A 46,216-nucleotide genomic window follows, 5' to 3' on the forward strand; every position below is an offset into this window, starting at 1 on the left:
GAGCGGTAGTTCAGTTGGTTAGAATACCGGCCTGTCACGCCGGGGGTCGCGGGTTCGAGTCCCGTCCGCTCCGCCAAATAAGAAAAAAGCCTCTACAGAAATGTAGGGGCTTTTTTCTGTTCAAAAATCAACAGAATGTGTTATTCAGCCTAGAATGCAATACCTGCTAGATTATCAAATGTCAGCTCATTAGTGTTATTCCATCGCAGATCAATAGAAACCGGCCTGTCACGCCGGAGGTCGCGGGTTCACTGTCTTAACATCAGCAAAATTGCTGTTTTAGCCTAGCCAATAATGTGGTACACATTACTGGCCATATGCTTTATGACTTATAGCTGATTAACTAGAACGCGTAACTGACATTCAATTCGAGTGAGCGACCCGCACCAGCGATTTGTTGAAAACCGTTACTGTTATCAGCCTTATATTCAGCAATACTGATACCGCCAAGTGGCAATTGATAATACTCATCAAGCAGATTTTTCACTGCTATAGTCATTGTGGCATCTTGCCATTGGATACTGCTGCTTAAGTTAAGCAGTGTGTAACTGTCAGTTGTGTTTTCTAAACGCTGTTCATCCACGCGGTCTTTACTCGCAACCCATAGCCAACTGAGACTATTTTGCCAATCGCCTAGCTGTTGTTGTAAAGCTAGCTTAGTTTGCAAAGGTTTTATTTGATACAGCGCTTGGTCATTGTCATCTCTTTCGCCGCGCGTGGCACTGATATTAGCGTTAAGGAGCCATTTACCACTGCGGTTTTCTGTTATTTGATATTCAGCATCTATGCGTGCACCAAACAAGGTCACGTCCACATTTGCAAACTGTAAAATATGACGACGATTACTATCGATGCTTGTGCGATTAAAGCTGCTGACCACATTAGCATCAATATAATTATTGATGTCGCTATACCAAGCTGTTGCACTAAATGCTAAATCATCTTGTACTCGCTTGTAAGCCATACTCAATGTATGTGCAGTTTCTGCACTAAGGTCTGGGTTACCTATGTAGCCGTTTGCATCGCCGTACCAGCCAATCATAGTCGTCGACATGGTGCTTTGGCCCCAACTGTATCGCTCATATAAATTTGGGGCGCGGTTCTTTCGGGCTAAACCAAGTTCTATCACTTCAGTATCACTGAGTTGATAGCGAGCTAGAAGGGTGGCATCGATGTTATTGTCATTGTGCTTTCGATATAGGCTATTAAATTCATCTGCGGCCATGGCATTAACATTGGTCATGCCCATCATACTCATAGTGTTATAAGGTTGAACCTCACCTGTGCTGGTTGATACGTATTCATAACGAACACCTGCAGACAGCCACCAACGAGTATTAAGTGTTTGTTGCCACTCGCCATAAAGTGCAGCACGTTGGCGTTCGCCATCATTGATATTGACGTAGTCATTGGGGCCCATCATGGTAGAACCTTCAATCGCTGGCCATGTATCATCAAGCTGATAAACATAATATTCTTGGCCAATTAATAATGTACTGTCTGAACTGATTGGCAGCAGCCAATGCAGTTGGTAACTGTAATCTTTACCCTTAGTTTCCATTGGCATCATGCCGGTTTTTTCATCGCTAAAGAAACCCATCTCATGCTCGACATTGTGCCAGTTTACTTGGGCAGTGAACTCGCCTTCATTTTCCAGCGTTCGTTGATAGCGCACTAATGCGCCATAACTGTCATTATTCGTCATGTCCATATACTGGTTAGCGAAACCTTGAAAGGGGATATGTTGATGGGTCAATTTGACAGCAATTTGTTGGTTGTCATCTTGCCAAGCAGCAACTAATGCATGATTTTGTGATTGGTATAAGGTGTCTAGTACTTTATCGCCGTGGCCGTCGGTATAGCTGTTAGCGTCTTCAAATGCTCCTTGGTAACTAAAGCTTAATGTTTTATTTGCAACAGTGGCATTTACACCTGCGAGAATGGCGTCATTGGTACTTCGGTAACCACTAGATATGTTACCACTTTGCCATGTCACATTGTCACTCTCGGTAAATACAGGGGTTAAGCTATTGACGTTAATTACGCCAGCAATGTTATCGCCACCGGCGCTCACCGGAGAGACTCCAGCAACCACTTGGGTCGAACTAATGTGATTGGCTGACACATAAGAAAGTGGCGGGTTCATCTGGTTTGCACATGATGAGGTAATATCACTGCCATCAATGAGCACCTTAATGCGATCGCCCATCATGCCATTTAAAATCGGTAATGCCGATACGCCACCTGCTTCAGAAAAGTCTACTCCTTGCTTTTCAAGTAAGCTTTGGGCTGAGCCGAGTAAGTCTTTGTTAGTCGTGTTTTGTCCATGTACTTCAACCCGCTCAATGCCTTCACTATTTTGCTTATCGTACTGCTCAGCCATTACTTGAGGTGTAATAGCAAACATTACAGCCAATGAAATTGATGAGTAAACCCATGGGTAATTTGTATTTGATTTAATGGTTTGGATTGCTTTTTTTACCAACGTCATCACCTTTGTTATTATTTTATCAACCTTTGATGAATATATTTCAAAGGTTTTTATCAGTTTTTTGAAATTATAACCTGCTAATAAATATGATGAATGCGACATAGTGTCGCACCTTGATGAATAGCTGTCTGTGGTGATGAATGAATCATGGAGATATCAATGACACTGCATCAGTTTCTGACATGTGGATTGATAACTTTTGTATGAAATGATTATTTTAGTGCTTGTTATTTAGCGAAAAACTTGCTTATACTGCGTGACATCTTGTCGGAGTGCCATTATGGCTGAGACCGTTTATTCGGGATCCGTTGAACCTGATCAGGCTAGAACCTGCGAAGGAAACAAGCGTAATAATCATGATAGTTGGGAAGATAAATAACGTATTAACAAGACCGTAAATGGACGTTTACCTCCGAGTTTTTTATCGGTTTATATATCCAGTTACGTTATTACTTTAGTATTTTTCTATGTGATTATTGACGTAAGCAATAGTATTTTTTATTGTTTACTGCTGCTATCAACACCTCTCCAGACAAGCAACTCTACTCTTAATATTGAGGTTGCTAATGTCAAATCCAAACCGTCGTCAAACTCGAGCTAACGCTCAACAATTTATTGATACCCTTAAACCGTTACAACATCCTAATTCTGAAAAAGTCTATTTAACGGGTAGTCGAGCTGATATCAACGTCGCTATGCGTCAGGTTAATCAAACTGAAACCGTGATTGGCGGCACCGATGCAAAACCCATTAAACAAGCCAATCCGCCTATTATGGTCTACGACTGCGCGGGTGCTTATTCTGATCCCCTTGCCGATATTAATGTGCGTGAAGGCTTACCTAAAATCCGACAAGCATGGATTGATGAGCGCCAAGATACTGAGCAATTAACCGGTGCAAGTTCAGGCTTTACCCAACAGCGACTAGCCGATGATGGACTCGATCATTTACGCTTTGATGCCCTTGTCGCGCCTAAACGTGCCAAGTCGGGCAAATGCGTGACCCAAATGTATTATGCACGCCAAGGTATTATTACCCCTGAAATGGAATACATTGCCATTCGTGAAAACATGGCTCGTGCTGAAGTAACCGACACCGTATTAACCCAAAAAGCGCCTGGAGAGGCTTTTGGTGCGCATATTGGTCAGCTGATCACACCTGAGTTTGTCCGTGATGAAGTCGCTCGAGGTCGAGCGATTATTCCGTTGAATATTAACCATCCTGAAACCGAACCTATGATTATTGGGCGTAATTTTTTGGTGAAGGTGAATGCCAATATTGGTAATTCAGCGGTGACATCTTCGATTGAAGAAGAAGTTGAAAAACTGGTGTGGTCAACCCGTTGGGGTGCAGATACGGTCATGGACTTGTCGACCGGGCGTTATATTCATGAAACGCGTGAGTGGCTTATCCGTAATTCGCCAGTGCCAATTGGTACCGTGCCGATTTATCAAGCATTAGAAAAGGTTAATGGCGTTGCCGAAGACCTCAGTTGGGCAGTATTTAGAGATACATTGATTGAACAAGCCGAGCAGGGCGTAGATTATTTTACGATTCATGCTGGGGTGTTATTGCGTTATGTACCCATGACCGCTAAACGCCTTACCGGCATTGTGTCACGTGGCGGTTCAATTATGGCTAAGTGGTGTTTAAGCCACCATCAAGAAAGTTTCTTATATGAACATTTTCGTGATATTTGCCAGATTTGCGCCCAATACGATGTGTCATTGTCGTTAGGCGATGGTATGCGCCCCGGTTCAATTGCCGATGCCAATGATGAAGCGCAATTTGCGGAATTAGAAACCTTAGGTGAATTGGTCAAAATTGCATGGGAATATGATGTGCAAACCATCATTGAAGGCCCTGGTCATGTGCCAATGCAATTGATTAAAGTCAATATGGAAAAGCAATTGGCCCTTTGTGACGAAGCACCATTTTATACCTTAGGCCCACAAACAACCGATATTGCGCCGGGCTATGATCACTTCACCTCTGGTATCGGCGCTGCCATGATGGCTTGGTACGGCGTGGCGATGTTGTGTTACGTCACCCCCAAAGAACACTTAGGTTTGCCAAATAAAGAAGATGTAAAACAAGGCTTAATTGCCTACAAGATTGCAGCTCATGCTGCTGATGTCGCTAAAGGTCATCCAGGTGCGCAAGTACGTGATAATGCGTTATCAAAAGCCCGCTTTGAATTCCGTTGGGAAGATCAATATAACCTAGGTCTTGATCCTGATACCGCTCGTGCTTACCACGACGAATCGTTACCACAAGAATCGGCAAAAGTGGCTCACTTTTGTTCAATGTGTGGACCTAAATTCTGTTCGATGAAAATAACCCACGAAGTGCGTGAATATGCCGCGAATCTTGAACAAGCTGAAGCACTTAAGATTGAAGTATCTTCCGCTAGTGCTTATCAAGCTCAACATACGGCTCAAGCCATAAATCCGGCGGAAGCGATGGCACAAAAGTCGGCAGAGTTCAAAGCGTCGGGATCGGCGCTTTATCATGACGTCAAATCTGTCGCACAAGTTGATACTGACTTAACGGTTGAGGTGGAATAATCGCCATGAATTCATCGACATTTGTCAGTGAATCCATAACGCAAACCCCACCCATTGTCTGGACCATAGCGGGTTCTGACAGTGGTGGTGGTGCAGGGATTCAAGCTGATTTATTAACTTTGCAAGACTTGTCGTGTCACGGGTGTAGCGTAATAACCACATTAACCGCACAAAACTCAGTTAGTGTGAGTCTTGTTGAAACCGTTTCTGAATCCATGTTGTTGGCTCAGTTCAACAGTTTACTCGTGGATTTGCCGCCAGTGGCGATTAAAATTGGCCTGTTGGCATCCCAAGCACAGGTGGACATATTAGCTGGCTGTTTAGCTCAAATGCGTGCTACTCAGATGATGGTACCTTTTGTGGTGCTTGATCCTGTCATGGTCGCCAGTAGTGGTGCGCACTTTAATCCTATCGATCTCGATTTTAGTCCTCTCATTGGCTTAATTGATTTACTAACGCCTAATCAGCACGAATTGAAACGTTTATGTTCTCAGTATGCGTTAGCGCAATATTGTGATGTCGATAACAAGGTTGCTCAGCAACAGCAAATGATCTGCGATGCCAAATTGTTATCCGATACATTTAAATGCAATGTGCTCGCTAAAGGCGGTGATGCTCAGTGGCAGCAACAATATGCAATAGATGTATATGTGAGTAAAAACGTTAAAGGTGCCAGTATTACACACAGTAATGCGGTGTTTATGCTAAGTAGCCAGCGGATAGCAACCACCAATAATCATGGCAGTGGTTGCACATTATCATCTGCAATAGCGTGTTTTATTGCCCATGAGTTCGTTATTCATGATGCTATTGTGCTGGCAAAAGCCTACGTCAATAAGGGACTCACTTTAGGCGTAAGCCTTGGTCAAGGACCTGGTGTCTTAGCCCGTACTGGTTGGCCTGATGATTTAGGAATGATGCCATCAATCAAGTTGGTATCTTCTGAGCATCTCGCTGATGATTCGTGCAAGCAAGCTGCACCGAATGGTTTTAAATCGCTGCATCAATCCTTGGGGATTTATCCTGTTGTAGCTGATATCGATATGCTTAAAAAATTGTTAAAAGCGGGCTGTAAGACGGTTCAATATCGTGCCAAGTTAGCTATTAATATCGATACTGATGACAGCCATGTATTACAAGGATTAACACTCGAAGCCAATATCATTGAGGCCATCAAACTCGGTCGCGAATATCATGCTCAGTTGTTTATTAATGATCATTGGCCACTGGCGATTAAACACGGTGCGTTTGGGGTTCATTTAGGCCAAGAAGATATGGCAACTGCAGATTTAAGCGCGATAGCGGCAACAGGAATGGCGTTAGGGTTATCGAGTCACAGTTATTTTGAAGCCTTATTAGCCCACCAATGTTCGCCTTCATATATTGCTCTTGGGCATATTTTTGCTACCACGACCAAGCAAATGCCTTCCGCGCCTCAAGGGCTCAGTAAACTTAAACGTTATGCCAGTTTATTTGCGCGCCATTATCCTACCGTTGCTATTGGCGGGATAGATCTCAGTAATTTGGCGTTTATTGCTGCTACAGGCGTTGGTGATGCTGCCGTTGTAAGAGCGGTGACTACTGCTGACGATCCGGCGAAGGCTTATCGAACGTTGCATCATAAATGGTTGCAGCTTACCCGACCTTTACCTAAAGCTAATTTATCTCAGGAGGGCGTATGAGTACTTTATCTGATCGAGATTATATTCAGTATTCGCGCACCATGTTACTGAGCGACATGGGAGAAGCAGGGCAGCTTGCCATTATGAATAGCGCTGTAGTGATCATTGGTGTTGGAGGCTTAGGGCATTTAGTGGCGCATTATCTAGCTGCCGCGGGTGTTCAGAAAATACTGTTAATTGATCATGATGTGGTTGAACTATCCAATCTACCAAGGCAACTCCTGTTCAGGGCCGCTGATATTGGCAAAGCCAAAGTCAGCATTGCAAAAAATGTGCTTAGTAGCGCTTACCCTGAAATCACCATCGATGTGCTAGCACAACGAGTTACATCAGCGCATTTTAATCAGCTTGTTAAACGATTTACCGTAAAACCTGTGGTGTTTGATTGCACTGATAATGTGAGTGCGAGGCAACTGATAAACCAAATGTGTGTACAGCATCAGTTAACCTTGGTTAGTGGTGCTATCAGTGCATATCAGGGGCAATTATTTTGTATCGATTTTTCCCACACACATTCGCATTCATACAGCGGTTGCTATTGTTGTTTATATCCACTTGATACCCCCATTATGCAAAATTGTACTCAAACTGGAGTGCTAGGGCCTGCTGTGGGTATTATCGCCAGTATGCAAGCGCTGGTGGGCCTTCAGCACATCTGCAATACCTTTACCCAATACGGTGTTCTACATCGATTTAATGGTAAGGATTTACGCTGGCAGCATGCCCAAATGAGTCAAGACCCACAATGTGAAGTATGTCATCAATATCCATTAACTGATCATCAGGAGCGGTCTAATGTCACAAACTGATCCCCTCGAGCTAATAACCCTGCACCTTAATGGTGTCGAGCAACATGTTCGGGCCAATTTGAATTTGGCTGAACTACTTATACTCAGCGATTTACCCACTCAAGGAGTGGCTATCGTGGTCAACGATACTGTTGTGCCTCGAAGTCGTTGGATGCATATAGTGTGTCAAGCCGATGACAATATCACCGTCTTTTCTGCCGTTGCTGGAGGTTAATGATGTTAACGATAGCCGATCATCAATTTTCGTCTCGGTTACTCACCGGAACAGGAAAATTTTCAGATCACAATACAATGTTACAAGCGATAGCAAGTTCTGGGTCGCAGTTAGTCACCTTAGCGATGAAGCGGATTGATTTGACTCGCGGCCATGACAATTTACTCGGTCCTTTGCAAAGTATGGGGGTTAAATTATTACCCAATACCGCTGGTGCGCGTAATGCCAAAGAAGCCATTTTTGCTGCTGAACTCGCTTATGAAATGTTGGGCACTAAATGGATTAAACTTGAAATTCATCCCGATCCCAAATACCTCATGCCCGATCCAATTGAAACATTGATTGCGGCTCAATATTTATGCGAACAAGGCTATATTGTTATGCCTTATGTGCATGCCGATCCAGTATTGTGTCGTCGCTTAGAAGAAGTTGGTTGCGCTGCGGTTATGCCACTCGGCAGCCCAATAGGCAGCAATCAAGGCTTAGCGACGGAAATATTCTTAAGCATTATTATCGAACAGGCTAATATTCCGGTAATAGTAGATGCCGGCATTGGCGCACCTTCACAAGCTTGTAGAGCTATGGAAATGGGCGCAGCAGCAGTATTGGTAAATACCGCGATTGCAAGTAGTGCCAATCCCCAACAAATGGCTAAATGTTTTGCTGATGCAGTTGCAACAGGAAGACAAGCATATCTTGCTGGATTAGGGGCAGTGAACAACCATGCTAACGCGACCAGTCCTTTGACCGGATTCTTGTCAGAACCATCAATCAATTCGCTTGCAAAGTCAGTGAATGGTAAGGGGGGATAGCATGACGTATTCAAGTGTATTTTCGCAATTAGCCCCCGATGCGTTATCGATGAAGCTGTATTCTACTACCGCCAAAGACGTTGAGCGGGCTTTGAAAAATCCAAGCGGTAATCTTGATAGCTTGTTGGCATTATTATCTCCTGCCGCAATGCCATACATTGAGCCAATGGCCCAACAAGCTGCTAAGCTGACTCGGCAGCGATTTGGTGCCAATATTGGTCTTTTCTTACCCTTATATTTATCAAACTTATGCGCCAACGAGTGCGATTATTGTGGCTTTAGTATGAGTAATAAGGTCAAGCGTAAAACCCTTAACAGAGATGAACTCGAAGCCGAAATGGCGATTATTAAACAACGAGGCTTTGATTCGATATTATTAGTGTCTGGTGAGCATGAAACTAAAGTTGGAATGGGGTATTTTGAGTCGGTGTTACCACTCGTTAACACGGCTTTTAATTATGTAGCAATGGAAGTTCAGCCATTGGAAACTGAACAGTATCAGCGTCTTGGGAAATTTGGCGTTGATGCCGTTATGGTATATCAAGAAACCTATCGTCCACATACTTACGCTCAACATCATACACGCGGTAAAAAACAAGATTTTATCTATCGTTTAGATACCCCAGACAGAGTGGCTCAAGCCGGAATCGATAAAATTGGCCTAGGAGTATTACTTGGGTTAGATGATTGGCGCTTAGATGCATTACTGATGGGCTTTCATCTAGATTACTTAGAGAAAACCTATTGGCGTAGTCGCTACAGTATTTCATTACCTCGTTTACGTCCATGCACTGGCGGCATTACACCGAAAGTTGAATTGACGGATGCAGGATTAGTGCAAATGATCTGTGCATTTAGGTTGTTCAATCCTCAACTTGAAATCAGTTTATCAACTCGTGAGTTGCCGTCGTTGAGGGATAATTTACTCCCTTTAGGCATTACCCACATGAGTGCTGGAAGCTCTACTCAACCAGGTGGTTATATGTCGCCAGACAGCCAACTTGATCAATTTGAAATCAGTGATAACCGCTCTGTTGAACAGGTTATTTCACAAATTAAATTACGAGGGATGAATCCAGTATGGAAAGATTGGGAGATGGGTTGGGTTAACGGCTAACTTTTGTTTGAAAACTGTACATATTAGTCGGTTTAGGCCATAATAAATCGACTTTTTTAAAATCAGGAGCAGTATTATGCAAGTTCAATCAGCCTATGCGTCAGGTATGCAGGGATTGCAAAGTGCTCAACAAGGTTTAGCGCAAGCAACAACATCTGTTGCGATGCCAGATCAACAAAAACCGGCTGTGTCTAATTCACCAAGCCAAGATACTGTGACCTTAAGTTCTCGTGCTGTTGGGCAAACTGACACCACATCAGCTTTAGTGTCTGCGACTGAATCATCCAACCAAGCTCAAGCATCTGCTAAAGTGATTGAAGTAGCTTCTGAGACTGTTGGCAGTTTGATTGATATTGAAGTGTAATCATGAATGCGGCGATGGTTTCTGCAAACACTGGGTCAGTTAATAATACTGCCCAACTTAACCACCGCAATTCATTGTCCACGCCGCAAGCTCAACCACATACACAAGCAATCAATAGTGCTCAAACAACAAATAGCATTCAAGTCAGTAACCCTCGATCTGCCCCCACTATTGCTGTAGACATTCAATCTGGAAATATCCAGTCAGGTTCAGTTAAAAACAGCTCGCTCAAATCCAGTTCATTTCAAACTACGGTCTCATCAACAGCGGCGTTTAAGGTACCGATAGACCTTAAACCCACTATAAGCACAGATACTCAGCATAACTCTACATCTAGCTTAACTGCGAGCAATGAAACCAAGTCTCAAAAAATTATAGTTGCTGATACATTCAATAGTTACAGCTTAAAAAGTGGTCCACTTAATCTTACTGGAGTATTAAATCGTTCACCTACTCCAATCCAGGCAACTGATACCGTTGCTGGGACATTTGTGAGTACCGATACACCAGCCGCAACGAGTCATGGTGGAGCCGTTAATGCTCAACAGCCAGTAGTTAATATGTTTACTCAGCCATCTGATACTTCAGCTGCAGCAATAAATAGTACGGACCAAAATTCAACAGTGGATGATCCGTCAGTCAATGCAGAATCTCAAACATCAAACCGTCAAGCTGAAACAGCAGCTCAACAAGTTGAGCAACAGGTAAAAGACAAACAACAACAAATTGAACAAGCTGAAATTAAACAAATTGATCAACTGGCACAACGAGATACCGAAGTTAAAACCCACGAACAAGCCCACGCAGCAGTGGGAGGCAGTTTGGCACAAAGCCCGAGTTATCAATATGAAAAAGGCCCCGATGGACGTCGCTATGCGGTGGATGGTGAGGTCAATATCGATGTGTCTACTGTTGATGGTGATGCGCAAGCAACGTTAAGTAAAATGCAGAAAGTGTATGCCGCTGCGATGGCGCCAGTACAGCCGTCAATGGCTGATATTCGTGTGGCGGCGCAAGCATTACAAAACATGAATGAAGCAAAGAAAGAGTTAATAACAAGTAATTCAGATGCTTTGTCATCAACAACAACGAATACTTCCATATCTCAAAACAGTCAAACTTTAACCAATGATCCTCTTAATGCTGATGATTCAAACATGAGTTTATTGTCTCCAAATCGTTCATTATCAGCAGAACAGCGTCATTCTACTATGGCAAACGACACTGCAGCCGTTGACGATTCAACTAGTCAGTCTCTACCTTCCCCAGAACGTTATTCACAACAGCATCAATCCATCGAAATCTACGTGTAGTTTTTTTTCGATGTCTCTGCAGTATGCATTCAACACCAACTAAATTCGATAATTTAGCGATGGTAAATTATCTGAACTCGATATTAACGACTTAATCAGAACTTGGCTGAACGCATCCTAGTATCGCAAGCCAAATCATAATGCCCTATGTATATTTTGCCAAATGAGCTAATTTATATGGATGCTAAGATGTTTAATTGAAAGTGCAGGGAACAATGATTTTCAGCGATTTGTGCAAGATAAGGATTCACGAGCATGACAAAAATCATGTGTTATGTAGAAGCTGACTTGAATAAGTCGCCATATTGATTAAATATCTACAACACCAAATCTAAGTAAATTTTTTTATACTGATAATCAGCCATTAAAAGGTAAGTTATGCTGTTTTAAAATTAAGCTTTCTAATAACTTACAAGCAGGGCCTTGCTGATCGCGATTAGGGACAACCAGATTCAATATTGCTTTTCGATTATTACCTCCACGCAAATGAAGACGGATGAGTTGTTTATTTTGCAATTCTTGCTGCACAACAAAGTTCGGGATCCAACAAAAGCCAATGTTACGAGCTAAAATCGATTTTGCCTCATGAAAGTTTGATACCGTCCAACGTTGTTCCGCTTTAAGCCAACCAATATCATTGGTTGCATTTATTCCCGTATCTTTAATCACAATTTGTAAATGCTGGGCTAACTGCTTGTCATCATCAATGCGTTCTAATTGCGCAAGCGGATGGTCTGGATGACACACAAGTTCAAAATTTAATTCACATAATGGCTCTGCAATATGGCCTTTGGGTGGTGTAGCGCAAATAGCAATGTCGACTTCATTATTAAGCACAAGTTCATGAGTACCAGTGATCACCGAGTCGATAATCGTTACCCTTGTACCACGACTTTGAGGTAAAAATTCGTCTAGAGCTGCCACTAGAGTGTCCATCGGATAAATGATTTCTCTGGCAATGGTAAGGTTAGGTTCCCAACCTTGTCCTAAATTTGAGGCTAATTGTTCTAGCTCTTCAACCGATTGAGTTAAATGACGAGAACGACGTAATAACACTTCTCCTTGCTCGGTTAAATAGGCTTTGCGGCCTTTTACTTCGAGTAAGTTAATCCCCAGTTGATGCTGCAACTTGGCCACCGCATGGTTTAGTGACGATTGGCTCTTGTTGAGCTTTTCTGCAGCCTGAGCATAGCCTCCAAAATCAACGACAGCTTGGACAATTCGCCATTGTTCTAAGGTTGATTTAGCTCGGCTCATTAAGTGTTCTCTTTATTGTTGAGTAAAAATGACGGAAAATCATAGCTTTGTTTGAAATAAAAAAGGCAAATGCACTGCATTTGCCTCAAACGTATCACTGCTAATATTTAGTGTGATTTAGCATCGTTCATAGACGCTTTAGGCTTAACAAGTTTTGGTAAGTATTTCTTGGTACTAGAAATATTATTTAAATATGGTCCTTTATGTAACGTTTCAGGCCAATCTAATAACATCATTGCTAATACGTTTCTGTGTTCACCAGAAGATAATTCAACTTTGCCATGTGGTGAGGGGATCATCATCGTTTTAGGATCGTAAGCCGCAATCACATGCTTTTTCACTTTCTCTACAACTGGGTTATCGCCGTTACCAGTAATTAAGAAACTAATACCCACTTCAGTAATAATATCTTCAGTAGTATCGGTTAAAATGCGATCAATATTGTTTTCAAAGTAATCTAAAATCCACTGATACTCTTTTGGATCGACTGGATGTTGATAATACTCGCTAGCTGAAAAAATAAAGTGAGTCATACCATAAACTTTGTTTTTATATTGGCCTTTTTTGAGCTTATCATCATTACTATCTGGATAGGTTTTAATGAAGGCTTGTTTGTAAGCTTGGTAATAGTCGCCAACACCGATTTGCTTGGCCCAATATACATAGTTGATTAACTGCGCGGCCCAAGCTTTGATCATTTTTGGATCAGTGAAAGCGTGTTCTAAATTAGCACTTTTCAGGGTTTTTATCATTAAATCATGACAAGGTCCGGTAAAGCCAAACTCATCGACTCGACTGGCATAGCGCAATAGCACATCGGTATATAACATAAAGTTAGGGTAAGGAGCGATGGCTTCCTTACGGGCGGTAGCCCGTGGGCCAGAGCCTAATTTATCCGCTTCAATTTTTGATTCACTTTTAATAAAACCGGGTTTATCCAGATTACAAGAATAGTATGCTTGGCGTTCTGCAATGGTGAGCAAATCGATTAATGAACCGTTAGCGTATTTTGCTTCCCCAGTCATACGGAATTGACGTATAGCATAATGGCCTTGTACACGAGGCGGTAATGAATAAAGATTGGTTTCTAAATTGGTTTTAATGCCTTGATAAACTTGGTCAGCCGTTAACTTATGTGGTGTTTTTTCAACGGACTCTTTTGCGAACGCCACACTACTAAACAACGTAGCTGATAATAGTAAGTACGAGAGTGTTTTACTCTTGCGTAGTTCCAGCATGTTTAAATCTCCTGATAAGTGAATGTGGGTCTATTGGTGGGCCAATAAGCTGCTCAAGTTGATCGTCTAAAGTTAAATGTGTTTCGTTTACAACCAATAAATTAAATATCGCGCGAGTCGATATATTGGCCGGTGTGTCAGCAATGATTAATTGAGTCAATGCGGTTTGCCATAAAGGAAGGTAATGATTAATTCCTTCATTAGCAATAGCTTGATAACTATATATTGCGTCCGTTGCATTTGGCCATGGTAGGCCAAAGCTTTGCTCAAAAGCCACTGATAGTGGTTGATTATGACTTAACCAAATATCCTGCTGTGTACCTTTGAAATTACCTTTATATTGATAAAAAGCCAGTGAAACCTTTGTCCTAAATACCCATAATTGCTGTTGATATTGTGCTGCTAATTGGTGTCTTTTAGGCAATTGGGATAAGTTCAGCTGTTGTGTAATGTAGTGTGCTAACCACTGTGTTGCAATCGCATGGGCATCAGTGTTTTGTGTTCTATTGGTAATAAAATAAAACTGCCCACCTTGAGCCAAGGATACTATTGCTTGGCTTAATCTGTTAATTAATTTTTGTTGTTGTTTCACATGGATTAATTGCGATGGAAAACTTAGCGAATATTGGCCAAATTGATGACCGACAACAGTTTGTTTTATCAATTGACCATCTATATTTAATGGATTGTGCTGCTTATCTTGTGGGTAGGTGAAAATTTCACCCAGTAATCGCTGTTGGTGCCAAACGCGTATGAGGTGTGCCTCACTTAAGCTGCTATGTTGACTGTCTGCAAGCGATGTCGTTTTATTTATTTTAGGATCGTCTATTTTATCATCGTCTATTGCGATCAGTTCAAACTTGAGATCTAAAGCTTTAAGGCTTTCGAATATTTGCTGTAAAAATGCATCCGTAGTAATCGATTTTATAGCCGATGAATTACTTACCCGACTAAGGGCATGGGCAATATTCCATGGCGCGATACCAAGATTACTTGTTTGGCTGGCTAAGAATTGCTCTAACAACGGCGGGGTTAGCCCATGAGATGAGAGTTGTGCCTGTGCGGTATTATCATAGTCTTGAAGAATTGCGTGCTGCAGTTGTAATTGATGGATCAATGCAAGCGCTGGAGCTTGTTTGTCTTTTGCGCGAATTTGATAGGCAAGCCAAACCTGTTTTCTACAGTGTTCATTGGGTTGTGTAATTAAATATTTAGCAATACGAATATCAATATTAGTATTGCTGCTCTCTGAACTAAATTCATTGGATATTACACAGTCTTGCTGATTAAATTGCATGCTGAAGAGTCGTTGAGACAATGCTTGATTATTGCTTGCCTGGGCGCTGTGCAGTTTTGACTTTTCGATTAGCTCCCACTGTGATTGTCTTATGGCGACTAAGCGTTGTCCTAATTGATCATAAGGCGGTCGAAGCTGTAACAACTGATCAATTAAGCGTTGGGTATTGGCTGCTGTAGCTAACGCATAAAGTTCATCGGCAAGGTGTAATTGGCACCATAATAAGCCTTGCCTATTTAGGCTGTCGTTGGCGAAAGGGCGGTAATATTGAATTCTGTCGTTGATATTATTTAACGCAATTGTGCGCTTTTCAAATTCAACAGCTTGTTGTTCAACAGACTGAAAAGAAACAAGCTTGTCTTGTCCTAAATCAGGTTGATATTGTAAGCACTGTTCGACGAACAGTGCTAAGGGATTAGCCACAGCGCTTGCTGTGGCTAAAAGATTAAAAAATAGGGTTGCTACAAAAATGCTTTTTAGCATAAGCCACGCGTTCCTCAACTGACATTGTTGAGCTTTTCATCGCTTCTACATGCTTAAGTCGAGGTAAAATCCCTCTACCATTGGCAATTTGAATGGTTAGACCAGGACGGGCATTCAATTCAAGTAACAGTGGGCCTTTGTTTTTATCTAACACCATGTCAGTACCTAAATACCCGAGCTCACACATTTCATAGGCACTTGATGCTGTGTGGAGTAAGGTTTCCCAATGAGGAACTTTGATGTTCGACAGTGGAAAGTGAGTATCAGGATGCTTATCAACGGGTAAGTCAAATTGCACAGCATGCAAACTGTGTCCGGTAGCGATATCTAAGCCAACACCTACAGCGCCTTGGTGTAAGTTAGCTTTACCATCTGATGCTGCAGTTGATAAACGTAACATTCCCATCACAGGAAAGCCTTTAAACACAATTAAGCGGATGTCTGGGACACCCTCATAACTTAAGCCTTCAAAGACTGGGTCAAATTCAATTAACCCTTCAACAATTGCGACATCAGGCTTACCGCCGAGAGAGAATAAACCACTTAAAATATTAGATACATGGCGATAAATTTCGCTATGAGTCACTTCGTGGCCATTGGGCTTGTAATAACAGCCATTACTCACTCTGGTGATCACCATAATGCCTTTACCGCCAGAACCTTTTGCTGGCTTTATCACAAAACCGCTACGGTCGAGGACCATAGCTGGAATTTCTTGGATTTTATGTTGTTCATGAACAACCCCAATTAAATCGGGAACGGCTATGCCATTAGCAAGCGCAAGTTGCTTAGTAATTAGTTTGTCATCAACGCGTTTATAAAACTTACGCTGATTATAACGACCAATATAGCTAATATTGCGCCTGTTCATGTTGAGTACACCGCTACGGCTCAATTCCCAGGGCCAGGCGTACTTCATTATTGCTCTCCAACTAATGGTTTAAAGCGTTTCAATTCAGTTAAACGGTAACCTGTGTACTGTCCCATCACTAATACCAACGCTAAAATCACTAAGTGAATGCCTAAGAAGTTGAATACCCAATGCTGAACTAATTGGTTGTCCATGGCTAAGTACGCCAATGTGGCCACAAATAAGCTACCGCCACCTGATACAAAGACTTTCTTAGGGCCTTCTTCTTCCCACAGAATAGACATGCGCTCAATGGTCCACGCAAGAATGATCATCGGGAAGAAGGTAATCGTTAAGCCTTCACTTAAGCCTAATTTGAATGAAATTAAGGTAAATAAGCCGATAATAAAAATAACCACAATAATTACCGCCGATATTCGGGATATGAGCAGTAAGTTAAGCGTCGACAGATAGGAACGGATCATTAAACCAAAGGCAACAATAAGCAAAAAGCCAATTAAGCCGGTTAGTAGGGTCGTTTGAATAAACGCCAGAGCGATCAATACCGGCATAAAAGTACCAGATGTTTTGATGCCGACAATGACGCGTAAGAACACCACGACTAATACCCCAATTGGGATTAACAGAATGCCCTTAAATGTGCTTTGTTCTTCAAGCGGTAACTGATACAAAGAGAAATCCATTGCATCGTCATTCATCATCATGTCGATAGAGGTGGCTAATGCTGAACGAGTATCTTGCAGCATTGAGAAGTTAACTAATGAGCTAGTCCCTCCCATAACATCAAGTACTGAGTGGCCAGTGTATTCCCATAATACTAAAGTATTGTCACGGCCTTTTTTGTTGTTTGGAACGTCAAAAAGTTCCCATTGACCGTTATTGTAAACTTGAACGTATGATGTGAGCTGCTGACGACGTCGTTGATCTTCAAGTTGCAAACCGTTAACAATACGTGCAGGTACCCCTTTTGAGTGCAACATGTGCACAAACAAATTGGTTGAGGTGTTAGCCGATAATAACAACGCCATATTTTGGCTCTGATCGTTATCGTTAATCAAATTCATTAACTGCTGAGCAAACGACAGGTTAGTAGCACTGCGAGCCCAGACTTCTTCAATGACTTGCTCTGCTGCTGATTTCTCTGTTGCAGGCCATGAATATAATTCTGGCGTGGCAGGTTCTTCGACGGCTTCAATATTAAGCTTGCCTGTGGGTACCAAAGTGACTCGGTAATACAATGCTTGTGAGCCAGAAGCCTCACGAATAGACCACACGGCGCGACGGTTATTAGTATCTTCTGAAATATTTAAGCCATAACCTGGTGATGATGCATTTTCAACTAAGATGTCAAATGCAGGATCGTTAGGTAATGAGAAATTGACCTCAGCAGGTTGATTCTTTCCATTAAAACTGATTTTGGCATCAACGGCCCAACTTTGTACCTGGTCCCCAGGTAAAAAAGGCACATTGTGTTCGATACCACGATATATGCTGGTGCTGATCCCGATGATAAATAGCAACGCAACGAATATGTAAAACGGTTTACGAGAATGCATTACGGATCCTACTTAATTAACGTGGTAATTTGGTTTTTGGCTTTACCATGAATGTAGATTTGGCCTACATCAACAATGGCAATATCTTTCATAAACTTGCGACCTAGTAATAAAGGATAATCTAGGTGGCTTCGATCCGTTAGGTTTAAATCTGTTTCGGCGGCATATTTACCTATTTTTAAATGGGCATGGATTACTGGACGACGATCATCAGCCGTATCTGCATCTTGTTTAATACGAACAAAGCGTTCAACTTTAGATTCAAAGGTGTTTGCAGGTTGTTCAGTGTTATTAGTTATCACATCATAGCGAACCCACTGTACGCCTTCTCGCTCAAATAATACGATATTGCGTGCGTCTAGAGATGATGACTCTGCACCAGTATCAATGCGTGTGGCAAACTTTAATTTTACTTCATCTATATAGACACTTTCGACTTCACCAAGTAGAAACTTCTCACCAATAATGGCTTCAGGACATTGTTGTGGGACCGCCACAGGCTTTGGTGTAGGTGGTTGAACAATAATTGTTTTTGGTTTTTGACTCATTGCGGTGCTTACCTGAGTCTTCAACTTTCTAATTTCGTCAGAAAGCGCACTAATGTCGCTTGTCTGCTGACTATTTTGTACATTGATGGCATCAATAATGACGGTTTGCGAAACTTGCAAACTGCTATTCAAATCAGCATTGGTCAGCGGTGGTGTTATTGTTTTTTGGGTGGCTGTACAACCCGATAATAGTGCCGCTGCAACGGATAGAGCAATTACCTGCTTTAACATGTCAATTCCTGTTGAATAGTAATATTTATACTAAATCGTGATTCGGTTGGTTCTTTGTTGCAATGATGATAGCCCTCTTAGGCGCGGGATAACCTTCTACGGTTAAACTCACATCATTTGGATCGAGATAATCGACTAGAGATTCATTTTTCATCCACTGGGTGCTGCGTTGTTCTGCTAGTGAGGTGATATCGATATCAACACAACGAATATCAATAAACTCACATTTCTTTAACCATAACATTAAGGCTGCAACTGATGGTATAAACCAAACGTTGTTCATTTTGCCATATCTATCTTGTGGAACAAGTACCGCATTTTCATCGCCATCAATCACCAGTGTTTCAAGTACCAATTCACCACCCACTCTTAATTGGTCACGTAATTGTAGTAAATGATCTATCGGAGAGCGACGATGATAGAGTACGCCCATCGAGAATACGGTATCAAAGGCATCTAATGCGGGTAATTCCTCTATCCCTAATGGCAGCAAATATACCGGATGCTGATTACCTGCAACTCGCTTGATAGCTTCAAATTGACATAAAAATAATGGCGAAGGGTCAATCCCTACAACACGAGTTGCGCCATCACCTAACATCCGCCACATGTGATAGCCACTACCGCAACCAACATCTAACACTGTGCGATTTTTTAACGGTGAAATAAAATTTTTAACTCGGTCCCATTTCCAATCACTGCGCCATTCTGTATCAATTTGAATACCATGAACGGAAAATGGACCTTTACGCCATGGTTGAAACACCGCCAGTAAATTAGTCAGCTTTTCGACTTGTCCTGGGCTGAGTTGTTCCCCGGTTCCAATTGTTACACTGCTGCTAAAATCTATTTTATCCGGTTGAGGATAATGTAATTTATTGAGCACTTTTTCCCATTTAGGTAAATTGCCGTGTTTATGATCTCGTTGCCATTTACCTAAAATTGCCGGTAATGTTTCCAACCAGTGTTGTAGGTTTGAATCAGCAATGTCTTTATAAAAAGAGCTAAAATTGATCATTTAATGGCTACCATAGATGCAAAGTTAAAACATTGAAACCAGACTGAGAAGTGACTAAAGCCGTTTTCAGTTAAGCGTTTTTGGTGGACATTTAAGCTGTCTGGACGCATAACGTTTTCTAATGCACTGCGTTTTTGACTTATTTCGAGCTCACTATACCCATTTGCACGCTTAAAATCTAAATGCTGTTCATCTAATAACTGTTGAATTTGATTATCTTCAAAGAATAATTTTTCTGAAATGACTAAAATTCCACCGGGTAACATACCATCGTAAATACGTTTTATTAGGGCGTCGCGATCATGGGTCGGTAGAAATTGTAGGGTAAAGTTGAGCACCACCATCGACGCATTCTGGATGTCGATATCTCTGATATCAGCACACAATAAATTGACTTGAATGTCGCTGACATACGCAGCAAGATTTTCAGTACAACGCTCAATCATAGACTGGCTATTGTCTACCGCATAAATTTGACATCCGCGCCCTTCAATTTGACGACGAATACTTAATGTAGCTGAGCCTAACGAACTACCGAGATCGTATATATTGCTTTGGGGCGTGACAAAGCGATTAGCAAAATCACCAATGGTATTGATAATTTGTGCGTACCCAGGAACAGAGCGGCGGATCATGTCATTAAATACACCAGCAACACGTTGATCAAATTGAAAATCAGTAATTTGGTCGGTCACATGAGCGTATATCTTATCTTGTTGAGAGTTCATCAGCTGTAATGTGGAAAAGTTAGAAATGTATTTTAGCTAATGATGGTGAACTGCAGCAAGTATCTAGCTAATAATTTGTGAGTTTTTTTTCAAATAGTTGACAATGTTGTTAATGGGACAGGTTTTGAATGCTTATGAATGCTGGTATTATGTGCATAAGCTTCAGAATATTAATTTCTATTCATAAAATTAGCATGACTCAAGACTGAATAATGATATTATTTCTTCTTGTAACAAAGTAGCAACAAAGCTGTTTTTTAAGCCATTGCAATCATTTTTTTCTAACAGCTAAAATATTTATGGCTTGGAAAACGGTAGTTAATTTACCCCAAAATGGCAATGAACAAGCTTATTTAATAAATAAGTATAAAAAGTGAAAGTATTAGGGAAAAAACTTGAAATTTATACCTTGGATATTAGCAATATTATTTGCGTGGATATCAATACCTGCGCAGGCAATACATTCAGATAAAGCCAATACGTCAGTACGCCAACTTCCCTTAGTTATCGTGATGGGAGAAGATACTTATCCATTTGAATATTTGGATGAAACGGGAACTCCTGCAGGTATTTTGGTCGATTTGTGGCGCGAATGGTCCATTATTACTGATACCAAAGTGCAATTTGTGTCTCGGCATTGGCAACAGTCACTCGATCAGCTTGAACAGAAAAAAGCAGATGTTCACATTGGCATGTCTCAAAACCAAGCTAGGTTAAAAAAGTTTGATTTTGCCAAACCCTTTACTTCACTCAATACCTATTTATACATTCATAAGTCGCTCAGCAGTAAAAAACAAATTAGTGATTTAGTGCCCTATCAAATTGGTATCGTGAGTGGCTCATCCCATGAAGCAACATTATCAGCGCTAGAACCTAAGCTTAGTTTTAAGCGTTATCAAAATCGTGAACAATTATTACAAGCAGCCGTTAAAGGTGAGTTATTTGTTTTTGCCGGTATTGAAGGATATCAACGCAATTTAGCACTTGAACAAGACATTGCCGCCAATTTTCACAGCTCATCGCGCATACTCATCAAAAAAATCAACTTAGCCCCTGCGGTGGTTAAAGGGGATTTAGAGCTTCTCAACAAAATTAACCATGGTTTTGAATTAATGCCGGCGAAGGTTATTCAGCAAATAGAGCGGCGGTGGTTAGGCTATCATCGACAAACTGCGGGAGTCATTATTGCCATGCAAAATGGTGTCGAGCCTTATGCCGATATCGGCGCTGATGGCTTGCCACATGGAATGTTAGTTGATTTGTGGACTTTATGGTCTGAAAAAACCGGTATCAATATTGATTTTGTTGCGGGTGACATGAGCAGTTCCATTGATGATGTTAAACGTGGTGTTGCAGATGTTCATATTGGTTATCCTGAAAGCCAAGATATGCGCACTGGCTTAAAGCAAGCGTGGCATATTATTTCGGTTAAAAGTCGCTTTTTTAGTTCGAACTTAGCGTTAAATAGCATTGAAAATACGGCTATGCGGATTGGGGTTTTCCCTACCGCGCCTTATATTAGTGATATTAAAAAAGCATTTCCCAAAGCGCAGTTACGTTTTTATGATTCATTAGACGGCATGGTTAAAGCGGCACGTAAAAATGAAATTAGCGGTTTTGTTTCATCTGCAGCAATGACGTCTCATTACTTATTAGCCAATAAGTTGTGGGCAGAGTTTCGTCAATATACCGATATCGAATTTTCAACAGATATGTATGTTTTAACGCGCATTGATGACAGTGGCTTAGCGGATCGGATTCAAGCTGGATTTAATTTGATTTCTGTCGAAGAACAAATTCAAGTTGAGCGTAAATGGTTAATTAACCCAGACGATCGTTTTTTTGCTAATTCTGCCAATAAAATCAAACTAACAACTCAACAAAAACAATACGTTAGTAGTCTTGGGGCCATAAAAATGGGTTACCTGAAAAATTGGGCTCCTATGGAGTTTCAAGGTAAAAACGGTGAGTTTTTAGGGGTGAATGCAGACATCAAAAACTTATTGGTTACCCAACTCAATTTAACGATTATCCCGGTGGCTTACGATGATTTTGGCAACATGATGAGCGACCTGGTTAAAGGTGAAATTCATTTAGTAGCCAGTATGGCTAAAACGATTGAGCGCGAAAATACACTGGCATTCTCATTAGCATATTGGCCGTCACCTTGGGCGATAGTCACGTCGTTAACTCAGCCTCCCATTTTTAATATCTCCCAAGTTACCGGTAAACGATTGGCTGTTGTTGATGGCTATCACATTGTCGATCAGCTTCGCCAACAATACCCAGGTATAAAATTAGTGCCTGTTGCAGACACTAAGCAAGGTATGGCAGCGGTTATCACGGGTCGTGCGGATATGTTTGTTGAACAAGTAGCTACATTGGCGACTACGTTAAAAGGTGGCCAATATCCGAGTTTAAAAATGTCTTTATTAGCTGAGTTAACTGAGCAACATAGCCATATAGGCTTATTTCCGGGCGTCAAAGGTTTAGTGCCTTTGATTGATAGAGTCATTGCGACCATTGATGAAACCGAACAACAGAACATGTATCAAAAATGGGTTTCGCTAGATCTTAATAGTGACACATTACGTTACCAACGTTGGTTGAAAATATTAGTGATTGGTTTGCTAATTATCACCTTAATTGCCATCGTGGTTTTGATGTCGAATCGACGTTTAAATGTCGAAATTCAAAAACGTCTTAAAGCTGAAGAGAACCTTCGATTTATGGCTAATCATGACAATGTTACGGCATTGCCAAATCGCAGTTTACTTGACGATAGATTAGCGCAAGCCACTTTGACTCATCATCGGGATAAATCGAAGTTTGCACTGTTATTTATTGATTTAGATGGTTTTAAAGCAATAAACGATCGGCATGGTCATCATGTGGGGGATAAGTTGCTACAACGTATCGCCTTATTATTAAGCCAACATGTGCGAGATTCTGACACGGTTGCCCGTTTTGGTGGTGATGAGTTTGTGGTGTTATTAAATCATATCGAAGCCAAAGAAAATGCTCGTCAAGTGGCTGAAAATATTTTATTGGGATTAAAGAAACCGTTACTAATCGATGATATCAATGTCACTATTTCGGCCAGCATCGGTATCGCTATTTTTCCTGATGATGCCGATACCGCTGCTTCATTATTGAAAAAATCAGATCAGTTAATGTATCAAGCTAAAAAAGTCGGTGGCCATCAACATAAAATGAGCTAGTTTTTGGTTGATGGTTTTTCCGTCAGTCGATTGAGTTTATTCGCTGTAGGTCTGGTTAATTGCTGCAATCTGATTGATACTTCAATGCATAAGTTTGAGTCACGGTATATAATGCCGTTTTTATCGTTTTCGATTTCCAAAATACCGCTTTGTGGATAAAGGATAGAGTTCAATGCGCAGTCATTATTGTGGAGACATTAATACGTCTCATCTAGGTCAAGAAGTTACTTTAGTTGGTTGGGTTAACCGTAGTCGCGATTTAGGCGGAGTTGTGTTTTTAGACTTACGCGATAGAGAAGGGCTAGTTCAAGTTGTTTTTGACCCAGATCTAAAAGACGTTTTTGATATAGCCAGCACATTGCGCAGTGAGTTTTGTGTTCAAATTAAAGGTGTTGTGCGCGCTCGTCCTGATAGCCAAGTCAATTCACAAATGAAAACCGGTGCGATTGAAATTTTAGGTACGCAACTGACAGTGATTAATGCTTCAGCGCCTTTACCTTTAAGCATGGATAATTATCAAAATAACAGTGAAGAACAACGCTTAAAATACCGTTATTTAGATTTACGTCGCCCAGAAATGGCCGAGCGTCTTATTTTTCGTGCAAAAGTGACCAGTTCTGTTCGTCGCTTCTTAGACACCAATGGCTTTTTAGATATCGAAACGCCTATTTTGACCAAAGCCACTCCAGAAGGTGCGCGTGACTATTTAGTGCCAAGTCGCACTTATAAAGGTCAATTTTTTGCTTTGCCTCAATCACCACAGCTGTTCAAACAGTTGCTCATGATGTCTGGTTTTGACCGCTACTATCAAATTGTTAAGTGTTTTCGCGATGAAGATTTACGTGCAGATCGCCAACCTGAATTTACTCAAATCGATATTGAAACCTCATTCATGTCTGCCGAACAAGTCATGGAAAAAACTGAGCAAATGATGCGCGGTTTGTTTCAAGATTTATTGAATGTTGATTTAGGTGATTTTCCTCGCATGACCTACGCCGAAGCAATGAAGCGTTATGGTTCTGATAAGCCTGATTTACGTAATCCACTTGAATTAGTTGATATTGCTGATTTGGTTAAAGATGTTGAGTTTGCGGTATTTAATGGCCCTGCAAATGATGTCGAAGGTCGCGTTGCGGCACTACGTATTCCAACAGGTGCATCATTATCTCGTAAACAAATTGACGATTACACTAAATTTGCCGGCATTTATGGTGCTAAAGGTTTAGCGTGGATGAAAATAAATGACTTAGCTGCAGGCATGGATGGTATTCAGTCGCCTGTACTTAAGTTTTTAACTGAATCTATTGTTAACGACATCATCAGCCGTACAGGTGCACAAACCGGCGATATCATCCTATTTGGTGCAGACAAAGCCAATGTGGTTGCTGAAGCATTGGGCGCCTTGCGCTTAAAAGCTGGCGAAGATTTCAAGTTACTTGAAGGACAGTGGCGCCCAATGTGGGTTGTCGACTTCCCGATGTTTGAAAAAATTAACGGTGGATTCCACGCGGTTCATCATCCATTTACTGCGCCTCGTGGTATTAGCCCTGCAGAATTAGCAGCCGATCCTGCTGCCGCTATTTCAGATGCCTACGATATGGTATTGAATGGTTGTGAATTAGGTGGCGGCTCAGTGCGTATTCATAACGCCGAAATGCAAAGTACAGTATTCAGTATTTTAGGTATTGAAGCTGAAGAAGCACAAGAAAAGTTTGGCTTCTTACTTGAAGCGTTACGTTACGGTACACCTCCACACGCGGGTTTAGCGTTTGGTTTGGATCGTATTGTCATGTTGATGACCGGCGCAAGCTCGATTCGTGACGTAATGGCATTCCCTAAAACGACTACCGCGGCATGTCCATTAACTAACGCTCCTGGTTTTGCTAACCCAGTGCAGTTAACGGAATTGGGTATTGCGGTGATTGAAAAGGTTAAAACTGAAGAGTAAACATTATTGTTCAGTGTAATACGCTCTTAAATAGGGCTCCACATACCGAGGCTGCTGCCTCGGTATGTTTTTGACAAGTATGGTTTTTTACTTGAATTATCCAATTGGATAAAGGAGCTTAAGATGGCAGGACACAGTAAATGGGCCAATATAAAACATCGTAAAGCCGCACAAGATGCTAAACGCGGTAAGTTGTTTACCAAATTTATTCGAGAGCTTACTGTAGCAGCTCGCGAAGGCGGTTCAGATGTTGATGCTAACCCCAGATTACGCGCTGCAGTTGATAAAGCCTTATCCAATAATATGACCCGTGATACCGTTGAACGCGCCATAAAACGCGGTGCCGGTGAGATAGATGGTCAGCAACTAGAAACCATTATTTATGAAGGCTATGGTCCAGGTGGTACTGCGGTCATGGTTGAAACGATGACAGACAATCGTAATCGCACCGTTTCTGGTGTGCGTAATGCATTTAATAAGTCGGGTGGTAACTTGGGTACCGATGGTTCAGTGGCCTATTTATTTACTAAATCTGGCATTATTTCCTACGACACCGATATTGATGAAGATAGCCTAATCGACAGTGCATTAGACGCAGGCGCCGAAGATGTTATCACTCATGATGATGGGTCAATCGATGTATTCACCACTCCAGAGACCTTTGGCAAAGTCAAAGATGCACTTGATAGTGCTAGTTTTGGATCTGTTCATGCTGAAGTGACTATGGTTGCATCATTAAAAGCTGAACTTGATGCAGATACCGCCGAAAAATTTTTACGTTTAATCGATACCTTAGAAGACCATGATGATGTACAAGAGGTATATCATAATGCTGAGATATCAGATGACGTTACGCAAGCGTTAGACAACGCATGAGGCATCAATGGCCATTATTTTAGGAGTCGATCCCGGCTCCCGCATTACAGGCTACGGGGTGATCCAATGCCAAGGCCGTCAACAGATTTACCTTGGTAGCGGCTGTATTCGAACCTCTGCCGATGAATTACCACAACGATTACAACAAATTTACGCAGGCTTATGCGAAATAATTACTCAATATCAGCCGGATGAATTTGCTATTGAACGGGTATTTATGGCCAAAAATGCTGATTCAGCCTTAAAGCTTGGCCAAGCCAGAGGCGCGGCAATTGTTGCCGCTACGTGTGCTGGACTGCCAGTTGCGGAATATAGCGCAACCCAAATAAAAAGTGCTGTAGTGGGGACAGGCCGAGCTCAAAAAACGCAAGTTCAACATATGATTAAGCAACTACTCAAACTACCTGCTTCACCACAAGCTGACGCGGCTGATGCATTAGGAGTAGCAATATGCCATTTTCATACTTATCAAAGCCTTATCGCTATGGGTGGTAAAGCTAGCAGCAGAACATATGGAAGATACAAATGATAGGTCGTTTAAGCGGTATTTTAGTTGAAAAACAAGCGCCTGAAGTGGTGCTTGATGTCAATGGCGTTGGTTACGAATTACAAGTGCCGATGACCAGCTTTTATGAATTACCAGGGTTAAATCAAGCTGCGATGTTATTTACTCATTTTGTGGTGCGTGAAGATGCGCAGTTACTTTATGGTTTTATCACAAAACAAGAGCGTGCATTATTCCGATTATTGATTAAAACCAATGGCGTTGGCCCTAAACTGGCATTAACGATTTTGTCGGGTATGACTGCATCTGAGTTCGTGTCATGTGTTGAACGAGATGACATTGCCACCTTAGTTAAACTGCCAGGTGTCGGTAAGAAAACCGCAGAGCGTTTAGTGATTGAAATGCGTGACAAGCTTAAAAGTTTACTTGAAGCTTCTGCAGGCTCGGAGCGCGAGTTTATGCTGCAAAGTAATTATACTCCAGCTGCCCCAGTTGATAGTGCAGAAGAAGATGCCATTTCAGCTTTATTGTCGTTAGGTTATAAGCCTGCTCAGGCCAGTAAGTCGGTTTCTGCGGCTTTTAAAGAAGGCATGAGCTCAGAAACGCTAATTAAAGCTGCATTAAAATCAATGCTATAAATATGATATGCATAAACAGGGTACGTAAAAATGATTGAAGCTGATCGCCTAATCCAACCGCAGGTACAAGGTCAAGATGAACTGATTGATCGTGCTATGCGCCCTAAAATGTTGGATGAGTATACCGGTCAAGATGATACTCGAGCGCAGCTTAAGGTTTTTATTCAAGCAGCGATAAATCGCCAGGAAGCCCTCGATCACATGCTGATTTTCGGTCCTCCAGGATTAGGTAAAACAACGTTAGCGATGATTGTGGCTAATGAAATGGGCGTGAATATCAAATCCACTTCTGGCCCTGTGCTTGAAAAAGCCGGTGATTTAGCGGCATTGTTAACCAATCTTGAAGAAGGTGATGTGCTGTTTATCGATGAAATTCATCGTTTAAGCCCTGTAGTGGAAGAGATCCTTTATCCGGCGATGGAAGATTACCAACTGGATATTATGATTGGTGACGGCCCTGCAGCACGTTCAATTAAGTTAGATTTACCGCCATTCACGCTTATAGGGGCGACCACTCGTGCTGGAGCACTAACATCACCACTGCGGGCGCGTTTTGGTATTCCACTGCGTTTAGAGTTTTACAATGTCAAAGATCTTACCACTATCGTAACACGCTCAGCGAATGTGATGGAGCTTGAGATTGATCAGCAAGGTGCGATTGAAATAGCCAAACGTTCACGAGGCACCCCGCGAATTGCTAATCGTTTATTACGCCGCGTTCGCGACTATGCGGAAGTCAAACATGATGGTAAAGTCACCCAAAAAGTTGCCGAATATGCGCTTGATTTACTTGATGTTGATGAGCAAGGTTTCGATTATTTAGACCGTAAACTCCTGCTGGCAATTATTGATAAATTTATGGGTGGTCCAGTAGGATTAGATAACCTTGCCGCCGCGATAGGTGAAGATAGAGAAACGATTGAAGATGTATTGGAGCCTTTTTTAATTCAACAAGGCTTTATTCAGCGCACACCTAGAGGACGTATCGCTTCTCAAAGAGCCTACGATCATTTTAGTTTGGTTAGACCTGAAAAAGCGTAATCTGTTTATTAGCTATTTTAGTCCCACACTAATGACTTGTAGATATATAGCCTAGCGCAGTAAAATTTTGTACGAAATCTCTGTCATCAAAATGATAAAACCAGCTTTCGCTGGTTTTATCATATCTAACGAATCTAAAGTGTACTTTCAAGCGCACCTATTTTTGCTACTTAGGCAATATTAACCAAGTGCTTCAGTTGCTGATTTTTTTTGAATTAATTCGATTTTGTATCCGTCTGGATCTTCGACAAACGCAATTTCAGTTTTGCCGCCAGCAACAGGGCCAGGTGCTCGAGTGATTTTACCGCCAGCAGCAGCAATTGCTTCGCAGCGCGCATAAATATCGTCTTCGCCTATGGCCAAATGTCCAAAACCATTGCCTAAATCGTATGTATCGGTACCCCAGTTATAGGTTAATTCGATAACGGCTTGGCCTGTGGTTTCTTCACCAAAACCAACAAAGGCTAGGGTGTATTTATATTCTGAGTTTTCAGATTGACGCAGTAGTTTCATTCCCATCACTTGGGTATAAAATTGAATGCTGCGATCTAGGTTGCCTACACGGATCATCGTATGAAGTAATTGCGACATGATATGCTCTCTTATAAAAATTTATCTAAGTTTAACAAGTTCAGATGACAATGAAAATATTAGCGGTTGATACCAACAAAATTTTGCTTTAGCTCACATTTGTGAGGATATTTTTTGGGTTAAACGCTAAAAAGCGTTATTGTTGCCATATACACATTTGGAGGCAAGACAATGAATACAGAATTGAAAATGGCATTAGGCACTACAGTTATTATTGCGATTTGTTTTAGTGCATTTTTTGTGTCGTTGTTTTAAGCGTCAGCAAAAAATAGATAGTCCCATTTGAGCCATCACTAAAGATGTATTGCATATTAATTGATGAGTTAATATACAATACATTAATATAAAACCCCTAAAGTGCCTTCGGTGCTTTGGGGGTTAATTTTCTGGGTATATCTTGTCTTTAAAATCACAAGTCTTCAATTATACAGCAGTCGCATCGTGGTTTTCTCGATAAGCACCGTTCGCTGGTCTTGGCGTATTCGACTGTTTCAGATCCAAAAGTGACATTTCATCGGTTGTGATCTCGCCAATTTCTGTATGCCTAATTCAGTTTGAACTGGAATATAACGAAGAGAATGGTGTTAACCAAACTTGTTTTCATGATGTTTTAAGGTTAATTCTACCCGTTCCAATGCTGTCATGATCATCGCCGCAATTGATGGAGATTGGTTTTTAATAAATAATGTTGACGAATGAGCCGCACACAACACTTCAGCACCGCTCCATTGCTTCGCTATATCCGTGGCCCAAAGCCGAAAATCATCAGCAGCTCCTTTGCGTCGTTCCAATGTTTTCGACAGTGTCATATGAAAAGACAATTCTGGACTTTTTAAAAAACGAAGTAGACCGGGTAATTGAAGGTACATTAATGTGTCGTCAACGTGAATGGTTTTTGATTCTTTGTGGTAAGCAAGCACCGATGAAAAATGTAGGCGCTCGTTTTTGGAAATAAAATCGACCCCGCGGGGCACTGAAAATTCAAAATCGTTTGAAAACAAAGCGGCAAACTCGTTTGAATTAGTTAACTCTGTTTGCCATGTTAGGTTGGGCAATTTATCGATATGGCGCTGTGTGCCATAGAGTTTTGCGTTTGGATAATCCCCATGTATTTTTTCAATATGCACGGTGTGGAATGGATGCAAATTAATAATCGCTTCAATGTTGACTCCATTGTTGGTCAGCGAATCGATTTGCTGTTTAACGTCGTCTTGCATCTCATAAGCGTCAAGCAATACAAACTTGCCATTACCGCGCTTTACTAAAGAAGCATGTGTGCCAATATTTAATAAACCGAAAACGTTAAACTCACCACGAATATTCCAAAACTTATCTGAAATTTTTAATATTTTGTCAGTCATAGTTGATACTCATCGTTTGTTTCACCTCAGGATAATTCGCCAAGTATAAAGAGAGTGAAGTAAATTTCTATTTACTTCACTCTGACGGCTTATGCCCTAGATGCTAGGCTCTTATCTCGTATCTAAAATTCCGACACAGAGACCGTAGAGCAAAATGGATTTGCTGAGAAATGACAACATAAGCACTCAGGCAACGGATCCTTCCGCTGTACCATTTGTTCTCTGGTCCGACAATCCGTTCGAACCCGCATTCTAAAAATGGCTCTCCAGTGTTGGCTTACAATTTAAGTGGTTCAACCGTAGACACTAAGCTGCTGTGATGCTGAACGTTTACCATGCCAGTTTGCATATTGCTCCTGTCCAATAGAGCGGCTGTCTGGTTAGAGCGGCTGCCTAGTGGGGCGGATGATAATCTCGTTGACATCAACATCTGTCGGCTGCTCAATGGCATAAGCAATTGCTCGCGCAATCGCATCAGGGTCAATGGCCATCTCGTACATTTCATCAACACCCTTGGCAGTATCGGGGTCGCTGATTTTACTGGTCAGCTCGGTCGCCACGGCCCCAGGCGAAATATTGGTGGAGCGGATTTCCCCATTGCCTTCCTGACGCATGCCTTCTGATATCGCCTTCACGGCAAACTTGGTAGCGGAATAAACGGCGGACGCGGGAAAGACCTTATGTCCGGCTATCGACGAGAGATTAATAATGTGGCCGACATGCTGCTCGCGCATGGTCGGCAGCACCGCGGCAATGCCGTAGAGCACGCCTTTGATATTGACGTCAATCATCTTCTCCCACTCGTCGACCTTGAGTTCATCGAGGGGCGATAGCGGCATCAGACCAGCGTTGTTGACCAGCACGTCGATGCGGCCATAAGCTTCCTTCGCGGCCTTGGCCAGCGACTCGACCTGAGCGCGGTCAGTGACATCGGTAACCTGATAAATAGCTTCACCACCCTGATCCTTAATCGTGTCACGCAGCTCCACAAGGCGTTCCTCGCGGCGGGCAGCAAGCACCAGTTTGGCGCCACCTTTTGCCAGGCGTAGTGCTGTGGCTCTACCCAGACCACTGCTGGCACCGGTAATGATAACGACTTTGCTATTGATCTCTGACATGGATTTTCTCCTGTTGAAATGAATGATTGAATTTTACAAGTTAACGGTCCAAGCCTGGTGTTACGCCAGTGACGCGACGGTCAGGCTGATTGCATATTCTGCACCATACCGTCGTAACGGCCTGTAGTAGCGGCCTCCACCAGTACATGGGCCACATCCGCTCGAGATGCTTTGGCCGATTTGTCGACGTCCTCACCTAGGATCACATCCGTGCCGCGGCTCTTGTTGGTCAATGCCACAGGGCGCAGGATCGAGTAGGTTACTCCAGAAGCCTTGAGGTATTCGTCTGCTTCGTGTTTGGCATTCAGGTAAGGGGCCATGTCGCCGGTGGGATTGGATTGGTCTGCGCCGATCGAGCTGAGCATCACGAAACGCTTCACGCCAGATTCCTTCGCCAGATCAATCAGTCGCTTAGCGCCGTCCCGATCCACTTTTTTGGTCATTTCAGGGCCCGTGTTTCCTCCCGAGCCAGCGGCAAAGATCACCGCGTCCATGCAGTCGCACAAGCCGGTTTCCAGGTCGGTCAAGTCACCATGGCGCAGGTCTACGCCTTGGGGCAGTGAACTTGTATCCGAACTTTCGCGAACCAGCGCTATCGGCTTATGGCCCTGATCTATCAGGTACTGGGCCAGAAGCTGGCCCGTTTTGCCGGTGGCACCGGCGACAAGAATGTTCATGCTCATAGAGAAATCCTTAATGTTGGATGAAATGGGCGAAATTGTGGGTGTAAAGCGAGGTCAGGGCAGAAAAATTGACTTTACGTTGACGAATTCCTTCATACCAAAGCCACCGTGTTCACGTCCGTACCCAGAATTCTTGACCCCGCCAAATGGCATATTCGGATCAGCAGCCCCAAACGAATTAATACGGATCATGCCTGTGTCGAAGTCATCGCGCGCCAGTTTGAGGGCTCGCTCCTCGTCCTTTGAAAAGATCCCACCGCCGAGTCCATAGCGGCTGTCATTAGCCAGCCGCATGGCGTCCTCATCATCACTGGCGCGGATAATCGACGCGACAGGTCCGAAGATTTCATCGTCGTAGGCCGGCATTCCTGGCGTGAGGTCTGCTAGCACAGTGGCTGGATAATAGGCACCCGTGCGGTTTGGTACTTCACCACCGCAGAGGATTTTTGCACCCTTGGCGACGCTGGCATCCACCTGCTCCTTGACGGTGTCAAACTGCTCCTGGCTGGAAAGCGGGCCAAGCTGGGTATTCTTATCGGTGGGGTCACCCATGTTGATCTTTTGCATTTGGGCGACGAAAGCCTCGACAAAGTCGTCATAGACCTTATCGGTCACGATGAACCGCTTGGCAGAAACGCAGGTCTCTCCGTTGTTGTAAAGTCGACCCATTACCGAAAATTTTACGGCGGTTTCGATATCGGCATCCTCAAGCACCAGGTAAGCGTCATTCGAGCCCAGTTCGAGTACCGTCTTCTTTAATTCTTTGGCGGCCACAGCACCGATGTGTCGCCCAGCGCCATCGCTGCCGGTCATTGTGACACCACGGACCTTAGGGTGGGCTATCAGCTTGTCGCTGGTGTCGTGGTCAATCACCAAAACCTGGAACAGGTCCTCGGGCAAGCCGGCCTCAATGCACAATTCACGCAAACGTAGACCGGATCCGGTGCAGATGCTAGCGTGCTTCAGAATACAGCCATTACCAGCCATCAGATTGGATGCCAGTACACGAACCGGCTGGTAAAGGGGAAAGTTCCAAGGTTGAATTGAATAGATAACGCCGATGGGCTGATAACTGATGACGCCGCGTTTACCGTTGAGTGCTTGCTCGCGATCTTCATCGGCCAGCACGTCGGGTCCATTTTCAGCGGTGTAATTAAAGATAGCTGCACAGAGTTCGACCTCAACGTGTCCATCCTTAAGGAGTTTGCCGGTTTCGTTGGTCATCAAAGCGGCCAATTCATCGGCATTGTCGAGCAACTTTTGAGCGATCATCTTGAGGTAGGGGGCCCGTTCCTGATGGGTCAGTTCGCGCCATTGCAGAAATGCCCCATGGCAGGACTCAAGCCGATCCGTCGCCTGCTTTTCGGTCATGATGTCGTAGGTATGGATTTCTTTTTCGGTCGCGGGATTAATGGTGGTGATTGTCGACATGGTTGCTCCTTCCTAGTCTGATAGGCTAACGCCGTTGACGCTAGCTAAGGTGGATTATCAGCCAATTGGCGGGATCTGTCTGTTCGCTTGCCAACACTACCGCTTTGCAAACATCGCCGAGCTCCTGCTGGTAGTGGATAAATGGCCCAAAGAAAAAGTATAAAAAGAATAAACCACATGCTTGATCTATTCATCATGGTCTGATGTTGTTGGGTTGAGGGTCATTGAACCCACTGTTGGAACAAGTCAATGGATGAGGAAGTTAGGGATTGTTAGTGCTAGGTATCAATTTTATTCGATAAATCGACAAAAAAGTGCTAGGTAGGCATGTCGACTTCCCCCCCTTTTTGTAAGAATGCTTGTAAGAATGCGGGACCAGTGAACAAATTTGATGGTGCTAATCCCCTAGGCGATATCTTGTTGTTAGGGGGCTCGCATTGACGACAGTAAATTGTCTGGCGCTGAAATAGGCGGTGGTATTGACCCACTTGCTGTAATGGCAGCAAAATAGTTTATCTTTGAACGCTTGATATGTTATTCCTGTATGGCAGGAAATGATTAAGTGAACCACTGGACTCACGAAAGTATTTAGTCAATTATTATGCTATATGTCGGATCAGTAATGCTGTATGTGAGATCAGTGATGCCATCTGTGCGCATTCGATGAGTCAGAATAAGCGTATTCAAGCGGTGGTTATGCGCTTATATATATCAGAGAAAATTTGACGTCGGCTAGCTAAGTGTTACCGACCTACAAGCAGTCTGGAACAATACGCGTACTAGTAGCAGCCGACCGATGGTCGGCTCTTTTTTCCAGAATTCCATGTCCGATCAGCCAACCTTCAAAAATGTTTTGATAGTCTAATTAAATTAGACCAATGCGACAAAGCTGACGTTTAGTTCATGAAAGTTTCTCTGATCCCAGAGGTTACTTTTCATTTTCAGACGATGATGGCTTCTGTGAGTCTGCTGATTCTTCTTCTGACTTTTCTTCTGACTTTTTTTCCGGCAACATGGTATTGAGCTTCTCACCGCCTTTGGCGCCAAAATCCAATGTTCTGATAGGAAATGGAATTAAGATATCCGCTTTTTCTAGCGCTTTTTTAATTTCTACAACCGCCGTATGTCGAGCTTTCATAAAGCCAGTGTCACCTGGGTAATCGATCCAGAACCAGACTACTAAGTTTATACAGCTGTCTGCAAACCCCTCAGCAAACACGGCAGTTTGTTCTTTTTTGATAACAAAATCACAAGCGTTTATCGCTTCTTCAATAACTCCAGCTGCCTTCTCTGGGTCGTCTGCGTAAGAAATACCCACGGGTACTACGATGCGCCTGACCCCTGTAACCGTATAATTTGTGAGTACGTTTCGAAACAAGATTTTATTTGGAATAACTTCTATTTGGCCAAAAAACGTTTCGACTAATGTGTTACGCAAATTAATGGTTTTTACGGTGCCAAACACATCTCCTGCCTCAACCACATCGCCAATTTGAAATGGCTTACGAATACCCATCGCAATACCAGCAATAAGATTCTCTGCCATGTCTTGAAAAGCAAAACCAAGTGCTAGGCCAATAATACCTGCGCCAGCTAAGAGTGACGTTACAGTACCGGTTAATCCTAAAAACTCTAGGGCGATAAATAGCCCTGTCAACAGCACCAGCATCTTGATAATTGATGAAAGTAGATCGGCAATTTGTTCAGACTCTAAGGTTTTATGAAGCACTTTTCGAACGACTCTACCAACATATTTAGCCAGTAAGCCAAAAAACATGGCTAATAGAAAGGCGACTATAAAATTCGGCAAGTGTTTAATGCCAGCTTCTAGCCAGCCTTGTAATTTTTCGTCAATTAGCTGCCAGAATTTGTCTAATACAGAGAGGTCCATTAATATTATTCCCACTATTATTTATCATCGTTCTTCAATGCAGATTCAGCCCGTGTATTGAGCTTCTCTAGTGTCGAGGATAGGTAAAATAAAACGTCATTTTTCACAAAATGAAAATCCATGTAGCCTCATATTCTCCATACTAACATCTCTTTACTATCCTTGAGGGAGTGAAAGTCAGCGCACTGTTGTCTACTACTTAAAAAAGCTCAGCATATGCTGCGGACAACAGAGCTTTCTACACCGTCATCACCCGATGTTATTCGCTCAACGTTAAAGATGTCACAAGTTGACTTTACGCGGTGACTGGCGTAAAGGTGGGAACGTTGATCTTCCTCTATTGCCTCGGGATAATTTGGGACGATTTTTTAGCTAAAAATAGGTGTATCAATGGCAATAGTGGGCTAGCCAAATATCGGAGTATCGCTGTTGATAAAACCAATTCTATTATTGCGAAAGAGTAGGTGAGTGCCATAAGCACAAATAGTTAAGTTAAGTTAAGTTAAGTTAAGTTAAACCTAGCATTTTTGGTTCTTTTTCTTTATGTCTTTGCTTCTTGAGGCAGTCCAGTTTCGCGCAATGCTTTTGTATCTTTTAATGGATATGCACCCAAAAACGGCAGTATTCCCAACTGAATTGAGAGGGCCTCTCGTAGCCAACTTTGAATGTCGTTGTCACATCTAAGTTGTCGGTTAACATTAAACGACGAGCTTCGTTCAAACGTAAAATTTTCGAAATTGCAGAGGCGTCACTGAACGAAAATGACTGTAAGATAAGTATAGATACATGCCGATTTGGTGTTGGACTCTTACGCTCAGGGCGGCGAATTGTCAGTGAAATGGTGAACAATACACCATACCAATAGGTTTGGAACTTTTCCCTATTTATCCCGCAACAGGACAAAAGAGAGAACAGACATGACACATATCGACGTCAACAAGATGATAGACTATTCAGTTTTATCTTTAAACTCACACAGGTCTTCGATAATACAAGAACCGCAACGGGGTTTTCTGGCTAAGCAAGTGTAACGTCCGTGAAGAATAAACCAATGATGTACATCCACTTTAAACTCGCTCGGCACCACTTTAAGCATATTCAGTTCAACTTGGTCGACATTTTTGCCAGGAGCAAACTTCGTTCGATTTGCTAGCCGAAAAATATGCGTATCAACGGCAATAGTGGGCCAGCCAAAGGCGGTATTGAGTACTACATTGGCCGTTTTTCGTCCCACTCCAGGTAAAGCTTCTAATGCTTCTCGATTCTCGGGTACTTCGCCACCATGTAAATCAACCAGCATTTTACAGGCGTTAATCACATTAACGGCTTTGTTATTGTATAAGCCAATGGTTTTGATGTATTGCTTAAGCCCATCAACGCCTAAGTCATAGATTGCTTGAGGCGTATTGGCAACAGGAAACAACTTATCAGTTGCCTTGTTGACACTGACATCGGTTGCTTGTGCTGATAGCGTGACAGCAACTAATAACTCAAATGGACTAGAAAAGTTCAGTTCAGTTTCAGGCTTAGGATTATTGTCTCTTAATCTGTTGAGTATTTGTTGTCGCTTATCTTTATTCATAATAATCGGTCATTTTATCGTTAAGTTAACGGTCTCAGTAGTTTAACTGCAAAGTCTTGTTAGTTGACTTTAGTGATCCGCGCACGCGTTACGCTAACACTTTCTACCTTAGGTTGCAGGGCGTTAACTCGGCTATCGATGACATTTTTAAGGGCTATTAATAATCCCATGCCAATAAAAGCACCCGGCGGCAACATAGCCAATAAAAATGGCGTGTCCACATGCCATACATGAATGGTTAACACACTTGCCCAATCACCTAATAGTAAATCTGCACCGCCAAATAACGTTCCTTGGCCGAGCAATTCGCGGCTAGCACCTAAAACAACCAGTACAGCGGTAAAGCCTAAGCCCATCATTAATCCATCGAATGCCGAATGCGCTAATGAGTTACGCGAGGCAAATGCTTCTGCGCGGCCGATAATGACGCAGTTGGTTACAATCAGCGGTAAGAAAATACCCAATGACAAATATAAATTATAGGCATAAGCATTGATCAGTAATTGCACGCAAGTAACAAGCGCGGCAATGATCATGACAAACACGGGGATACGAATTTCTTTAGGCACAAAATCACGTACCAAGGAGACTAAAATATTGGATCCAACTAATACCAACAACGTCGCGACGCCCAAACCCAATGCATTGGTGATTGTTGCGGTAACGGCTAGTAGCGGACATAACCCTAATAATTGTACTAATCCCGGGTTATTTTTCCATAGTCCTTGAGCTGCAATTTCACTATATTTACTCATGGTTGGCCTCACAGACATAATGACTTTGATAAAGTGCTTGGCGATGTTGTTCAACAAATGTCAGTGCATTGGCAATCGCTTTAACGTAAGCGCGTGGAGTAATAGTGGCACCCGTAAATTGGTCAAATTGACCACCATCTTTCTTTACTTTCCACATATTGCTGTTGTCTTTAAATAACTTACCACTGAAATGAGTGACCCAATCCGATTTTCGCAGTTCAATTTTATCACCAAGCCCCGGGGTTTCTTGATGGGAAAGGGTACGAACACCTAATATTTTACCTTGGTTATCTACACCAATAATGAGTTTTATTTCTCCGTTATAACCATCTGGTGCAATAGCTTCAATCGCGATGGCTACAGGGAGTTCATTTTTATAAGCAAGGTATGCTGGTAAGTCAGCTTTAGTGCCTAACAGTTCCGGGGAGTTAACCAAAATGCATTGTTCACTGAGTACATTATCGTATAACTCAGTCGGCACAATTTGGTTAAGCGTTAAGGTTAATTGTTTTTGTTGTTGCAATAATATGGTGTCACTGGTTAACGCGTTAACTAACGCAACTAGGCCAGTGCAACATAAGGCAAATAGGCCAAGTAATAGGCCATTTTTAATCATCGGGTTAGTTGTTAAAATAGACATTATTAATTTCCTACTCGATGACCATAACTGCGTGGACGAACATAATAATCGATAAATGGCGCGCACATATTGGCTAATAAAACGGCGAAAGCGACGGCGTCAGGATAACCACCAAATGTTCGTATTAAGTATATGAGTAAGCCGATCATGGCGCCAAAAATAAGTCGACCTCTAGGACTTGCTGCTGCGGTAACGGGATCTGTGGCAATGAAAAATGCCGCCAGCATGGTTCCTCCTGAAAATAAATGCATCGCAGGGCTAACGAAGGTATCTGGGCTGATCAAAAAACCAATACTGGCACAGACAAACAAAGTCAGCACAATAGCGCCGCTAATATGCCAGCGTATCACCTTAAGCTTTAGCATCACTAGGCCACCAACAAAATAGGCCATATTGACCCAAAACCAACCTTCGCCGACACTGCCAGAGAAGATGGTTTTAGTCATACTTTCTGTTGTGGTAAGCCCCATAGAAAGGTCTGTTTTTAATGTGTCGAGTGGCGTTGCCATGGTGGTGCCATCAATCGCCAAATGGAAAAAATCTGCAGCATATCCCGTGTTTAATTCAAAGATACTGTTGAAGGTATGCAACATATCTGCGTAATTGACGGTTAAGGTTTGAGGGGCAACCCATGAGGTCATTTGTACCGGAAATGAAATCAGCAGCAGTACATAAGCGGCCATTGCAGGATTAAAGACGTTATTACCTAACCCACCATAGAGTTGTTTAACAATAACGATAGCAAATAATGTTCCGATGACAATTAACCACCAAGGTGCTAATGGCGGGATCGCGACCGCAAGTAAGCTTGCGGTAACCAATGCGCTATTATCAGTTAAGGTAGCGACAATATTTTTATTGCGCAGTTTCATTACTGCAGCTTCTGCTAAATAAGCCACCGTAATTGCGAGTAATAATTGAACTAACGTGCCGTAACCAAAATAATAGCTTTGTACTGCAATACCTGGAATAAGGCATAGTGCGACACGCTTCATTACCGTATTGGTGTGCAATGTTGTGCTGACATGTGGAGATGAGGCAATTTTAAATGCCATAGTTATAGTTCCTCTTGCTTAGCACTGTTAGCGAGTTTCTTGGCTTTCGCTTTGGTAACCGCGGCAGCAATTTTAGCTTTTTTGTCATCGACAGGGATTGCTGCAATGGTTATATCAATTTCGATTGCTGGGTTCACTTCGTTTACCGTATCGCGAGGCTGATCGTCGCCCACGTCATTTGTCGCGCTAGAATCAACAGCTAATGCCGCTTTCTTGGCTTTTGCTTTGGCAACCGCGGCAGCAATTTTAGCTTTTTTGTCATCGACAGGGTTTGTTGCAATGGTTGTATCTGTTTGGCTTGCTGAATTAACCTCGTTTGCGGTATCGCGAGGCTGATCGGCGCTCACATCATCTGCCACAGCAGATTCATTGGCTAATGCTGCTTTCTTGGCTTTTGCTTTGGCTACGGCGGCAGCAATTTTAGCTTTTTTGTCATCGACAGGGCTTGCTGCAATGGTTGTATCTGGATTAACTTCGTTTGCCCAATTATTAGCTTTATCGTCGCTCACATCATCTGCCACGGCAGATTCATTGGTTAATGCTGCTTTCTTGGCTTTCGCTTTGGCTACGGCCGCAGCAATTTTAGCTTTTTTGTCATCGACAGGGCTTGTTGCAATGGTTGTATCTGTTTGGCTTGCTGGATTAACTTCGTTTGCGGTATCGCGAGCCTTATCGCCGCTCACATCATCTGCCACGCCAGACACATTGGCTAATGCTGCTTTCTTGGCTTTAGCTCTAGCAACTGCAGCAGCAATTTGTGCTTTTTTATCATTAACGGGGTCAATGTTCTCGTTAGTTATATCCGTTGTGACCGCAGCTACATCACTTTGATTATCTACTTTAGACTGAGCTGCAAAGGCGGCTTTTTTAGCTTTCGCACGTTCAATAGCGGCATTAACTGCTGTTTTCTTCGCGCTGGTACTGTCTATTGCTGCTTTTGGTGCATCAGTATCAGATGTTGTTACAGCAGTATCAGCAGTTATGCCTTCTGCAGCCTGGGCTTTTTTAGCGGCGATACGTGCCATAGCAGCGGCTACCGCATCTTTATCACCCGACTTCATATTTGCTTGGCGTTTGGCAGCTGCTTGTTTTGACTTTTCTTCTCGAGCATTTTTTTCATCTTCAAGTCGTTGTAAGCGTGTTTCGAAACGAATTTTTGCTTTTTCAGCTTGTAGTTTTTCTTCTGCGGTATTCTTCAACGCTGATTTCGCGACCCGATAATATTCAACTAAAGGAATGTCACTTGGGCATACGTAGCTGCAACAACCGCATTCAATACAATCTTTTAAGTTAAAACTTGCCGCTTTGTCGTATTCCTCCGCTTTGGCGTGCCAGAATAGCTGTTGCGGTAACAATAACGCGGGGCAGGCGACTGCACACTCACCACAACGAATACAGGCTTTCTCATCTGGTTCAGGAGCTATTTCTGCTTGGCTTGGTGCCAATAAACAGTTGGTTCCTTTTGATATTGGCACATCAAGATCACTCAACGCGTATCCCATCATCGGACCGCCGACAATGACTTTTTGTGAACTCTGCGGTTCAAAACCGACTTGGCTGAGGGCATCAGCTACTGTAGTGCCAATTCTCAGCCAATAGTTTCCAGGTTTACCGATGGATTCGCCGGTTAACGTCACTACGCGTTCAATGAGTGGTTTACCCTGTAATACCGCTTCTTGAATGGCATAGGCGGTACCGACGTTATGCATAACAATACCAAGTTGAGCAGGAATGGCTCCACTGGGCACTTCTTTGCCGGTAATAATTTGAATAAGTTGTTTTTCGCCGCCTGACGGGTACTTTGTCGGAATAACGGTGACACGGATCATATCGTTAGGTAATGAGCTGCGACGAATAGCAGACTCCATTGCTTGAGCCGCTTCAGGTTTATTATCTTCAATAGCGATAATAATACGTTGTGCGTTAAGCAAATGCTGAATGATACTAATACCAGTTAATATTTCATCACTGTATTCACGCATTAATCGATCATCAGCACTAATGTAAGGTTCGCACTCCACCCCATTAATAATGATTAAATCGATTTCACTCGCGGGGTTGAGTTTTACATGACTGGGAAACGCTGCGCCGCCCATTCCTGCAATACCTGCTTGCCTTATTTTGGCTAAAATATCGGCTTTGGACAGTTGTTCAATCTGATTTGAGGTAAGTTCACACCAAGTATCATGTCCATCGGCTTCGATAATGCAACTCAGCACAGGCAATGAAGAGGGATGATTGCTACCGTGTTGCTCTATCGCGACAACGGTCCCGGAAGTAGGGGCATGGACGGGTAAATAAATAAAACCAGCACCTTCAGTGAGTGGTTGTCCTTTTAATACCTGGTCGCCGACCTTGACACTCAAGGTCGCTTGTTGACCAACAAGAGGAACCGGTATCACAAATCGCGATTGCAGTGGCAAAGGAGATATGGTGCTTTGGTTGGAAAGTGATTTAAGTTCAGGTGGATGGATCCCGCCAGGAGAGCGCCACAAAGTACCTTTATCTAATTGCTCTAATAACGTTAGCACCGTTTGTCCTCTTGCTCTGTATTGATCACGTTGATAGGGATCGCGCGTAATTTCCAATCCCAATTTTGTATTGTGGTTTCAACTGGGATCATATCAATACAATCGACAGGGCAAGGCTCAACACATAAGTCACAGCCGGTACAATCTTTGGCAATAACGGTATGCATTAATTTACCAGCACCTAAAATGGCATCAACTGGGCAGGCTTGAATACATTTGGTACACCCAATACATTCATCTTCACGGATATAAGCTACTTTTTTAATACTGGCTTGTGCCTCTTCGCCTAATGCTTCAGGTTCAACCCCCATAAGCTCGGCAATCTTTTCCATGGTAGCAGTACCACCAGGAGGGCATTTATTGATTTTATCGCCGTTAGCGATAGCCTCAGCATAGGGGCGACAACCAGGATAACCACACTGACCGCATTGAGTTTGCGGAAGCAGGGTTTCAACTTGATCAATAATAGGATTACCTTCAACTTTGAATTTTTTTGAGGCAAAACCTAAAATGACGCCAAACACTAATGCTAAAACGCTTAATACAGCAACAGCAATTAATATATTCGATACCATTAGCTAACTAGCCCCGCAAACCCCATGAAGGCTAATGACATTAAACCGGCGGTGATCATGGCAATTGCGCCACCTTTAAAAGGCAAGGGCACGTCTGCAGCGGCTAATCGCTCGCGCATGGCCGAAAACAAAATTAACACTAATGAGAAGCCAACTGCAGCACCAAAACCATAAATAGCCGATTGAATAAAGTTATGGTCTTCATTGACGTTGAGTAAAGCGACGCCTAATACAGCGCAGTTAGTCGTGATAAGTGGCAAGTAAATGCCCAGAGCACGATGTAAAGATGCACTGGTTTTTTGCACAACCATCTCGGTAAATTGCACTACGACGGCAATAACCAAAATAAAGCTCATTGTACGTAAGTAGTTGAGGTCAAATGGCTGCAGTAAAAATTCATTGGTGAGATAACTCAGAATAGAGGCTAGGGTCAACACAAACGTGGTTGCCATCGACATGCCAATTGCTGACGCCAATTTGCTCGACACCCCCATAAAAGGGCATAGACCTAAGAATTTTACCAGAACGAAGTTATTCACCAGCACTGTGCCGATCAACAAGAGAAGATACTCTGTCATTGCTACAATTTTTTGACCAATAGATCCTAGTATTATCTTAGGTTTGGCGCCGATAAACAACGGATAAAAAATAAGGTTAAACATAAAATGTTTAACCTTGACATAAAATCGTTATTTTTACCGTTTGTTAACGTTGTTTTTACTGTTTAGTTAACAATACTTCAGGTTTAGCAATATAATATCCTTGTAGTCCATCCACTAAAAGTTTTTCAAGGGTGAGTTTTTCATCTTGTTTTTCAACACCCGTGGCAATGACTCGAATACTAATGCGTTTGGCGATATCAACAATCATCCGGATAAAGAATTTATTGTTGTTATCCTGTTCAATATTATCACTATAACTGCTGTCCAATTTGATAAAGTCAGGACGGACCTCGCGGAAAAATTTAAATGAGGTAAAACCTAAACCAAAGCGTTCGACAGCGACTTTTGCGCCAACTTTATGGATCTCTGTGACAAATTTATGACTAGACTCTAAGTTAGCCTGCATTCCAGACTCATTGAGTTCAAACACTAATCTAGCCGCAGTACCACGGTGTTTAGATAATATATCCTTCAACCACACGGTAAAACTCTCTTGCAGAGCAGAAGAAGCACTAATGTTTACCCCCATTTGGCCTGAAATACTGGGGTTTTCACTTAACACTTTAATGGTTTGAGTGACTATCATTTTATCGAGCTCTACACTCATACCATAACGCTCAGCCATCGCAATCACAGTGGTTGTGGGTAAAGGTTTACCTTCGGAGTTATAAAATCGAGCCAAAAGTTCACGGTAAACTTCGGTGTCATTATTACAGGGCTGAATAGGTTGTTGATAAAATTTAATACTTCGACGGTTAATTAAGTCGTCAATGGTCACTTTCCAATGGTTATTACCAAATTGTTCATTCGCTGATAATTTTTCTAATTGATAGTAGCGATTGGGTCCGAGCGTTTGTGCCACGCTGACAGCGGTATCGGCTAATGCCATCAATGCTAATGGTTCATTTCCTTGTTGATAAGGCACCATACCCGCATGAGCAATAGAGTCACTCTTGATACTCTGGGCATATTCATCAAGATGACGCTTAAGTTGCTCTAAAAATCGTTCACCCTCTTTAAGAGTAATACTTTCAATGAAAACAGCAAAATCACCGCTAGATACCCGAAAACACTCACTCAATCCGAGGTTTGTAACTGACTTTCGAATACAAGTAGCCAGTTTAGCTAAATAATCATCACCAGCAGCACGCCCATGTAGTTGGTTAATCGTTGCCAGTTCTGCGGCCTTAATAACAACGAGGACACCATGCTGTTGTTTATCTGTTTTGCTTATAGTGTCAATATGTTGTGTAAAGCGTTGTCGAGTAGAAAAGCCACTCACGGGATCTTGATATGCCGCTTTAGTTAATTGTTCATTTTCTTTGCGTACGCGATCTAAACTGAGTTTTAATTGGCTACGACATGTTTCTAATGCTTTGCCGATGGGATGGAGCACACCTGGGAAGCGAGATTTCTCAATGGCTAGGAACGATAAGTCTGGAATATGAGTAATGTATTCGGCGGCATAGTTAATTCTTTTACGATGTAATTGCATTAACACCGCAAATAACAACATCAAAGCAATATAAGCGGTAATCAATAACGTCGCAGTTTGCTCTAAGTCATTAAAACTAGGGGACAACACACTCGCGGTGTCTAATCTAACTTGTAAACGCCCGTCAGGAAAATCATGCACATGGCCTAATTCAATATTAAAAATCTCGCTGGCAAAATCATCAGAAGGGCGAAGTAAACTGCCATGAGTATAATTTTCATTGCTGTCAGTATTATGGATATATTGGAAAAATTGAAAAGAAAACGCTGTAGACATACGTTGGTATAGCGCTTCTCCGCTACCCTGCCATTGATCAATGGTTTGCACGTATTGCTGGTAATTAGCTCGTGCTATTTCACCTTGTTCTTGTACTTCGTTGTTTTCGACCGTGTAAATTCGAAAAATTAATAAACCGAACACGATAAAAAGGACAAGCTGAAAGGATTTCGATAAGCCCATAAAACAACAATTCCTATGAGTGTATGGCTAAATTTGCTCGGTCTTGCACAAATGTCGTGCTGTAGATGTTCGACCGTGGTATTTAATCAATAATATAATGCTTTAAGTAATAATGCTTTAAATAGTTTATATAATAACCAATATCATCATAGCAGAAATGAGATTAAATGATTACTAATCTAAGGTATTATTTATAATAGAAAAACTAGCGATTTAGTACTAACTAATACCGATGAATAAGCGATTATAGTTAAGGTAAATTAAACTATTGATTAAAATATTGAAATTATAGGGTAGGTTGAGCAAGAGTGTGTTTTGCAGATGATAACGTTGCGGGATTTCTGTGGATATTGTTGCGTTTAATGTTGCGTTTAATAATGGCTCCCCAGACTGGACTCGAACCAGTGACATACGGATTAACAGTCCGCCGTTCTACCAACTGAACTACTGGGGAATTAATTATTACTATAAATACTTAATTTGAAATGGCTCCCCAAACTGGACTCGAACCAGTGACATACGGATTAACAGTCCGCCGTTCTACCAACTGAACTATTGGGGA

Annotated in this window: 37 protein-coding genes, 2 tRNA genes and 1 riboswitch; of the genes, 14 read left to right on the forward strand and 25 right to left on the reverse strand. The window is 42.4% G+C overall.

Annotated features, from left to right (window positions below; translation table 11 throughout):
• Positions 1-343: 343 nt before the first annotated feature.
• Positions 344-2,491, reverse strand: coding sequence for a TonB-dependent receptor plug domain-containing protein (locus tag AAEY99_RS18870; RefSeq protein ID WP_350979767.1), 2,148 nt, complete (start codon positions 2,489-2,491; stop codon positions 344-346).
• 258 nt (positions 2,492-2,749) lie between these two features.
• Positions 2,750-2,849, forward strand: a riboswitch (TPP riboswitch).
• 208 nt (positions 2,850-3,057) lie between these two features.
• On the opposite strand from AAEY99_RS18870, the gene thiC reads away from it, so the two are divergent.
• The 8 genes from thiC to AAEY99_RS18910 all read left to right on the forward strand — a co-directional run bounded on the left by thiC (position 3,058) and on the right by AAEY99_RS18910 (position 11,369).
• Entirely contained in the window at positions 3,058-5,058 is a 2,001-nt protein-coding gene (gene thiC / locus AAEY99_RS18875; protein WP_162023267.1) for a phosphomethylpyrimidine synthase ThiC, read from the forward strand.
• A gap of 5 nt (positions 5,059-5,063) precedes the next feature.
• On the forward strand, positions 5,064-6,740 hold the full coding sequence (locus AAEY99_RS18880) for a bifunctional hydroxymethylpyrimidine kinase/phosphomethylpyrimidine kinase (protein WP_351011563.1): 1,677 nt from the start codon (positions 5,064-5,066) through the stop codon (positions 6,738-6,740).
• Complete coding sequence (locus tag AAEY99_RS18885; RefSeq protein WP_351011565.1) at positions 6,737-7,549, forward strand: HesA/MoeB/ThiF family protein; 813 nt, start codon at positions 6,737-6,739, stop codon at positions 7,547-7,549. Before AAEY99_RS18880 ends, AAEY99_RS18885 begins: the two co-directional genes overlap by 4 nt.
• Positions 7,536-7,763 (forward strand): sulfur carrier protein ThiS, encoded by a 228-nt coding sequence (gene thiS / locus AAEY99_RS18890; RefSeq protein ID WP_101087010.1) that lies wholly within the window; start codon positions 7,536-7,538, stop codon positions 7,761-7,763. The genes AAEY99_RS18885 and thiS overlap by 14 nt, the downstream gene beginning before the upstream one ends.
• Positions 7,764-7,765: 2 nt before the next feature.
• Positions 7,766-8,575, forward strand: a complete 810-nt coding sequence (locus AAEY99_RS18895; protein WP_351011583.1) for a thiazole synthase — start codon at positions 7,766-7,768, stop codon at positions 8,573-8,575.
• A gap of 1 nt (position 8,576) precedes the next feature.
• Complete coding sequence (gene thiH, locus AAEY99_RS18900; RefSeq protein ID WP_351011567.1) at positions 8,577-9,692, forward strand: 2-iminoacetate synthase ThiH; 1,116 nt, start codon at positions 8,577-8,579, stop codon at positions 9,690-9,692.
• 76 nt (positions 9,693-9,768) lie between these two features.
• Entirely contained in the window at positions 9,769-10,056 is a 288-nt protein-coding gene (locus AAEY99_RS18905) for a chemotaxis protein (protein ID WP_182743759.1), read from the forward strand.
• Positions 10,057-10,058: 2 nt separating this feature from the next.
• The gene (locus AAEY99_RS18910; protein WP_351011569.1) at positions 10,059-11,369 is read left to right on the forward strand and encodes a putative metalloprotease CJM1_0395 family protein; all 1,311 of its coding nucleotides are present in this window, start codon (positions 10,059-10,061) and stop codon (positions 11,367-11,369) included.
• A 357-nt stretch (positions 11,370-11,726) separates the two neighbouring features.
• On the opposite strand, the gene AAEY99_RS18915 is transcribed toward AAEY99_RS18910, so the two are convergent.
• From AAEY99_RS18915 to cmoA, 8 genes are all read right to left on the reverse strand, one after another.
• Positions 11,727-12,626 (reverse strand): LysR family transcriptional regulator, encoded by a 900-nt coding sequence (locus AAEY99_RS18915; protein ID WP_101087015.1) that lies wholly within the window; start codon positions 12,624-12,626, stop codon positions 11,727-11,729.
• A 107-nt stretch (positions 12,627-12,733) separates the two neighbouring features.
• On the reverse strand, positions 12,734-13,864 hold the full coding sequence (locus AAEY99_RS18920) for a DUF3541 domain-containing protein (protein WP_351011571.1): 1,131 nt from the start codon (positions 13,862-13,864) through the stop codon (positions 12,734-12,736).
• Positions 13,842-15,644, reverse strand: a complete 1,803-nt coding sequence (locus AAEY99_RS18925) for a hypothetical protein (RefSeq protein ID WP_351011573.1) — start codon at positions 15,642-15,644, stop codon at positions 13,842-13,844. The genes AAEY99_RS18920 and AAEY99_RS18925 overlap by 23 nt, the downstream gene beginning before the upstream one ends.
• Entirely contained in the window at positions 15,607-16,563 is a 957-nt protein-coding gene (locus tag AAEY99_RS18930) for an alpha-L-glutamate ligase-like protein (RefSeq protein ID WP_101087018.1), read from the reverse strand. The genes AAEY99_RS18925 and AAEY99_RS18930 overlap by 38 nt, the downstream gene beginning before the upstream one ends.
• Positions 16,563-18,071, reverse strand: a complete 1,509-nt coding sequence (locus AAEY99_RS18935) for an inactive transglutaminase family protein (protein WP_101087019.1) — start codon at positions 18,069-18,071, stop codon at positions 16,563-16,565. Before AAEY99_RS18935 ends, AAEY99_RS18930 begins: the two co-directional genes overlap by 1 nt.
• A gap of 8 nt (positions 18,072-18,079) precedes the next feature.
• Positions 18,080-18,850, reverse strand: coding sequence for an ATP-dependent zinc protease family protein (locus AAEY99_RS18940; protein ID WP_351011575.1), 771 nt, complete (start codon positions 18,848-18,850; stop codon positions 18,080-18,082).
• Between the two features lie 25 nt (positions 18,851-18,875).
• A complete protein-coding gene (gene cmoB / locus AAEY99_RS18945; RefSeq protein WP_351011577.1) occupies positions 18,876-19,868 on the reverse strand; it encodes a tRNA 5-methoxyuridine(34)/uridine 5-oxyacetic acid(34) synthase CmoB in 993 nt (330 codons plus the stop codon).
• The gene (cmoA, locus tag AAEY99_RS18950) at positions 19,865-20,596 is read right to left on the reverse strand and encodes a carboxy-S-adenosyl-L-methionine synthase CmoA (RefSeq protein ID WP_101087022.1); all 732 of its coding nucleotides are present in this window, start codon (positions 20,594-20,596) and stop codon (positions 19,865-19,867) included. Before cmoA ends, cmoB begins: the two co-directional genes overlap by 4 nt.
• Positions 20,597-20,991: 395 nt before the next feature.
• On the opposite strand from cmoA, the gene AAEY99_RS18955 reads away from it, so the two are divergent.
• From AAEY99_RS18955 to ruvB, 6 genes are all read left to right on the forward strand, one after another.
• Positions 20,992-23,817: a diguanylate cyclase domain-containing protein gene (locus AAEY99_RS18955; RefSeq protein ID WP_351011579.1), complete on the forward strand. Its 2,826-nt coding sequence runs from the start codon at positions 20,992-20,994 to the stop codon at positions 23,815-23,817.
• Between the two features lie 172 nt (positions 23,818-23,989).
• Positions 23,990-25,765 (forward strand): aspartate--tRNA ligase, encoded by a 1,776-nt coding sequence (gene aspS, locus AAEY99_RS18960; protein ID WP_101087024.1) that lies wholly within the window; start codon positions 23,990-23,992, stop codon positions 25,763-25,765.
• A 123-nt stretch (positions 25,766-25,888) separates the two neighbouring features.
• The gene (locus AAEY99_RS18965; protein ID WP_351011581.1) at positions 25,889-26,641 is read left to right on the forward strand and encodes a YebC/PmpR family DNA-binding transcriptional regulator; all 753 of its coding nucleotides are present in this window, start codon (positions 25,889-25,891) and stop codon (positions 26,639-26,641) included.
• Positions 26,642-26,648: 7 nt separating this feature from the next.
• Positions 26,649-27,170 (forward strand): crossover junction endodeoxyribonuclease RuvC, encoded by a 522-nt coding sequence (gene ruvC, locus AAEY99_RS18970; RefSeq protein ID WP_101087026.1) that lies wholly within the window; start codon positions 26,649-26,651, stop codon positions 27,168-27,170.
• Positions 27,167-27,784 carry a Holliday junction branch migration protein RuvA gene (gene ruvA / locus AAEY99_RS18975; protein WP_101087027.1) on the forward strand — a complete coding sequence of 206 codons (618 nt, stop codon included), beginning with the start codon at positions 27,167-27,169 and terminating at the stop codon, positions 27,782-27,784. Before ruvC ends, ruvA begins: the two co-directional genes overlap by 4 nt.
• A gap of 30 nt (positions 27,785-27,814) precedes the next feature.
• On the forward strand, positions 27,815-28,825 hold the full coding sequence (gene ruvB, locus AAEY99_RS18980; RefSeq protein WP_182743753.1) for a Holliday junction branch migration DNA helicase RuvB: 1,011 nt from the start codon (positions 27,815-27,817) through the stop codon (positions 28,823-28,825).
• Between the two features lie 180 nt (positions 28,826-29,005).
• On the opposite strand, the gene gloA is transcribed toward ruvB, so the two are convergent.
• The 16 genes from gloA to AAEY99_RS19060 all read right to left on the reverse strand — a co-directional run bounded on the left by gloA (position 29,006) and on the right by AAEY99_RS19060 (position 46,216).
• On the reverse strand, positions 29,006-29,416 hold the full coding sequence (gene gloA / locus AAEY99_RS18985) for a lactoylglutathione lyase (protein ID WP_162023257.1): 411 nt from the start codon (positions 29,414-29,416) through the stop codon (positions 29,006-29,008).
• Positions 29,417-30,000: 584 nt separating this feature from the next.
• On the reverse strand, positions 30,001-30,777 hold the full coding sequence (locus tag AAEY99_RS18990) for a hypothetical protein (RefSeq protein WP_101087029.1): 777 nt from the start codon (positions 30,775-30,777) through the stop codon (positions 30,001-30,003).
• A gap of 380 nt (positions 30,778-31,157) precedes the next feature.
• Positions 31,158-31,895, reverse strand: a complete 738-nt coding sequence (locus AAEY99_RS18995) for an SDR family oxidoreductase (RefSeq protein ID WP_101087030.1) — start codon at positions 31,893-31,895, stop codon at positions 31,158-31,160.
• 80 nt (positions 31,896-31,975) lie between these two features.
• Complete coding sequence (locus AAEY99_RS19000) at positions 31,976-32,578, reverse strand: SDR family oxidoreductase (protein WP_197708435.1); 603 nt, start codon at positions 32,576-32,578, stop codon at positions 31,976-31,978.
• A 54-nt stretch (positions 32,579-32,632) separates the two neighbouring features.
• The gene (locus AAEY99_RS19005; protein WP_101087031.1) at positions 32,633-34,009 is read right to left on the reverse strand and encodes an NAD-dependent succinate-semialdehyde dehydrogenase; all 1,377 of its coding nucleotides are present in this window, start codon (positions 34,007-34,009) and stop codon (positions 32,633-32,635) included.
• A 928-nt stretch (positions 34,010-34,937) separates the two neighbouring features.
• Entirely contained in the window at positions 34,938-35,900 is a 963-nt protein-coding gene (locus tag AAEY99_RS19010) for a mechanosensitive ion channel family protein (protein ID WP_101087032.1), read from the reverse strand.
• 949 nt (positions 35,901-36,849) lie between these two features.
• The gene (nth, locus tag AAEY99_RS19015; RefSeq protein WP_101087033.1) at positions 36,850-37,482 is read right to left on the reverse strand and encodes an endonuclease III; all 633 of its coding nucleotides are present in this window, start codon (positions 37,480-37,482) and stop codon (positions 36,850-36,852) included.
• 59 nt (positions 37,483-37,541) lie between these two features.
• Positions 37,542-38,237, reverse strand: a complete 696-nt coding sequence (locus tag AAEY99_RS19020; protein ID WP_101087034.1) for an electron transport complex subunit E — start codon at positions 38,235-38,237, stop codon at positions 37,542-37,544.
• A complete protein-coding gene (gene rsxG / locus AAEY99_RS19025) occupies positions 38,230-38,877 on the reverse strand; it encodes an electron transport complex subunit RsxG (RefSeq protein WP_243756173.1) in 648 nt (215 codons plus the stop codon). The genes AAEY99_RS19020 and rsxG overlap by 8 nt, the downstream gene beginning before the upstream one ends.
• A gap of 2 nt (positions 38,878-38,879) precedes the next feature.
• Positions 38,880-39,932: an electron transport complex subunit RsxD gene (rsxD, locus tag AAEY99_RS19030; RefSeq protein WP_101087036.1), complete on the reverse strand. Its 1,053-nt coding sequence runs from the start codon at positions 39,930-39,932 to the stop codon at positions 38,880-38,882.
• A gap of 2 nt (positions 39,933-39,934) precedes the next feature.
• Positions 39,935-42,463, reverse strand: coding sequence for an electron transport complex subunit RsxC (gene rsxC, locus AAEY99_RS19035; RefSeq protein ID WP_351000944.1), 2,529 nt, complete (start codon positions 42,461-42,463; stop codon positions 39,935-39,937).
• On the reverse strand, positions 42,457-43,038 hold the full coding sequence (rsxB, locus tag AAEY99_RS19040) for an electron transport complex subunit RsxB (RefSeq protein ID WP_101087038.1): 582 nt from the start codon (positions 43,036-43,038) through the stop codon (positions 42,457-42,459). The genes rsxC and rsxB overlap by 7 nt, the downstream gene beginning before the upstream one ends.
• On the reverse strand, positions 43,038-43,616 hold the full coding sequence (gene rsxA / locus AAEY99_RS19045; RefSeq protein ID WP_101087227.1) for an electron transport complex subunit RsxA: 579 nt from the start codon (positions 43,614-43,616) through the stop codon (positions 43,038-43,040). Before rsxA ends, rsxB begins: the two co-directional genes overlap by 1 nt.
• A gap of 139 nt (positions 43,617-43,755) precedes the next feature.
• Complete coding sequence (locus AAEY99_RS19050) at positions 43,756-45,654, reverse strand: EAL domain-containing protein (RefSeq protein ID WP_101087039.1); 1,899 nt, start codon at positions 45,652-45,654, stop codon at positions 43,756-43,758.
• A gap of 378 nt (positions 45,655-46,032) precedes the next feature.
• Positions 46,033-46,108 (reverse strand) — tRNA-Asn (locus AAEY99_RS19055).
• Between the two features lie 32 nt (positions 46,109-46,140).
• Positions 46,141-46,216: transfer RNA gene (locus AAEY99_RS19060), tRNA-Asn, on the reverse strand.

This window comes from Shewanella sp. S1-58-MNA-CIBAN-0166, from assembly GCF_040310085.1.
Lineage (GTDB): Bacteria > Pseudomonadota > Gammaproteobacteria > Enterobacterales > Shewanellaceae > Shewanella.

What these genes read in the sequence shown, in the direction of transcription:
- thiH (WP_351011567.1), top strand. Translation starts at nt 8,577, where the DNA reads ATGACGTATTCAAGTGTATTTTCGCAATTAGCCCCCGATGCGTTATCG.
- AAEY99_RS19005 (WP_101087031.1), bottom strand. Translation starts at nt 34,009, where the DNA reads ATGTCGACAATCACCACCATTAATCCCGCGACCGAAAAAGAAATCCAT.
- AAEY99_RS18910 (WP_351011569.1), top strand. Translation starts at nt 10,059, where the DNA reads ATGAATGCGGCGATGGTTTCTGCAAACACTGGGTCAGTTAATAATACT.
- rsxG (WP_243756173.1), bottom strand. Translation starts at nt 38,877, where the DNA reads ATGTCTATTTTAACAACTAACCCGATGATTAAAAATGGCCTATTACTT.
- thiS (WP_101087010.1), top strand. Translation starts at nt 7,536, where the DNA reads ATGTCACAAACTGATCCCCTCGAGCTAATAACCCTGCACCTTAATGGT.
- AAEY99_RS18880 (WP_351011563.1), top strand. Translation starts at nt 5,064, where the DNA reads ATGAATTCATCGACATTTGTCAGTGAATCCATAACGCAAACCCCACCC.
- AAEY99_RS18930 (WP_101087018.1), bottom strand. Translation starts at nt 16,563, where the DNA reads ATGAAGTACGCCTGGCCCTGGGAATTGAGCCGTAGCGGTGTACTCAAC.
- rsxA (WP_101087227.1), bottom strand. Translation starts at nt 43,616, where the DNA reads ATGACAGAGTATCTTCTCTTGTTGATCGGCACAGTGCTGGTGAATAAC.
- AAEY99_RS18885 (WP_351011565.1), top strand. Translation starts at nt 6,737, where the DNA reads ATGAGTACTTTATCTGATCGAGATTATATTCAGTATTCGCGCACCATG.
- AAEY99_RS18965 (WP_351011581.1), top strand. Translation starts at nt 25,889, where the DNA reads ATGGCAGGACACAGTAAATGGGCCAATATAAAACATCGTAAAGCCGCA.
- ruvC (WP_101087026.1), top strand. Translation starts at nt 26,649, where the DNA reads ATGGCCATTATTTTAGGAGTCGATCCCGGCTCCCGCATTACAGGCTAC.
- aspS (WP_101087024.1), top strand. Translation starts at nt 23,990, where the DNA reads ATGCGCAGTCATTATTGTGGAGACATTAATACGTCTCATCTAGGTCAA.
- ruvB (WP_182743753.1), top strand. Translation starts at nt 27,815, where the DNA reads ATGATTGAAGCTGATCGCCTAATCCAACCGCAGGTACAAGGTCAAGAT.
- gloA (WP_162023257.1), bottom strand. Translation starts at nt 29,416, where the DNA reads ATGTCGCAATTACTTCATACGATGATCCGTGTAGGCAACCTAGATCGC.
- AAEY99_RS18870 (WP_350979767.1), bottom strand. Translation starts at nt 2,491, where the DNA reads ATGACGTTGGTAAAAAAAGCAATCCAAACCATTAAATCAAATACAAAT.
- AAEY99_RS18915 (WP_101087015.1), bottom strand. Translation starts at nt 12,626, where the DNA reads ATGAGCCGAGCTAAATCAACCTTAGAACAATGGCGAATTGTCCAAGCT.
- AAEY99_RS19000 (WP_197708435.1), bottom strand. Translation starts at nt 32,578, where the DNA reads ATGAGCATGAACATTCTTGTCGCCGGTGCCACCGGCAAAACGGGCCAG.
- ruvA (WP_101087027.1), top strand. Translation starts at nt 27,167, where the DNA reads ATGATAGGTCGTTTAAGCGGTATTTTAGTTGAAAAACAAGCGCCTGAA.
- AAEY99_RS19010 (WP_101087032.1), bottom strand. Translation starts at nt 35,900, where the DNA reads ATGGACCTCTCTGTATTAGACAAATTCTGGCAGCTAATTGACGAAAAA.
- AAEY99_RS19020 (WP_101087034.1), bottom strand. Translation starts at nt 38,237, where the DNA reads ATGAGTAAATATAGTGAAATTGCAGCTCAAGGACTATGGAAAAATAAC.
- rsxD (WP_101087036.1), bottom strand. Translation starts at nt 39,932, where the DNA reads ATGGCATTTAAAATTGCCTCATCTCCACATGTCAGCACAACATTGCAC.
- cmoA (WP_101087022.1), bottom strand. Translation starts at nt 20,596, where the DNA reads ATGAACTCTCAACAAGATAAGATATACGCTCATGTGACCGACCAAATT.
- thiC (WP_162023267.1), top strand. Translation starts at nt 3,058, where the DNA reads ATGTCAAATCCAAACCGTCGTCAAACTCGAGCTAACGCTCAACAATTT.
- rsxB (WP_101087038.1), bottom strand. Translation starts at nt 43,038, where the DNA reads ATGGTATCGAATATATTAATTGCTGTTGCTGTATTAAGCGTTTTAGCA.
- AAEY99_RS18920 (WP_351011571.1), bottom strand. Translation starts at nt 13,864, where the DNA reads ATGCTGGAACTACGCAAGAGTAAAACACTCTCGTACTTACTATTATCA.
- AAEY99_RS18905 (WP_182743759.1), top strand. Translation starts at nt 9,769, where the DNA reads ATGCAAGTTCAATCAGCCTATGCGTCAGGTATGCAGGGATTGCAAAGT.
- nth (WP_101087033.1), bottom strand. Translation starts at nt 37,482, where the DNA reads ATGAATAAAGATAAGCGACAACAAATACTCAACAGATTAAGAGACAAT.
- AAEY99_RS18990 (WP_101087029.1), bottom strand. Translation starts at nt 30,777, where the DNA reads ATGACTGACAAAATATTAAAAATTTCAGATAAGTTTTGGAATATTCGT.
- AAEY99_RS19050 (WP_101087039.1), bottom strand. Translation starts at nt 45,654, where the DNA reads ATGGGCTTATCGAAATCCTTTCAGCTTGTCCTTTTTATCGTGTTCGGT.
- AAEY99_RS18995 (WP_101087030.1), bottom strand. Translation starts at nt 31,895, where the DNA reads ATGTCAGAGATCAATAGCAAAGTCGTTATCATTACCGGTGCCAGCAGT.
- AAEY99_RS18940 (WP_351011575.1), bottom strand. Translation starts at nt 18,850, where the DNA reads ATGTTAAAGCAGGTAATTGCTCTATCCGTTGCAGCGGCACTATTATCG.
- cmoB (WP_351011577.1), bottom strand. Translation starts at nt 19,868, where the DNA reads ATGATCAATTTTAGCTCTTTTTATAAAGACATTGCTGATTCAAACCTA.
- AAEY99_RS18895 (WP_351011583.1), top strand. Translation starts at nt 7,766, where the DNA reads ATGTTAACGATAGCCGATCATCAATTTTCGTCTCGGTTACTCACCGGA.
- AAEY99_RS18925 (WP_351011573.1), bottom strand. Translation starts at nt 15,644, where the DNA reads ATGCTAAAAAGCATTTTTGTAGCAACCCTATTTTTTAATCTTTTAGCC.
- AAEY99_RS18935 (WP_101087019.1), bottom strand. Translation starts at nt 18,071, where the DNA reads ATGCATTCTCGTAAACCGTTTTACATATTCGTTGCGTTGCTATTTATC.